We start from the raw sequence: 48,764 nt of genomic DNA on the forward strand, positions 1-48,764 counted from the left end.
AGATTTCCCATAGCGTAAGCTAGTAAGATCCCTGAAAGATGATCAGGTTGATAGGTTCGAGGTGGAAGCATGGTGACATGTGGAGCTGACGAATACTAATAGATCGAGGACTTAACCATATAATATGTAGCAATGTTATCTAGTTTTGAAGGAATATGCCTTCATAGTTTGGTGATGATGGCAGAGAGGTCACACCCGTTCCCATACCGAACACGGAAGTTAAGCTCTCTAGCGCCGATGGTAGTTGGGACCTTGTCCCTGTGAGAGTAGGACGTCGCCAAGCAACTAAAAACACAAGTCTTTTGACTTGTGTTTTTTTGTGTTTTCAAACAGTATGCAAAAAGAAGTAATGGTAATACAAACACGTTGCCCAAGGATGAATCATATTATATAAGAGATTGATGTATATTTTTCTGTAAATTGTTAAGGAATAGAAGTATAAAATATGTCCATTTAAATAGGGAGGGAAAGATATGAAATCACAAAACGAAGTTTGTATTGTTTGTGAGACAGAAAGAAAAGAAGGGATATATGTTTATAATAATTTAATATGTTATGAATGTGAAAAGGACATGGTGAATACGGAAACAAATGATCCGAAGTATATATATTATTTAAAACAGCTTCGGAAATTAGAAGTATCATATTTTTAAATAGGCATATGCCTATTATTTTTTTTGTTCTGTATAATAGATAAAGAATGAAATAATAAGGAAGAGATATAGATGAATCAAAATCGCATACCTTTATATGAAGCATTAATAGAGTTTAAAGAAAGAAGGCCGTTATCCTTTCATGTCCCAGGTCATAAAAATGGTTTAAACTTCCCTCAGGAGGCGGTAGGAGAGTTTAAAGATATACTATCTATCGATGTAACTGAGTTGTCAGGATTAGATGATTTACATAGTCCGTTTGAATGTATAGATGAGGCACAACAATTATTAGCTGATGTATATGGAGTGAACAAAAGTTATTTTTTAATTAATGGCTCAACAGTCGGGAATCTAGCAATGATTTTGTCTTGTTGTGGGGAACATGATATTGTTCTTGTACAAAGAAATTGTCATAAATCCATTATTAATGGTTTAAAGTTAGCGGGAGCAAATCCTATTTTTTTAGATCCATGGATTGATGAGGCTTATAACGTACCAGTGGGAATTCATGATGAGATTATTAAGGAAGCAATTGAAAAATATCCGAATGCGAAAGCACTCATTTTAACGCATCCTAATTATTATGGTATGGGTATGGATTTAGAGGCAAGCATCGCTTATGCACATGCACATAAAATTCCTGTGTTAGTAGATGAAGCACATGGAGCTCATTTTTGTTTAGGCGGGGCATTTCCAAAGTCAGCGTTAGCATATGGTGCAGACATTGTAGTTCATTCTGCGCATAAAACATTACCCGCAATGACGATGGGATCCTATTTACATATAAATAGTCGCTTAGTGAAAGAAGAAAAAGTTTCTACTTATTTAAGTATGCTACAATCTAGTAGTCCATCGTATCCAATTATGACTTCTCTTGATATTGCACGCTTTACGATAGCGCGTATAAAAGAAAAGGGACATGATGAAATTGTCGAGTTTTTACGGGAATTTAAAGAAGAATTGAGTGCTATTCCACAAATAGCTATTTTACAATATCCATTACAAGACGAGCTAAAAGTTACCGTACAGACGCGTTGTCAATTATCAGGATACGAATTACAGTCTTTATTTGAAAAGGTTGGTATATATACAGAAATGGCAGATCCATATAATGTCTTATTTATTTTGCCTTTGCAAGTAAATAAGACATATATGAAGGCTATAGAGATGATCCGAGTGGCATTGCAATATTATGAGGTGAAAGACAAGACGGAATCTATTCGTTATACTTATAAAGGGGAAATTTCTCCTTTACCGTATACATATAAACAATTGGAAGAATACGAAACAAAAGTAGTATCTGTAGAAGAAGCAGTTGGGATGGTAGCAGCAGAAATGGTAATTCCGTATCCACCTGGTATTCCATTGATTATGTATGGGGAAAGAATTACTTCAGAACATAAAGAGCAAATTATGCATTTAGAGAAAGCTGGCGCTCGTTTTCAAGGCAGCACGAAATATATGAAAGTGTATGATATAGAAAGTAGGTTTTAGAATGAAGGGATTATTTGTAACAATTGAAGGTCCAGAAGGTTCGGGTAAAACAACGCTAATTCAAGGTTTATTGCCATACTTTGAACAAAAGGAACAAAAGGTAATGGCGACGAGAGAACCAGGTGGTATTGCAATTTCTGAGGAGATTAGAACGATTTTGCATAAACAAGAATATACGATGATGGAAGCACGTACAGAGGCGTTGTTATATGCTGCTGCACGTAGACAGCATTTAGTAGAAAAAGTTATGCCGGCACTTAATAAGGATTACCTTGTATTATGTGATCGTTTTATAGATAGCTCTTTAGCATATCAAGGATATGCAAGAGGATTAGGTATGGATAAAGTATTTGAAATAAATCGTTTCGCAACAGAGGACTGTATGCCTAGTTTAACAATTTACTTAGATATTGAGCCAGAGGTTGGCTTAGCTCGAATTGCAAAAGATGCAGGACGTGAAGTGAATCGGTTAGATATGGAAGATATCTCTTTCCATAAACGTGTGCGTGAAGGGTATTTACAAGTTGTAGAACGTTTCTCGGATCGTATTGTATTGGTAAATGCTGATCAACCAATGGAAAAACTTATAGAAGAAGTTATTCAGGTTATAGAAGATAAATTGTTATAATAGAAGGAAAGAATGAAATAAGTGAGGTATGCATTATGATGAAGACGTGGGAGCAGCTTTCTGCTATACAACCCATCGGTGTAAAAATGTTGATGAATAGCATCGCAAAAGAGCGTATATCCCACGCTTACTTGTTAGAGGGAGGGAAAGGGACGGGAAAGTTTGCGACAGCAATTCAAATGGCAAAGAGTTTCCTCTGTTCTCAGCGGAATGGGGTAGAACCTTGTCATGTATGTACAAATTGTAAGCGAATTGATTCAGGTAACCACCCAAACTTACATATTGTAAAACCAGACGGATTATCTATTAAGAAGCAGCAAATTCATGATTTACAAGAAGAGTTTTCCAAAACAGGATTAGAAGCAAATAAAAAAGTATATGTTATTGAGCACGCAGACCGTATGACGGCAAACGCAGCGAATACACTGTTGAAATTTTTAGAAGAACCAAGTAGTGATACAACAGCTATTCTACTTACTGAACAAAGTCATCAAATTTTAAATACGATTTTATCTCGCTGTCAAGTTGTTACATTTAGACCGTTACCTACGGAATCTTTAATTAGAAGATTACAGGATGAAGGTATTACGGCATCTTTATCAACACTTGCTGCACAACTTACGAATAGTTTTGATGAAGCTTTAGCTTTATGTAGTGATGAATGGTTTGCACAAGCACGAGCTTTAGTGATAAAATTATGTGAAGCGCTCGAAAAAGATAAAACCTCTATTTTTTTTGTACAAGAAAAATGGGGAAAACACTTTAGAGAGAAAGAGCAATTACAGCAAGGTTTAGATATGTTACTCCTTATTTATAAGGATTTATTATATGTTCAACTTGGAGAAGAAGATCGTCTTGTTTTTCATGAGCAGAAAGAGATGTTTGAATCTTTCTCCTACGCTCAGAAGCGCATTGTATCAGCTCTCTTTAATATATTAGAGGCAAAAAATAGAATCAACGCTAATGTAAATGCGCAGCTTGTGTTCGAACAGTTAGTGTTGCGGTTGCAGGAGGGATGACCGTTTTGTATGATGTAGTAGGTGTTCGCTTTAAGAAGGCCGGAAAGGTGTATTACTTTGATCCGAATCAGTTCGATATCTCTGAAAATGAGTTTGTAATTGTAGAAACGGTAAGAGGTATTGAATACGGAAAAGTAGTTATTACCAAAAAGCAAGTTGATGAAAACGACGTTGTATTACCACTAAAAAAGGTTATTCGCATTGCAAATGAAAACGATCGTACCATTGTTGAAGAGAACAAACATGCTGCAAAAGAAGCATATCAAGTTTGTCAGCAAAAGGTAGTAGAACATAATCTTGATATGAAACTTGTAGATGTAGAGTATACGTTCGATCGCAATAAAATTATTTTCTACTTTACTGCGGATGGTCGGATTGATTTTCGCGAACTAGTGAAGGACTTAGCAGCAATTTTTAGGACAAGAATTGAACTAAGACAAATCGGTGTTCGTGATGAAGCGAAAATGCTTGGTGGTATTGGTCCATGTGGTCGTATGCTTTGTTGTTCTACTTTTTTAGGGGATTTTGAACCTGTATCCATTAAGATGGCAAAGGATCAAAATTTATCATTAAATCCTGCAAAAATCTCTGGTTTATGTGGTCGCTTAATGTGTTGCTTAAAATATGAGAACGATGAATATGAGGCAGCAAAGGAACAACTTCCTGATTTAGATCAACGTATACAAACCCCGCATGGTACTGGCCGTGTTATCGGATTAAATATTTTAGAAAGATTAATTCAAGTGGAACTAGTAGACAAGGAACGGATAGTAGAATATACGTTAGATGAGTTAGTGAATAAAGGGGTCGTTTCGAGTCAAACCACAGATTAATGAGGTGGGTGCTTGTGGAGAAAAAAGATATTTTTGCATCGGTTTCTAGTATGGAAGAGCAAATTGGACATTTATACAAACAGTTGGGAGAATTAAAACAACATCTTGCAGAGTTACTGGAAGAAAACCAACATATAAAAATGGAAAATGAAAATTTGCGACACCGCTTTGAAGAAGTACAGATTAAAGAAAAACAAAAAGCTCAAAAACGTAAAGAAGTGAAGCCGAAGACAGATATTGGTGAAGGCTACGATAATTTAGCAAGACTATATCAAGAAGGTTTTCATATTTGTAATCTGCATTATGGAAGTGTACGTAAAGAGGGAGATTGTTTATTCTGCCTGTCATTTTTAAATAAAAAGTGAAATTACCTTTCCAATAATAATTGGAAAGGTAATTTTTTATACATGAGAGTAGAATCGAATATGTTTTTTATTAGTAGAAGATGAAATAGGGTAGGTTAAGTGTAAGAAAAGGAGCAACATATGAATTTATATGAAGATGAACGTTTAGATTACTTATTAGCACAAGATTTGAAGATTATACAAAGCCCATCAGTATTTAATTTCTCGTTAGATGCTGTTTTACTTGCAGACTTTGCTTGGGTGCCAATTCAAAAAGGTAATTTACTTGATTTGTGTACAGGTAATGCAGTTGTGCCCCTTCTATTAAGTACAAGGACGAAAGGGAATATTACTGGTGTAGAAATTCAAGAACGCTTATATGATATGGGAATAAGAAGTGTCCAATACAATAAGTTGGAAGAAAGAATTCACTTAATACACGGGGATTTGAAAGATATGCCGGAGAAACTTGGGCGTCATCAATATGATGTTGTCACATGTAATCCGCCTTATTTCCAAACACCTGCAACTTCTGAAAAAAATATGAATGAACATTTAGCGATAGCTCGTCATGAAATTATGTGTACACTAGAGGATGTTGTATCTGCAAGTAGTCAGCTAGTAAAGCAAGGCGGGAAAGTAGCATTTGTACATCGTCCAGGTCGTTTATTAGATATTGTTACATTAATGCGTAAATACAAAATTGAACCGAAGCGTGTACGATTTGTTTATCCTAAGGCAGGGAAAGAAGCGAATACATTGTTAATTGAAGGAATTAAGGACGGAAACGCAGATTTGAAAATATTGCCACCTCTTTTTGTATATGAAGAAAATAATGAATATACAAAGGAGATTCGCTCGATTTTATATGGAGAAGAATAAGCATTGTTTTTATGTAGTGGAGTGCTCTGATGGAAGTTACTATGCTGGATATACAAATCATATAGAGAAGCGGATTGAGACCCATAATAGCGGAAAAGGGGCTAAGTATACGCGTGCTAGACTTCCTGTTGCTTTAAAATACGTAGAATTTCATGAAGATAAGCGTACAGCTATGCAAGCAGAGTATTATTTTAAGCAATTAAATAGAAAACAAAAAGAAGAATATATGCAAAAAGGAGAACGCTATGTGGCAACAAAAAAGCTTTCAACAAAGTGAAAAGGGAGTTTTATATTTAGTACCAACTCCTATTGGAAATTTAGAAGATATGACATTTCGTGCAATCCGAATTTTAAAAGAAGCGGATTTAATTGCTGCTGAAGATACGAGACAAACGAAAAAACTTTGTAATTATTTTGAAATTGAAACGCCTGTTATGAGTTACCACGAGCATAATAAAGAAGTAAGTGGAAAGAAAATATTAGAGAAGTTAGATGAAGGAAAGACTATAGCACTTGTTAGTGACGCTGGTATGCCGTGTATTTCCGATCCAGGCTATGATATTGTTGTCGAGGCAGTAGCTGAGCAATATCATGTAATCCCGCTTCCTGGGGCAAATGCAGCCCTTACAGCATTAATTGCATCAGGACTTGAAACAAAACAGTTTTATTTCTATGGGTTTTTACAAAGAAATAAAAAAGAAAGAAAAATGGAGTTAGAGAAGCTTCGTTACATACAAACTACAATGATGTTTTATGAAGCGCCTCACCGCCTGGATGATACTTTAATCTCGATGCAAGAAGTATTGGGAAATAGAGAAATCGTATTATGCCGAGAGTTAACGAAAAAATTCGAGGAATTTATTCGAGGAACAGTTGAAGAAGCAATTGAGTGGACGAAACAAAATGAAGTTCGTGGTGAGTTTTGTATTTTAGTAGCTGGTTCAACGGAAGAACCTGCTCCAGAAGAACAATGGTGGGAATCTATTTCAGTATATAATCATATTGAACATTATATAAACGAAAAAGGTATGAATTCAAAAGCGGCGATAAAAACAGTCGCTAAAGATCGAGATTTGTCGAAACGCGATGTATATCAAATCTATCATGTCGATAAAAAATAAGCTTCTCATAATTGAGAAGCTTATTTTGCTGTTTCGATATAATCTTGAAGCTCGTTTAAGATTTGCTCAGCGCCTTCTTTGCTTAAGATAATTTTACCTTCAGCTAAAGATAGGTTACCATCAGATACTTCACCAGTTACTTGGCAAGTCATGTTTGGCTTATATTTTTTTAAGATGATTTTCTCGTCATCAACATAGATTTCAAGAGCATCCTTTTCTGCAATACCTAAAGTACGGCGTAATTCGATCGGAATTACTACACGACCTAATTCATCAACTTTACGAACGATACCAGTAGATTTCATAATTCTTTTCCTCCTAAAGAAATAGTTTATAAGTTTCGAGTCTATTTTTAGATTCGTCATTTTTCGACAAAATACCCTATGGACATATGATACCAATCATTTACATTTCCGTCAATTCTTTAATTCTATATTTTTTAAAAAGATTTATAGATTTCTTACTTCTTATATATAATAGAGTTTGAGTAATTTCTACTATTATTTCACTTTATTTTCGGAAAAATCAAGAAATTATAGGTAATGACTGTATATTTTCTTGAAATATGAGTAATAGATGATAAATATAAAAATATGAACTTGTTTTTATCCTGCATTAACGAGTAGTAAGATTCTAAATTTTAAATTCGGCTGGGCCAAAGAAGTTAAGTGGAAGTCGGATTGCTCGTAAAAGTCCGATTGGTGTGGGTTGATAATCCGTGGGAATGAACAAGACCCTCACAGATTAAAGTTTCACTTTATATATAAGTTTTTGATATACTATTTATAAATACATATGAGGTTATCCGGGAGGTCCAAAACAATGACAAAGGAAAACAAATCCTTTTATATTACTACCCCAATTTATTATCCAAGTGGAAAATTACACATTGGACATGCTTATACAACAGTAGCAGGAGATGCGATGGCACGATATAAGCGTATGCAAGGATATAATGTTCATTATTTAACAGGAACTGATGAGCATGGACAGAAGATCCAAAAGAAAGCAGAAGAATTAAATGTTACACCACAAGCATATGTGGATAACATCGTTGCAGGAATTAAAGAACTTTGGGAGAAGATGGATATCTCCTATGATGACTTTATCCGTACAACGGAAGATCGTCATAAAGATGTTGTCGAAAAAATCTTCAAGCAACTAGTAGATCAAGGTGATATTTATCTTGATGAATATGAAGGTTGGTATTCTGTACAAGATGAGACATTCTATACAGAGCATCAATTAGTAGATCCAATTATGGAAGGTGACAAAGTAGTTGGGGGAAAAAGTCCGGACAGTGGTCATGATGTAGAACTTGTTCGTGAAGAATCATATTTCTTTAGAATGGGTAAATATGTTGACAGACTATTAAAGTTCTATGAAGAGAATCCACATTTCATTCAGCCAGAGTCTCGTAAGAATGAAATGATTAATAACTTTATTAAACCAGGATTGGAAGATTTAGCAGTTTCCCGTACTTCATTTGACTGGGGAGTTCGTGTTCCAGGTAATCCGAAACACGTTATTTACGTATGGGTTGACGCATTATCTAACTACATTACAGCATTAGGTTATGGAACAGAAAATGAAGAGATGTATAAGAAGTTCTGGCCAGCAGATGTGCATTTAGTTGGAAAAGAAATCGTTCGTTTCCATACGATTTATTGGCCAATCATTTTAATGGCATTAGATTTACCTCTTCCGAAAAAAGTCTTTGCTCACGGTTGGATTTTAATGAAGGATGGAAAGATGAGTAAGTCAAAAGGAAATGTAGTAGATCCAGTTACATTAATTGATCGTTACGGATTAGATGCATTACGTTATTACTTACTTCGTGAAGTTCCATTTGGATCTGATGGCGTATTCACACCAGAAGGATTTGTGGAGCGTATTAATTTCGATTTAGCAAATGACTTAGGTAACTTATTAAATCGTACAGTAGCTATGATTGATAAGTACTTTAACGGAGAAATCCCTGCATTTAAAGAAAATGTAACGGAATTTGATGAAACTTTAGTAACATTTGCGAAAGATACATTGAAAAAAGTGGAAGAAGCAATGGAGAATATGGAATTCTCTGTAGCTCTAAGCTCAATTTGGCAATTGGTTAGCCGTACGAATAAATATATTGACGAAACACAACCGTGGGTATTAGCGAAAGATGAGAATGATCGCGAAAAGTTAGCCTCTGTAATGGCTCACTTAGCAGAAGTACTTCGTCAAACGGGTATTATGCTTATGCCATTCTTAACAGTAGCACCAAGCAAAATGTTTGCTCAGCTTGGCCTTACTGATGAAGCACATATATCTTGGGGAAGCCTATCTACAATCGGCTGTATTCCAGCTGGAACAAAAGTAGAAAAAGGACAACCAATTTTCCCTCGTTTAGAAATGGACGTGGAAGTGGCGTACATTAAAGAACAAATGAAAGCCTCTGCTCCTAAAGTAGAAGAGAAAAAAGAAGAAGAACCGAAGGCAGAAGAAATTACAATTGATGATTTCTTTAAAGTAGAATTGCGTGTAGCTGAAGTTCTATCTGCGGAACCTGTGAAAAAAGCAGACAAGTTGTTAAAAATTCAACTAGACTTAGGTACAGAAAAGCGTCAAGTTGTTTCTGGAATTGCAAAATTCTATTCGCCAGAAGACCTAAAAGGTAAAAAGGTTATTTGTGTAACAAATTTAAAACCTGTAAAATTACGCGGTGAATTATCGCAAGGTATGATTTTAGCGGGTGAAGAGAATGGCGTATTGTCATTAGCATCTATTGACCAAAATCTACCGAATGGTACAAAAATTAAGTAATTAAGACAAGAAAAGAGATGTTTCACGTGTAACATGTGTGAAGCGTCTTTTTTCTTTTTACACTCTCAATTTTTGCATTAAGATTGTAGTATTGTTATCGTTAAGTTATAAAAGAGCTTATTTGCGTAGAATAAATTTGATTTCAATATAAAAGGAGTTATGTATTATGTTGTTTGATACACATTCACATTTGAATGCAGAGCAATTTGAAGAAGACTTACAAGAAGTTATTGCCCGAATGAAAGAAGCGGGGGTTACTTATACAGTTGTTGTTGGTTTTGATGAAGTAACGATAAAAAAGGCGATTGAATTAGCTGAAGCCTATGATTTTATTTATGCCGCGGTTGGATGGCATCCAGTTGATGCAATCGACATGACAGAAGAGCATTTAGCTTGGTTAGAAGAACTTGCTTCTCATCCTAAAGTCGTTGCACTTGGAGAAATGGGCTTAGATTATCACTGGGATAAGTCTCCAAAAGAAATACAGAAAGAAGTATTCCGTAAACAAATTGCATTAGCGAAAAAAGTAAAATTACCGATTATTATACATAACCGCGATGCAACTCAAGATATTGTTGATATTCTAGAAGAAGAGAATGCAGCTGAAGTAGGAGGTATTATGCATTGCTTTAGCGGTAGCGTAGAGGTAGCAGAGCGATGTGTTGATATGAACTTTTTAATTTCGTTAGGTGGACCAGTTACATTTAAAAACGCTAAGAAACCGAAAGAAGTTGCTACGGAGATTCCATTAGAGAAATTATTAATAGAGACGGATTGTCCGTATTTAACACCGCATCCATTTCGCGGGAAACGAAATGAACCAAGTTATGTAAAACTCGTAGCAGAAGAAATTGCGAACTTAAAAGGAATTTCTTATGAAGAGGTAGCGGAAGTAACAACTAAGAATGCAAAAGCTTTATTTGGTGTCGAATAAAAAGAATGGGGGAGCCCATTCTTTTTATTTTTTGAGAAACAGAATAGTAGAAGTGGTAGAGAAAACGAGGGTGAATGAGTAAGTGTTACAATAAGGAGAGAGAACAAAGTTTTGGACATTCTATTTTTTAAAATGTAACAATGGGGAAAATAATAATGGAAAAGTCGTCATTTTTTTGTTTTACTAAGTAGAGACGAAACGAGTGTGGAGGCAAGCATGAAAATTAAAGAGATTATCGTTGTAGAAGGTAAAGATGATACAGTCGCGATTAAGCGTGCTGTTGATGCGGATACAATTGAAACGAACGGTTCAGCAATCGGTGATCATGTTATTGAACAAGTAAAATTAGCGCTGCAAAAACGAGGCGTTATTATTTTCACAGATCCGGATTATCCTGGAGAGCGTATTCGAAAAATTATTTCTGACAAGGTGCCTGGATGTAAACATGCTTTTTTACCGAAGGAAGAAGCACTTGCTAAGAGGAAAAAAGGTGTCGGGATTGAACATGCTTCTAATGAATCAATTCGCCGTGCTTTAGGGAATATACATGAAGAAATGGAAGCTTACACAAGTGAAATCAGTTGGAGCGATTTAGTCGATGCAGGTTTAGTGGGCGGAGAAATGGCAAAGAGTCGCAGAGAAAGAATGGGTAAGCTATTAAAGATTGGTTATACAAACGCAAAACAGTTACATAAACGTTTACAAATGTTTCAAGTTTCAAAAGAATCATTTGCAGAAGCTTATAAGCAAGTCATACAGGAGGAAAGAAAATGAAGGATATCGCAACGCCAAATCGTACGAAAGATATTGTTGAAAAGTATGGATTTTCATTCAAAAAAAGTTTAGGACAAAATTTTTTAATTGATACGAATGTATTAAATCGTATCGTTGATCACGCTGAAATTGGTTCAGAAAGTGGTGCAATTGAAATTGGACCAGGTATCGGTGCATTAACAGAACAATTAGCGAAGCGTGCTAAAAAAGTAGTGGCTTTTGAAATTGATCAAAGGTTATTACCGATTTTAGATGAGACGTTAGCTCCATATGGCAACGTTACTGTTATCAATAAAGATGTACTAAAGGCAGATGTACATGAGGTGTTTAGTGAGCAATTTGAAGAAGGGCAAGATGTAATGGTAGTAGCTAACTTACCATACTATATTACGACGCCAATTTTATTTAAATTGCTGGAAGAGAAATTACCGGTTCGTGGATTCGTTGTTATGATGCAAAAAGAAGTTGGGGATCGTTTAGCGGCTAAGCCTGGAACGAAAGAGTATGGCTCTTTATCCATTGCTATTCAGTATTATACAGAGGTAGAAACAGTTATGACTGTACCGCGTACAGTGTTTGTGCCACAACCGAATGTTGATTCTGCAATTATTCGCCTCCTAAAGCGTCCTAAACCAGTGGTAGAGGTAACAGATGAGACATTCTTCTTTGAAGTAGTACGAGCAAGTTTTGCACAGCGTCGTAAAACTTTAATGAATAATTTATCAAATAATTTAAATGGTTTCCCGAAAGATAAAGAGCTGTTGGATCGGATTTTAACAGAAGTAGGAATTGATCCAAAACGAAGAGGCGAAACGCTATCTATCGAAGAGTTTGCGACATTAAGTAATGCATTAGTTCTTCATAAGTTATCATAAGGGTACAAAAGGGACAGTTCAATTTGAACTGTCCCTTTTGTCACCTTTCTCCTCCTAAATTCATACTTTAAAAACAGGTAAGATGGCCTAACGAGTTTGGAGGTAGGAGAATGGCTTTACATGTTGGAGAATTAGTGGAACGATATTCTCATAATAGGGATATCCTTTTTCGTATTATAGAAATAAAAGGCGAGATAGCTATATTGTTTGGAGAGGAAATTAGATTAGTGGCAGATGCGCCACTTGAAGATTTAATTAGTATAGATCAACGAGAACATAAAAAGAGAGCAAAGCGTGAGAAAGAAACAATGGAGCGGACGTATCGTTTGTTTCAACAAGATTACGTATTAATGAAACAAAGGCATGAACACACTTCAACTGGTGGATATACAAGTGAAGTGAATTATTTTCAAATGCCAGGGCGTGTCTTGCATATAGATGGAGACCCGTTATATTTGCGCAAGTGCCTAGATTTATATAATAAAATTGGTGTTCCTGTACAAGGTATTCATTGTAAAGAAACGGAGATGCATGAAAAGGTAGTAGATTTAATAGATCATTTTCGTCCGGACATTTTAGTTATTACAGGGCACGATGCGTATACAAAATCAAAAGGCGTAAAGGGAGATTTAGCAGCCTATAGGCATTCAAGGCATTTTGTACAGGCTGTTCGAGAAGTGCGAAAAAAATATCCATCATTGGATCAACTCGTTATTTTTGCTGGGGCATGTCAATCACACTTTGAAGCATTAATCCGAGCAGGTGCTAATTTTGCTAGTTCCCCATCTAGAATTAATATTCACGCACTAGATCCTGTATATGTGGTTGGCAAAATTAGTTTTACGTCATTTATGGAAAGGGTTAATGTATGGGATGTTGTACGTAATACGATTACTGGTGAAAAGGGGCTTGGCGGGATTGAGACGAGGGGGATTTTACGAACTGGATTACCTTTTCAACATTATGAAGAATAAGCAAGGTACATATGTATCTTGCTTTTTTATTTGGAGAGGATTTAAATCAGTTTGGATAAAAAGAGACAAGAACGCACAGACTACATAATGATACTTTTACAATATAGTATTTCTTCTATCTATTCGAACGCATGATGCTTTTATAATGATATTGTCTGTGAGTTGCGGTTAATAATTGGGATAGATATATCGTGTTTTAAGTGTTCAATCTAAATTACAGCGAGGTGTAACGAAGTATATGTCAAAACGTTTAGATGAAATTAAAAGCGAATTAGATCACCATCTTGGACAGAGACTGATGTTAAAGGCGAACAGTGGGAGAAGAAAAACTGTAGAACAATCGGGTGTACTTGCAGAAACGTACCGTTCTGTTTTTGTTGTACAACTGGATCAACAAGAAGATGCGTTACAACGTGTATCGTATAGTTATGCGGATGTTTTAACAGAGACAGTAGAGTTAACATTTTATGGTGAACCTCATAATGAAGTGATTTTATAATTCATGTATCGTTACATATATTCCCACAAATGAAAAGCTATATTATTTTGCATACTAATGATACCGTAGCAAAATAAGGAGGGACTCTGCATTGAGTAGACGAAGAGGTGTCATGTCGAATCAATTTAAAGAAGAGCTTGCAAAAGAGTTGGGCTTTTATGATGTTGTTCAGAAAGAAGGATGGGGCGGAATTCGTGCGAAAGATGCTGGTAACATGGTGAAACGTGCTATAGAAATTGCAGAACAGCAATTAATGAAACAAAACCAGTAGTTGTAAGATACTTTCTATGCTACGGTAGCCGAGGAGTGATTCCTCGGCTTTTTGTACTATAAAAGGTGCCATCATTTTACATAAGTAGTTTCATTCTGAATGCTTTTCGTTATAATTAGGGAAGTGTCATCGTCTTACTATAAATTTATGGTAAAATAAACGATAAAAGATTGAGTACATAGAGTGGGTGAATAGATTGAAGCTACTAGTGAAAGCACCAGCAAAGATTAATCTGTCGTTAGATGTACTGGGAAAAAGACAAGACGGATATCATGAAGTGAAAATGATTATGACAACAATTGATTTAGCGGATCGTTTAGAACTAATGGAATTAGCAGAAGACCGTATTGAAATTTTATCCCATAATCGGTATGTCCCAGACGACCAAAGAAATCTGGCTTATCAAGCAGCGAAATTATTAAAAGAGAAGTTTAATGTGAAAAAAGGTGTATCTATTACTATTGAAAAAACGATTCCAGTAGCAGCTGGATTAGCGGGTGGAAGTAGTGATGCAGCAGCGACATTACGTGGTCTTAATAAATTATGGAATTTAGGGCTTACAATTGATCAGTTAGCAGAGCTTGGCGCAGAAATTGGGTCAGACGTATCGTTTTGCGTATATGGTGGGACAGCAATTGCCACTGGAAGAGGGGAGCAGATTGAGCACATAAAAACTCCACCTTCTTGTTGGGTTATTTTAGCAAAACCCCATATTGGTGTATCTACTGCTGATGTGTATGGAAATTTAAAGTTAAATCGAGTTACACATCCAAATGTAGATAAAATGGTGGATGTCATAAATGCTGGAGACTACAAAGGGATTTGTGATACTGTCGGTAACGTTTTAGAAGATGTAACGTTTGCGATGCATCCTGAAGTTGCACGTATTAAGGCACAGATGAAGCGATTTGGAGCAGATGCCGTATTAATGAGTGGTAGTGGTCCAACTGTATTCGGTCTTGTGCACCATGATTCGCGAATGCATCGTATATATAACGGATTAAAAGGATTTTGTGAACAAGTATACGCAGTACGTTTATTAGGAGAGCGAGAAACGCTTGAATAAAGACGTATAATACGTTATGATTTGTTTAGAATATTCGTGATTTGAGGTGAGAGTATGAAAATTAGACGAAGTACAAGATTGGTCGATATGACTTATTATTTGTTACAAAACCCTCGTCAGCTAGTTTCTCTCACTTTTTTTGCTGAAAGGTATCAATCAGCTAAGTCTTCTATTAGTGAAGATTTAGTTATTATTAAGCAAACGTTTGAACAACAAGGGGTCGGCACATTGCAAACGATACCAGGAGCAGCAGGAGGAGTGAAATATATACCATATATAAGTGAAGAAGAGGCAGATTTAATTATTGGTGAGCTGTGTAGCTTATTTGAAAATCCAGATCGTATTTTGCCTGGTGGTTACTTATATATGACAGATCTTTTAAGTAATCCTCGTCATATTAATGGCGCAGGTCGTTTGTTTGCTTCTGTTTTTGCTAGGCAACCAATTGATGCAGTTATGACGGTGGCAACGAAGGGGATCCCACTTGCATATGCAGTGGCGAACTACTTAGATGTACCGGTAGTGATTGCAAGAAAAGATAATAAGGTAACAGAAGGCCCCACTGTTAGTATTAACTATGTATCAGGTTCTTCTAAGCGAATTCAAACAATGACGTTAGCGAAGCGTAGCCTTCCAGAAGGATCCAATGTTTTAATTATTGATGACTTCATGAAAGCTGGCGGAACCATTCAAGGTATGATGAGTATGTTAGAAGAGTTTAAAGCTAATGTTGTTGGTATTGGTGTATTAGTAGAGTCTACGGATATTGAAGAAAGACTAATTAATAATTTTGTATCATTAATTCGTCTATCGGAAGTTGATGTGAAAGAAAAAGCAATTCAAGTGGAAAAGGGAAATTATTCACTGGCACCATTTGATGAAGGGCTTGTAGAGGCTGAGTAAAAAGGTAAAGCAAATAGCTTTATCTTTTTTTATTCTATTTATAAGTTATAAAATAGATGGACAAACTGCTTTTCGTGCACTATTTTTAAAGAGTAAAAATAAATAATAAAAGGGTGAAAAGTATGAAAGTTGTTCAAACAAACAATGCACCACAAGCGATTGGACCATATTCACAAGGGATTATTGTAAATAATATGTTTTACAGTTCAGGACAAATTCCGTTGACTGCAAGTGGAGAGCTTGTAGCAGGAGACGTAACAGTACAAACAGAGCAAGTATTTCAAAATTTACAAGCAGTATTAGAAGAAGCAGGTGCTTCATTTGATACGGTAGTAAAAACAACAGTATTCTTAAAAGACATGGATGATTTTAATGCTGTTAATGAAGTATATGGATCTTATTTCTCTGCTCATAAGCCAGCTCGTTCTTGCGTACAAGTAGCAAAATTACCGAAAGATGTTTCAGTTGAAATTGAAGTAATTGCCCTAGTTAAGTAATTCTTTGTAAGCGATAACCTCCACTAATCTCTATATTCAATTACACTAAAAATTTTTATCTTAAAAATTTTTAAAAAATTAAAGGGAAAATAGAAATTTTGTGGAATTTATACAAATATATCGCTTATTTAGAAAAGGGTGGTGAACACAAGATGGAAGTGACTGACGTAAGATTACGCCGCGTAAACACAGAAGGCCGCATGAGAGCAATTGCCTCTATTACTCTAGACCATGAATTTGTTGTTCATGATATTCGTGTAATTGATGGTAATAATGGATTATTTGTAGCAATGCCAAGTAAACGTACTCCAGATGGAGAATTCCGTGACATTGCACATCCAATTAATTCTGGTACACGCTCTAAAATTCAAGATGCGGTTTTAACAGAGTATCATCGTTTAGGCGAGTTAGAAGAGGTTGAGTTTGAAGAAGCGGGTGCTTCGTAAAATTCGAATGAAAAGGGCTTTTTAAAGGAAGCCCTATAATTTTGCAACAAACTCCTGTAAGCATTTACAGGGGTTTGTTTTTTTGTGTTTATATATATATATATCGTTTAGAAAATTCCGAATTAAATAAAATAAAGAGGGGAACTTCTAATTTTTTCAAAATCATTTTAAATAGTATAGCTTATTTCTTAAAAAAGATACTAAAGAGTAAAACATCTTATAAGAATTATGGTAAAATTTAATAGTTAAAATGTGTTTCTTGAAATATATGATGATTTAGGATAATATCGTTAATGGATAAATAGGTTGCGATGGAGGGTCTATATGTCAAACAGATTTGCAGTGATTCTAGCGGCAGGTAAAGGCACACGTATGAAGTCTAAGCTATACAAGGTGCTTCATCCTGTATGTGGAAAACCTATGGTACAACATGTTGTCGATCAAGTATCTCAATTAGGATTGCAGAAACTTGTAACAGTCGTAGGACATGGTGCTGAAATGGTACAAGAACAGCTAGGAAACGTAAGTGAGTTTGCATTACAAGCAGAACAACTTGGTACAGCGCATGCTGTAGATCAAGCTGCAAGTGTACTTGCAAACGAAGAAGGAACAACTTTAGTTATTTGTGGTGATACACCGCTAATAACTGCTGAAACGATGGAAGCATTACTTCAGCAACATAAAGAAGCAGGGGCAATGGCAACGGTATTAACAGCTTACATAGAAGAACCTGCTGGATATGGTCGTATCGTTCGTAATGAGAATGGTCATGTTGAAAAGATTGTTGAGCATAAGGATGCAAATGAGAAAGAATTAGCTATTAAAGAAATCAATACAGGTACGTATTGTTTTGATAATAAAGCTTTATTCGCTTCACTTTCTAAAGTTTCAAATGATAACGTACAAGGTGAATATTACCTGCCAGATGTTATTGAAATTTTAAAAAATGAAGGTCATATTGTATCAGCTTATCAAACAGAGCACTTCGATGAAACGTTAGGTGTTAACGACAGAGTCGCTCTATCGCAAGCGGAAATTATTATGAAAAACCGTATCAACCGAAAGAACATGGTAAATGGTGTTACTATTATTGATCCAAGTAACACGTATATTTCTGCTGATGCAATTATCGGTAGTGATACAGTTCTTCATCCAGGAACAATTATTGAGGGGAACACTGTAATTGGTTCTGATTGTGAGATTGGACCGCATACAGTAATTCGCGATAGTGAAATTGGAGATCGTACGACAATTCGTCAATCTACTGTACATGATAGTAAGCTTGGTACAGAAGTATCGGTTGGCCCATTTGCACATATTCGCCCAGATTCAGTTATTGGAGATGAAGTACGCGTTGGAAACTTCGTGGAAATCAAAAAAACTGTTTTTGGTAATAGAAGTAAAGCTTCACACTTAAGTTATATCGGGGATGCACAAGTTGGAGAAGACGTGAATCTTGGTTGTGGTTCAATTACGGTGAACTATGACGGTAAGAATAAATTCAAAACTGTGATTGGTAACGGGGTATTTATTGGATGTAATTCAAACCTTGTTGCTCCTGTAACAGTTGAAGACGGTGCTTATGTGGCAGCAGGCTCTACAATTACAGAGAATGTTCCATCAAAAGCATTGTCTGTAGCACGTGCACGTCAAGTTAACAAAGAAGACTATGTTGATCAATTGCTGAATAAGAAAAAATCATAATGTGGAGGGTTAATCTAGATGTCGACTCAATATCTAAATTCTAATTTGAAAGTATTCTCTTTAAACTCTAATAAGGAACTTGCTGAGCAAATTGCAAAGCATATTGGAGTAGGACTAGGAAAATGTTCTGTTGATCGTTTTAGTGATGGAGAAGTTCAAATTAACATTGAAGAAAGTATCCGTGGTTGCGATGTATTCATTATTCAATCTACAAGCTTCCCAGTAAACGAACATATCATGGAATTACTTATTATGATCGATGCATTAAAGCGTGCATCTGCAAAAACAATTAATATTGTTATTCCTTACTATGGTTATGCGCGTCAAGACCGTAAAGCGCGTTCTCGTGAACCAATTACATCGAAACTTGTAGCAAACTTGCTTGAAACAGCAGGTGCAACTCGTGTAATCACTCTAGATTTACATGCTCCACAAATTCAAGGGTTCTTTGATATCCCAATCGACCACCTAATGGGTGTACCGATTCTTTCAGATTACTTTGAAACAAAAGGTCTTAAAGATATCGTAATCGTGTCACCTGACCACGGTGGAGTAACTCGTGCTAGAAAAATGGCAGATCGCCTAAAAGCACCAATCGCTATTATTGATAAGCGTCGTCCTCGTCCGAACGTATCTGAGGTAATGAACATTATCGGTAATATTGAAGGTAAAACAGCAATTTTAATTGATGACATCATTGATACAGCTGGTACAATTACATTAGCAGCAAACGCTCTTGTTGAGAACGGTGCTTCTGAAGTATATGCTTGCTGTACACACCCAGTATTATCTGGTCCAGCAATTGAGCGTATCCAAAACTCAAATATTAAAGAGTTAGTTGTAACGAACTCTATCGTATTACCAGAAGAGAAGAAAATCGACAAAGTACATGAACTTTCAGTTGCTCCGCTAATCGGAGAAGCAATCATTCGTGTATACGAAGAAGAATCTGTAAGTGTATTATTCAATTAATTGGATAGAATGAGACGTAACCAAGATTGGTTACGTCTTTTCGTATCGAAAAAAGAAAGTAGTGGTACAAGAATGAAATTGATAGTAGGACTTGGGAACCCAGGTAGAGAATATGAATTAACAAGGCATAATATTGGATTTATGGCGATTGATGAACTTGCAAAGCGTTGGAATATTTCTTTGAACGAACAAAAGTTTAAAGGAGTATTTGGTGCAGGATTTGTTAATGGAGAAAAAGTAATCTTATTAAAGCCACTTACATATATGAATTTATCTGGGGAAAGTATTCGTCCGTTAATGGATTACTATAAAATTGATGTAGAGGACTTCGTTGTTCTGTACGATGATTTAGACATCCCTGTAGGTAAATTACGCCTTCGTATGAAAGGCAGTGCGGGTGGACATAATGGTGTGAAATCAACAATTTCACATTTAGGAACACAAGAGTTTCAACGTATCCGCATGGGAATCGATCGTCCGAAAAATGGAATGAAGGTAGTAGATTACGTATTAGGACGTTTTACATCAGAAGAGATTCCTGATGTAAATCATTCTATTGAAAAAGCAGCAGATGCATGTGAAGAGTGGTTAAATAAACCTTTTCTTCAAATTATGAATACTTTCAATAGTTAAGGGTACAATTGGGAATATTTTATTTTGTTTTTACCCATACTAGCAGTAATTGGATTTTTAGGAGGCTAGTATGGAAGGGTATTATTATTGCAGACATTGCGGGAGTAATGTAGGCTCCGTTACCGCAGAAAAAGTATATAGCGACGTTTTATTTCAACTAACAGAGCAAGAAGTAGTAGAGATGATTCATTTTCATGAGAATGGAAATATATATATAAAAACGATTTGTGAATTGTGTCAAGAAACGCTCGCATCTTATCCTGAGTATTATGAATATGAAAAATTTCTGCAATAAAATGTTGTCGCTTTGGCATGTCCAAAGCATTTTTCTGTTTTCTTTTTCCAAAATATTTGCATAAAATATAGTGGCTTGCTCTTTATGTTGAGAGGGGTTTTGAAAATGATAGGTTTATTAGAGCAATTTTATAAAAATGAAGAGATCCAATCGGTCATTAATGGATTAGAAGATGGTTTAAAAGAGCAACTTGTATCAGGTATGGCAACCTCTTCTCGTTCGTTATTAATGGCGGCCTTATATAAAAAAACAAAAAAATCACAACTTATTGTGACGCATAATTTATATCAAGCACAAAAAGTACATGAAGATTTAGTGGCGTTACTTGGTGAAAAGGATGTATGGCTATATCCAGTAAATGAATTGATAGCATCAGAACTTGGTGTTGCAAGTCCAGAATTGAAGGCGCAACGTATTGAAGTGTTAAATCGCTTAGCTGCAGGAGAACATGGGATTATTGTAGCACCAGTTGCAGGACTACGCAGATTTTTACCAATGAAAGAGTTGTGGAAGCAAAGGCAAATCGAAATCAATCTAGGGCAAGAGATTGATTTAGATACATTCTTGCATACTTTACATCATATCGGCTATGAGCGTAAGTCTATGGTAGAAGCTCCTGGAGAATTTAGTTTACGCGGGGGAATATTAGATATTTATCCACTAACTGAAGAGCTACCATTTCGTATTGAATTTTTCGATACAGAAGTTGATTCTATTCGATTATTTGATGTGGATGAACAGCGCTCTCAAGATAAAAAAGAAAGTGTTAGATTTGGTCCAGCAACAGAGTTTTTATTTTCGCAGGAAGAATTGAAATCGGGAATTAAGCATCTTGAAGAAGGCCTGACTAAGACGATGCAAAAACTTTCTGATGATAAGTTGAAGACTACAGTGCTTGAGACGGTAAGTCATGAAATTGAGATGTTAAAAAACGGGCAAAGTATAGAACAGATGTTTAAATATTTATCTATTTTCTATAACGAACCTGCTAGTCTGATAGATTATTTACCAGAAGATGGTGTTGTGATTTTAGATGAGATTTCACGTATTCAAGAAACAGCATCACATCTTGAAACAGAAGAGGCGGAATGGTATATATCCCTTCTTGGTGAGGGAACAATTATTCAAGATTTAACTTTCTCTCATTCGTTTGAAGAATTTCTTCATCATAAAAAAAGAAGCTTTGTATATTTAACGTTATTCTTACGTCATATAGCACATACACATCCACAAAACATTGTGAATGTGACATGTAAAACAATGCAAGATTTCCATGGGCAGATGCAGTTGTTGAAAACTGAAATTGATAGATGGAACGAAGGGCATTTTACGACTGTTGTGCTAGGTACAGATGATGAACGTGTGAAAAAACTACAACATATTTTAAGTGATTATGATATTGAGGCAGATATTGTAGAGGGCACAGATATATTGTTGCCTGGAAGGTTACAAATTGCTGTAGGTGATTTGCATGCAGGATTTGAAATGCCGATGCAAAAGCTTGTGGTCATTACTGAAAAAGAGCTTTTTCATAAGAAAGTTAAAAAATCACAACGTAAGCAAAAGTTATCGAATGCTGAACGTATTAAAAGTTATTCGGAATTAAAAGTTGGGGATTATGTAGTTCATGTAAATCATGGTATAGGTAAATTCTTAGGTATTGAGACATTAGAGATTAACGGTGTTCATAAAGATTATCTAAACATTAAATATCAAGGTAATGATAAGTTATACGTTCCAATTGAACAAATTGACCAAGTGCAAAAATATGTAGGATCTGAAGGTAAGGATCCGAAAGTTTATAAACTGGGTGGAAATGATTGGAAGAAGGTCAAAACGAAAGTTGAAAAATCTGTACAAGACATTGCGGATGACCTAATTAAACTATATGCTGAGCGCGAAGCTTCAAAGGGTTATGCATATACACCAGATACAGCAGAACAGCAAGAATTTGAGTCGTCTTTCCCGTATCAAGAGACAGAGGATCAATTGCGTTCTATTGAAGAGATTAAAAAGGATATGGAACGCGGACGTCCAATGGATAGGCTTCTTTGTGGTGATGTAGGATATGGAAAGACGGAAGTAGCTATTCGTGCAGCGTTTAAAGCAATTATGGATGAAAAACAAGTTGCAATTTTAGTGCCGACAACGATCCTTGCACAACAACACTATGAAACAATTCGAGAGCGTTTTCAAGATTATCCAATCAATATAGGGTTATTAAGTAGATTTCGTACGAGAAAGCAGCAAAATGAAACCATTAAAGGTTTAAAAGATGGCACGGTAGATATTGTAATCGGAACGCATCGTATTTTATCTAAAGATGTTACTTATAAAGATTTAGGTCTTCTCATTATTGATGAAGAACAAAGATTTGGCGTAACGCATAAAGAAAAAATTAAACAATTAAAAGCAAATGTTGACGTATTAACATTAACGGCAACTCCGATTCCACGTACGCTTCATATGTCTATGCTTGGTGTGCGTGATTTATCTGTTATTGAGACGCCGCCGGAAAATCGTTTCCCAGTTCAAACATATGTAGTAGAGTATAATCCAGCGTTAATGCGAGAAGCGATAGAACGCGAACTTGCAAGAGGTGGGCAAGTTTACTTCCTATATAATCGTGTGGAGGATATTGAACGAAAAGCAGATGAAATTTCGATGTTGGTTCCAGATGCGCGTGTAACTTATGCGCACGGTAAAATGAACGAGAGTGAATTAGAGTCTGTTATGCTATCGTTTTTAGAAGGACAGCATGATGTTCTTGTAAGTACAACGATTATTGAGACGGGTGTAGATATTCCAAATGTAAATACATTAATTGTATTTGATGCAGATCGTATGGGATTATCGCAGTTGTATCAGCTTCGTGGGCGTGTTGGACGTTCTAATCGTGTTGCATATGCTTACTTTGCATACAAACGGGATAAAGTGTTATCGGAAGTTGCGGAGAAGCGCCTGCAAGCCATTAAGGAGTTCACAGAGCTTGGATCTGGTTTCAAAATTGCGATGCGAGATTTATCAATTCGTGGTGCTGGTAACTTGTTAGGAGCCGAACAACATGGATTTATTGATTCTGTCGGATTTGATTTATATTCTCAAATGTTAAAAGATGCAATTGAACAGCGTAGAGGAACAGACGGAGTTGAAAATACAGTTAATGTTGAAATTGATTTAGAAGTAGATGCATATTTACCGGATGCTTATATTTCTGATAGTAAACAAAAAATTATGATGTATAAACAGTTTAGAGGTGTTTCTGCAATTGAGGATATTGAAGAGTTGCAGGAAGAGATGATAGATAGATTTGGTGATTACCCGCAAGAAGTTGGTTACTTATTGCAAATCGCAAATATTAAAGTATTAGCAATGAAAGAACAAATTGAATTAATTAAGCAAAATAAATTTGAAGTAACAATTCTGTTCTCAGAACAAGCGAGTCAAAACATTGATGGCGGAAAATTATTCATGCTTGGAAATAGTTTTGGACGAATGATCGGTCTAGGAATGGAAGGATCACAATTGAAAATCGTCATGAAAACAAATGGCTTAGAGACATCGAAGTGGTTAACAATTGCTGAAAATTTATTAAAAGGCTTGCCAGATGTAAAAAAAGAAGTCATAAATGCCTAATATTAGATAAAAAAATGCAATTCGACGTGCATAGAAGAACTAATGTGTAAAATACTATGTCTAACAGTTGGTGATTTTTACATGAACAGGTAAATTCACCACTTTCATCATCAGTAGAAAGTGAGGCAGCATTAGAATGAAAGCAACTGGAATCGTACGTCGAATTGATGATTTAGGTAGGGTAGTAATCCCGAAGGAAATTCGTAGAACTTTACGTATTCGAGAAGGGGACCCACTAGAAATATTTGTAGATCGCGATGGAGAAGTAATTTTAAAGAAATATTCTCCAATTAGCGAGCTAGGTGATTTTGCAAAAGAATATGCAGATGCTTTATATGATAGCTTAGGACATAATGTGCTTGTATGTGATCGAGATTCTATTATCGCAGTATCAGGTGTATCAAAAAAAGAATACTTAAATAAAAGCGTTGGCGATCTAATTGAAAAAACGATGGAAGAAAGAAAGTCTGTTATTATGACGGACGAAAGTGATATTTCCATTATTGATGGTGTAACAGAAAAGGTTCATTCTTATACAGTTGGGCCGATTGTTGCAAATGGAGACCCAATTGGGGCTGTCATTATTTTTTCAAAAGAAGCGATTATAAGCGAAATAGAGCACAAGGCGGTCAATACTGCTGCCAGTTTCTTAGCGAAACAAATGGAACAGTAAAGGTGTATGATTTTAGAAGTAGCAATCTTTCCTAATTATGATATTTCTTCTTGAGAAATCAATTATTTGGAGATATATGTATATTGAATGAAGGTAGCGCTTTGCTACCTTTTTTCATTGAATATTTCTAACGTTGCACGAACGTATTCTTACTTGTGTAGGTAAGGAAGCTTGTCCTTTTCTTTATGATATAATACGAGGGGTGAGAATAGAAAAAGGAGTTTTCTTGCATGGAATCGAAGAAGTATCAAGCCTTTTGGCGTGGGGCTATTATATTAACAATCGCAAGTTTTGTTACAAAGGTATTAAGCGCCTTTTACCGTATTCCATATCAAAATATAGCGGGTGACGTTGGTTTTTATATTTACCAACAAATTTATCCATTTTATGGATTTTGTTTAATTTTAGCTACTTATGGGTTCCCTATTATAATTTCAAAAATGGTTGCGGAACGATTAGAGCGAGGGAAAAAACAAGAAGCAGAGGAAATTATTTGTGTATCTTTTTGGTTTTTATTAGGGATTGGTTTCATAGGATTTTTTACATTGTTCTTTGGTGCCGAAGCAATTGCGATAGCTATGGGCGATATACACTTAGATAAGCTATTACGCGTTATTTCCTTTTCATTCATATTGATGCCGTTTTTATCTGTAGCAAGAGGATATTTCCAGGGATTCAATAATATGATGCCAACAGCTGTTTCGCAAGTGATAGAACAAACGATTCGTGTTTCTATTATTGTATTTTTATCTCTATTCCTAATTGCTCACGAATTTGATTTATATACAGTTGGTGCAGGTGCTATGCTCGGTTCAATCGCAGGTGGATTGATTGGGATTATCGTACTTATACTTTATATGCGTCATGACTTTCGTTCTATATTCTTCAAAAGTGTAAAGAGGATTAAAGGGAAAAAGAAGATTATAAAAATCCTGTTTTGGCAGGGGTTAGCGATTTGTGTTAGTAACTTAGTGCTTATTTTTATACAAATGGCTGATTCTATTTCTTTCTATTCTCTACTTATTGGAGCGGGAGAGCCAGTTGAAAGTGCAAAGGTGTTAAAAGGTGTTTATGACAGAAGTATCCCGCTTATGCAATTGGGTACTGTCGTGACAACTTCCTTCTCGTTGTCGCTTATTCCAATTATTACAGCAGCGAAGGAAAGAGGGGATCTTACCTTTATTCGAGAAAAGGTAAGGTTAGCGATGAAAATAACATTTGTTATCGGATTTGCAGCAGCCATTGGATTAACTTGTATTATCCAACCTACGAATATTATGTTGTTTGAAAATAGTGATGGGTCAGATGTTTTATCTATTTTATCTTTATCTATTTTATTTAGTTCATTGTCGATTACAACTGCTTCTATTTTGCAAGGGTTAGGACAAACATTAAAACCAGCAATATTCGTTATATTTGGCGGTTGTTTAAAGTTAGCTTTAAATTATATATTAATGCCATATTTTAGTGTGAAGGGAGCTGCAATTGCGACGCTAGTTGCGTTAATTGTAATTTCTATACTAAATAGTGTATTACTTATGCGAGCTGTATCCGAATCGCTTATCGACAAACGGAATATGTTAGGTATAGTTATTAGTGGTATCGGTATGGGATTTGTACTAATAATGTTTATGCGTGTATTGCAAATGTCTGGATTAGTAATGGATACAAGTCATAGAGGTGTTGCAACACTTGAGGCGTTGTTAGGTGTAGCCATCGGCGGATTGGCATATATGTTTTTCATTTTAAAATTACGTGTATTTACAAAAGCAGAAATAGGAACCGTTATGAAAAAAGAGAAAAAAGAAGGTTCATTGAAGAAGAGTGGATAGAGGTGACAGGTTGTGAGTGGAATCATTACTATTTTAGGATTAGGTGCTGGTGAATTAGATCAGTTAACGATGGGTGTATATCGAAAAATAAAAGAAGCAGATCACATGTTTGTTAGAACGAAGGAACATCCCGTTATAGAAGAGTTAGAGAAAGAAGGTATACGATATACTGCTTTTGACAATGTATATGAAGCACATGATACATTTGAAATTGTATATGAAACAATTGCGAATACATTGCTAAAACAAGCTGAAGGTGCAGAAATCATCTATGCTGTTCCAGGGCATCCACTTGTAGCGGAAAGAACGGTTCAGCTACTATTGGAAAAAAGTGAAGTAGCGAATATTGAAGTGCGAATTGAAGGTGGGCAAAGTTTCCTTGATCCTATGTTTGCAAGTCTTAAGATTGATCCGATTGAAGGATTCCAATTAATTGACGCTACATCATTTGAAAGAGGACAATTAGAATTACGTCAACACTTAATCTTTTGCCAGGTATATGACGCATTCGTTGCATCAGATGTGAAATTAACATTAATGGAGATGCTGCCAGATGATTATGAAGTGTATATCGTAACAGCTGCAGGGACTTCATTTGAGCAAGTGAAGAAGGTGCCGTTGTACATGTTAGATCATGAAACGGAGTTGAATAATTTAACGAGTGTGTACATACCACCAGTTCAGGAACGTGCATCCTTGTATCAACAGTTTGATGTGCTTAGAGAAATTATTGCAGATCTTCGTGGCCCGAATGGCTGTCCATGGGATAAAAAGCAAACACATCAATCTTTAAAGAAATATTTAATTGAGGAAGCTTATGAAGTATTAGAAGCAATTGATGAAGAGGATGATGATCACTTAGTAGAAGAACTGGGTGATGTATTATTACAAGTTATGCTTCATGCCCAAATCGGAGAGGACGAAGGTTGGTTCTCTATAGATGATATTATTCGAACTTTATCTGAGAAAATGGTTCGTCGTCATCCGCATGTATTTGGGAATACGGATGTAAATAATGCCGATGAAGTAATTGCCAATTGGGAAGAAATTAAAAAACAAGAAAAAGGGTTTGTAAAAGAATCTGTTTTAAATGGGGTTCCAAAAAGTTTGCCGCAGTTACTACGCGCTTATGAAATCCAGAAAAAAGCTGGTAAGGTTGGTTTCGATTGGGTTGATGTACAGCCGATGATAGAGAAAGCCTTAGAAGAATGGCAAGAGTTCCAACAAGAAGTTACAAACATGGATGAGGCGAAGATGTTAAGTGAATTTGGCGATTTACTATTTGCGTTTGTTAATATAGCTCGTCATTATAAAATAGATCCAGAAGAAGCGTTACGTTCAACAAATGAGAAATTCGTCAGTCGTTTTTTATACATGGAAGCAAAGGTAGCTGAAATGAAGAAAGAGATGCAAGATTTATCATTAGAGCAGTTAGATATTTTCTGGGAAGAGGCAAAACAAACAGAGCGTTAATAGGGGGATTTAATATGCGTCTAGATAAGTTTTTAAAAGTATCACGTTTAATTAAAAGAAGAACATTGGCGAAAGAAGTAGCTGATCAAGGAAGAATATCCATTAATGGTCAAGTGGCAAAAGCAAGTTCAGATGTAAAAGTAGCTGATGAATTAACAATTCGTTTTGGTCAAAAAATAGTAACTGTAAAAATAAATGAATTGAAAGAAACGACTAAAAAAGAAGATGCAGCAAATATGTATAGCTTAGTTCGTGAAGAAAAAGTAAAGGCCGAAGAAGGCTTGTTCTAAAATTGATTATCCCTTCATACATTACTATTAGCTAGTATAAATGTATGGGGGGATTTACGTGAATAATGGTTACTCACCTATGTCTTCTAATCAACAAAATGTTTCTGTAGAGCATGATATTATTATGCGTGGCAGACGTGTAATTGATATTACCGGTGTAAAGCAGGTAGAGAGTTTTGATAGCGAAGAGTTTTTACTTGAGACTGTAATGGGCTTTTTAACAATTCGCGGTCAAAATTTGCAAATGAAAAATTTAGATGTAGAAAAAGGTGTTGTATCGATTAAAGGGAAAGTTCATGAAATGCTGTATATTGATGAGAATCAAGGGGAGAAAACTAAAGGCTTCTTTAGTAAGTTGTTTAAATGAGTCTAACAATTCAGTTGTATACGATGCTCTCAATGATCGGAATGGGTGCTTGGATTGGAGCGTCTTTAGATACATACCAACGATTTTTAAAACGTCAAGAACGTAAGCGTTGGATTGTATTTATACATGATATACTATTTTGGATTGTCCAAGCATTATTCGTTTTTTACGTATTACTTCTTGTAAATGAAGCTGAACTACGTATATATGTATTTTTAGCATTATTATGTGGTTTTGCGGCATATCAAAGCATGTTGAAAGCAATATACATGAGACTGTTAAATTTTCTCATCTATATTTTTGTGCAAACAACACACTTTTTTGTTCAAATTATACAGCTACTCATGATAAAACCTGTTATTATTATAGCGCAGCTATTTATTGCATTTATATTATTCTTATTTCGTATACTGCTTTCAATTGGACATGTGTTATGGAAAATGGTGATTTGGATATTACTTTTCATATGGAAAGTTTTTTTCTGGCCTGTTCGATTTATTGCTTCGCTCATATGGAAACTTCTCCCTAATCGTGTTAAACTTTTTATAATGAAGCATGTAGGGTTCCTGCAATATATAGCAAAATTGAAGGGACATATCTTCCAATTATGGGAGCGTATAAAAAAGAAGTTAGGGGGACCTCGGAAATGAGGGAACTGAGACAAAGAACAATCGAAAAACAGAGTCCAAATCCTGTTAAAGAGCATATAATACAAACGGATGAGAACAGGAAGCGACTTTATCGCCGTTTAGCGGTTTTTCTTGTCTTTGCTTTTACAATTATTGCGAGTATTAGTGTAACGTTTTATCAACAAAACAGTTCCATTAAAGCAAAAGAAGCAAAAGTTAAGGACATGAAAAAAGAACTGGATTCATTAACGAACAAAGAAAAGAGTCTAAAAGACGAAGTTCAAAAGTTAAATGATGAAGAGTACGTATTAAAGATTGCTAGAAGGGATTATTTCTTCTCTGGAAAAGGGGAGATAATTTTTCCTGTTTCTAAGTAGAGTATGTCTTATTGACACTATATTTTAGGATTATATATAATAAAGTAAAATTTGACTTTTTAACCACTAAGGAGGAGCATTTTTTTTATGTCAATCGAGGTAGGCAGCAAGTTACAGGGTAAAGTAACAGGTATTACAAATTTTGGGGCTTTTGTGGAGCTGCCAGAAGGCTTAACGGGTCTTGTTCATATTAGTGAAGTTGCTGATAATTATGTGAAAGATATTAACGATCACTTAAAAGTGGGCGACCAAGTAGAAGTAAAAGTTATTAACGTTGAAAAAGATGGTAAGATTGGTCTATCTATTAAAAAAGCGAAAGAGCGTGAAAAAACAGAAGGAGATCGTCCACGTGGTGAATACCAACGCGGTGGTGATCAACAACGTTCTGGACGTCCACAACGTAATCGTTCTTTCAACAGAGATAACCGTGGTGGCGGTAACGACCGTGCTCCAAAAGAAACATTCGAGCAAAAGATGGCACGTTTCTTAAAGGATAGCGAAGATCGTTTAACTTCTTTAAAGCGTAACACTGAATCTAAACGTGGTGGCCGTGGCGCACGTCGCGGATAATAAGAACGTTTAATTCTTAGAATATAGAGAGGTGCCCAGGGCGATTGCTCAGGGTGCTTTTTTATATGTGAAAATATATTTTTAAAAAAGTTTTCAAGATGTGTTGACTTTAAATTATATCTGAGGTAAGATACTAATTGTCCGTTAAATAAGACGACATGGCGGTGTAGCTCAGCTGGCTAGAGCGTACGGTTCATACCCGTGAGGTCGGGGGTTCGATCCCCTCCGCCGCTATATTTAATTTAACGGCCCGTTGGTCAAGTGGTTAAGACACCGCCCTTTCACGGCGGTAACACGGGTTCGAATCCCGTACGGGTCATCTAAAAAGATCATGCAAATGCGCATGATCTTTTTTTGTTAAATAAATTAAGACATACAACACTTCTACAAAATCACCCTATATTTTCTGAATGTTCGATTAAAATATTAAAAATAAAATACATACTGTGTATATATGTAGAGTTATTTCGAATAAAAAGTCGAACGATTATAAAAGTGAAAACTGTTGTTTTGACAAAAATCCCAATAATCATCTTTTATAATGACAGTAATTAAACTATGCAGGTGGTGTTAAAAATATGCCTAAAGCAGGAAGGAATACTATGAATACAAGTGCATTGGCAATGAATGAAGGTCAGCTTGGAGGAGTAAAGTGGACGAGTAAGTTGCGAATGAAGTTTGAGCAAGTTTTCTTTAGATGGGGATTCATTATTGTTGTTATTGGTTTTCTTTTGGGACGAGCATATATATTAACAAACATTTTACCGTTTGCACTACCGTTTTTTGCTGCTGTTTATGTTATGAAGCGGGATAAAATGCCGCTCGCATTCTTGGCCCTAATGGGGGGCGCACTTTCAGTTTCGATAGATAATTTATTCTTTACCTTTGCATCTATTTTTACTTTCTTCATTTATAATATCTTCTTTAGTCGGTTTACACGTAAAACTGTTGGACTTGTACCATTCCAAGTATTTATCTCCGCATTAACTGCACATTTAGTTGTCGTATATTTTGCACAACAAACTGTTACCATGTACGATTTACTCGTTAGTACGATTGAGGCAGGGCTTAGCTTCGTATTAACTATGATATTTTTACAAAGTGTCCCGCTTTTAGTAGAAAGAAAAGGGAAACAACAAGCGTTAGAGACAGAAGAAATTGTTTGTTTAATTATATTACTAGCATCTGTTTTAACTGGTACAACAGATTGGTTCATATATGACGCTTCTATTCAACATATTTTTACTAGGTATTTAGTGCTTGTGTTTGCGTTTATCGCAGGAGCGGCTACAGGATCTACAGTAGGGGTCGTCACTGGGTTAATATTAAGCTTAGCAAATGTCTCTAGTTTGTCCCAACTTAGTCTGCTTGCCTTTTCTGGATTGCTTGGTGGTTTGTTAAAAGAAGGGAAACGCTTAGGTGTTAGTTTAGGTTTATTAATTGGGACAAGCTTGATTACGCTATATGTAGACAAGCAAACAAACATTGTGACAACTTTAATTGAATCTGGTGTGGCGATTGCTTTCTTTTTATTAACACCGAAACTTGTTATGGATCGTATTGCTAAATTTATGCCAGGCACACAGGAGCATTCGCAAGATCAACAACAGTATTTAAGAAGAATGCGTGATGTTACAGCGAATAAAATCAATCAATTTGCCAATGTATTTGCTGCTTTATCTAATAGCTTTTCTGTATATGGATATGTGGAGGAGGAAGATAAAGAGACGGAGGCAGATTTGTTCTTAAGTACAATTACTGCAAAAACATGTCAAACATGCTTTAAAAAGGACCAATGCTGGGTAGTTAATTTCGATAAAACGTATGATTATATGAAACAAATAATGAGTGAAACGGAAGAAGGAACTCTGCAGCATAATCGGAAGTTAGTTCGTGAATGGGACAAGCATTGCGTAAGAGGCAAGAAAGTGACGGATTTAGTAGCGGGTGAATTAGATCACTTCTATGAGGGACAAAAATTACGAAAACAAATGAAAGAAAATCGTAGAATAGTAGCGGAGCAATTGTTAGGTGTATCAAAAGTTATGGAGGATTTTGCTAAGGAGATACAAAGAGAAAGGGAAAATCATCAAGTACAGGAAGAACAGATTCTGCAAGCGTTTCGTGATTTTGGTGTAGAAATAGAGCATGTTGATATTTATTGTTTAGATAGAGGAAGTATTGATATTGAAATGTTGATTCCAGTTGCATCTAATGAACATGGAGAGTGTGAAAAATTAGTTGCACCAATGCTTTCTGATATCCTGAAGGAAAACATAGTTGTGAAACATGAAGAAAAATCTTCTTATCCGAATGGGCACAGTTTAATATCATTTGGTTCAGCAAAAACGTATTCCCTTGATACCGGCTTGGCCACAGCCGCGAAAGGCGGTGGGTTTGTTTCGGGTGATTCTTATGCGATGATGGATTTAAGTGTTGGGAAATATGCCCTTGCAATTAGTGATGGTATGGGAAATGGGCAAAGAGCTCATATGGAGAGTAAAGAAACAGTGAAATTATTACAAAAAATACTTCAGTCAGGCATTGATGAGGAGATAGCGATTAAATCTATTAACTCTATTCTCTCTTTAAGAACAACAGAAGAGATGTTTACAACATTAGACTTAGCTATGGTAGATTTACGGGATGCGAGTGCGAAGTTTTTAAAGATTGGATCGACGCCGAGTTTTGTTAAACGCGCAAATAATATTTTAAAAATTGAAGCAAGTAATTTACCAATGGGAATTATCGAGGATGTTGAAGTTGATGTAGTGGGTGAGCAATTAAAAACAGGTGATATTCTTATTATGATGAGTGATGGGATTTTTGAGGGCGCGCAGCATGTGGAGAATCATGAGTTATGGATGAAGCGGAAAATTAAAGAGTTACAAACTGAAGATCCGCAAGAAATTGCTGATATCATTATGGAAGAGGTGATTCGATCTGGCGATGGTTATATAAATGATGATATGACTATTGTAGTAGCGAAAGTGAAGAAAAATATGCCGAAGTGGGCTACCATTCCAATTGTAGGAATGCAAGCGCAATAAAGTGAAACTTGAAGTGTAATGTTTCTTTCTAAAAACCTAGGTGAATACCTAGGTTTTTTTGCTTTAAAAGATAATGTTATTATTTTTGTGAATATATACGGATGATGTAAGATAAAAATGTAATTTTTGTATATCTTTTTTTTGCACAATGTTTGTAAAAGTTGTACCATTATAAACAAGGTAACTAACGTTGCTGTTCTTGTTTAATGAAAGGTGATTACGAAGTTGAAAGATACATTTGTTGAAAAGGTAGATGACTTTGTAAAGCAGCATGATGTATTAAAGGAACGCTCAACAATTGTTGTAGGGGTTTCTGGTGGTCCTGACTCTTTGGCTCTTCTATATTATTTGTTAGAAAAAAGAGCAACAAAACAGTTTGAAATTGTAGTGGCGCATGTGGATCACATGTTTAGAGGTGATGAATCTCATGAGGACCTACAGTTTGTGCAGGACCTTTGTAAAGGACTGGGAGTTATTTGCGAAACGATAAGAATTAATGTGTCGCAATATCAACAGCAATACGGGATGAATGCACAGGTTGCTGCTAGAGAATGCAGATATGCATTTTTGGAAAGAATAATGAAGAAATATGATGCGAGATATGTAGCCCTTGGACATCATGGTGATGACCAAGTAGAGACGATTTTAATGCGTCTTGTACGAGGGAGTACTCCGAAAGGATATGCAGGAATTGCAGTGAAGCGTCCTTTTCATAATGGATATTTAATTAGGCCGTTACTTGGAGTAACAAAGGAAGAAATTGTTGATTACTGTAATAAGCTGAAAATAATTCCTCGTATAGATCCAAGTAATAAAAAGGAAGTATATACAAGGAATCGATTACGTAAATACGTTCTTCCTCATTTGAAAGAAGAAAACCCACAAGTGCATGAGAAATTCCAAAAATTTAGCATGCAGATGCAAGAGGATGAGGCGTATTTGCAGGAATTAGCTTTTGAGAAAATGAATAAAGTAATTACAAAAAAAAGTGATAAACAAATTAGCTTATCAATTCCTGCCTTTGAATCCATGTCTATGCCTTTACAAAGAAGAGGGATTCAACTAATATTAAACTATCTTTATGAATATAAGATTCCATCTTCTCTTTCCTCTATACATATTGACAAAGTGATTGAGTTTTTTAAGCGGACACAACCTTCGGGTTCACTTGATTTCCCAGGTGATTTGAAAATTGTTCGCGCATATGAGGAGTGTAGCTTTGGATTTAAACAAGAAATTGTTTCTCCTTTCTTACAAGATTTATCAGTTCCCGGAACAATTACGCTATCGAACGGGGATAAACTTGTAACAGAGGTGAGCGAAGATATACCAAGTGACATGAATGAAACAGTATTTGTTGCTAAGTATAATGATATATCATATCCACTTCGTATTCGGTCTAGAGAAAATGGAGATCGCATGTCAATACAAGGTATGAATGGCACTAAAAAGATAAAAGCTATTTTTATCGAAGCAAAAGTACCAAGAGAAAAAAGAGAAGAATGGCCGGTCGTTTGTGATGCAAGTGGGAATGTTATTTGGTTACCCTTGTTGAAGCGATCTGCATTTGCTATCTCGAAAGAGACAGCAAAGAAGGATAAATATATGATTATTCACTACAAAAGCAAGGAGTCTTCCGGGAGGATAATGAAATGATGAATCAAGATATCGAAAAAGTATTAATTTCTGAAGAGCAAATACAAGAAAAGGTGCTCGAATTAGGCGCAATTATTGCAGAGGACTATAAAAACACAGTACCTCTTGCGATTGGTGTACTAAAGGGTGCAATGCCATTTATGGCAGATTTATTAAAGAGAACAGATACATATCTTGAAATGGATTTTATGGCTGTATCTAGTTACGGTCACTCAACTGTTTCAACAGGCGAAGTGAAAATTTTAAAAGACCTTGATACTTCTGTAGAAGGTCGCGATATTTTAATCGTTGAAGATATTATTGATAGCGGTCTTACACTAAGTTACTTAGTAGACCTATTTAAATATCGTAAAGCGAAGTCTGTAAAAATCGTTACGTTATTAGATAAACCAACAGGCCGTAAGGTAGATTTGAAAGCGGATTATGTTGGATTTACTGTACCGCATGAATTTGTTGTAGGATATGGATTAGATTATAAAGAGCAGTACCGTAATCTTCCTTATGTAGGAGTATTAAAACCAAGCGTTTACTCAAATTAATTAAATACAGGCGTCACAATTGTATAGGAAAGTTTTTCTATGTTACGATTTACTATAGTGTTTATGCCGTGAGAGGAGGTTAGGAATGAATCGTATCTTCCGTAATACCATCTTTTATTTACTGATATTCCTAGTAGTAATTGGAATCGTGAGCTATTTTAATGGTTCGACACAAAAAACGACATCAGTTAGCTACGATAAATTCATTACTAAACTAGAAAAAGGTGAAGTGCGTAATGTGCAGCTTCAACCGAAAAATGGTGTGTTTGAAGTAAAAGGACAATTTAATAACTCTAGCCAGGGAGAACAATTTGTTACTTATGCACCAAATACTGAGGAATTACAAAAGAAAATTAATGATAAAGCGCAAGGTGCTGAAGTTAAGTATCAACCAGCAGAAGAAACAAGTGCTTGGGTAACCTTCTTTACTTCTATCATCCCGTTTGTCATTATCTTCATTTTATTCTTCTTCTTATTAAACCAAGCTCAGGGCGGCGGTAGCCGTGTTATGAACTTCGGGAAAAGTAAGGCGAAGTTATATAATGACGAAAAGAAAAAAGTTCGTTTCAGAGATGTTGCTGGAGCAGATGAAGAGAAACAAGAGCTTGTTGAGGTAGTTGAATTCTTGAAAGATCCTCGTAAGTTTGCTGAAGTTGGTGCCCGTATTCCGAAGGGTGTTCTATTAGTGGGACCTCCAGGTACAGGTAAAACTTTACTAGCACGTGCCGTTGCGGGTGAGGCAGGCGTTCCGTTCTTCTCTATCAGTGGTTCTGATTTCGTAGAGATGTTCGTCGGTGTCGGTGCATCACGTGTACGTGATTTATTCGAAAACGCAAAGAAAAATGCTCCTTGCATCATTTTCATTGATGAAATTGATGCGGTAGGACGTCAACGTGGCGCTGGTCTTGGTGGTGGCCATGATGAGCGTGAACAAACGTTAAACCAATTGCTTGTTGAAATGGATGGATTCGGTGCCAACGAAGGTATTATTATCATTGCTGCGACAAACCGTCCTGATATTCTTGACCCAGCATTATTACGTCCAGGTCGTTTTGACCGTCAAATTACAGTAGATCGTCCAGATGTAAATGGCCGTGAAGCTGTACTGAAAGTGCATGCTCGTAATAAACCGCTTGATGAGAATATCAACTTAAGAGCAATTGCAACTCGTACACCAGGATTCTCTGGTGCCGATCTTGAAAACTTATTAAACGAAGCTGCTTTAGTAGCTGCGCGTCAAGATAAGAAGAAAATTGATATGAGTGACATTGATGAAGCGACGGATCGTGTTATTGCAGGTCCGGCTAAGAAAAGTCGTGTTATCTCTGAAAAAGAACGTAATATCGTTGCTTTCCATGAAGCGGGCCACACTGTAATTGGTGTTGTCCTTGATGAAGCTGATGTCGTTCATAAAGTAACAATTGTCCCTCGTGGTCAAGCTGGTGGATATGCAGTAATGCTTCCAAAAGAAGATCGTTACTTCATGACAAAACCAGAGTTACTTGATAAAATCACTGGTTTACTTGGTGGTCGAGTAGCTGAAGAGATTGTATTTGGTGAAGTAAGTACAGGTGCTCATAATGACTTCCAACGTGCGACTGGTATTGCAAGACGTATGGTAACGGAATTTGGTATGAGTGATAAGCTTGGACCAATGCAATTTGGTAGCTCACAAGGTGGTCAAGTGTTCTTAGGAAGAGACTTCCATTCAGAACAAAACTATAGCGATGCGATTGCACACGAAATCGATATGGAAATGCAAACGATTATGAAAGAATGTTATGCTCGTGCAAAACAAATTCTTACTGACAATCGTGATAAACTAGATCTTATTGCGAAAACGTTACTTGAAGTAGAAACGTTAGATGCAGAGCAAATCAATCATTTATGTGACTATGGCAGATTGCCAGAACGTTCAACATCTTCAGCTGATGTGAAAGTAAACATCAACATGAAGAAGGACGATGAAGAATCAGAAGATAAGTAAGAAGAGATGAAGGAGTGACGATAGTCACTCCTTTTTTATTTGTAGAAGGGAACTAAGTAGAAAAAGAATTTAAATAAATCTGGTACTAAAAATTGAAATAGGGAGTAATCTTTTTGTAAAATGATGAGGATAGAAAAGCTGATTATATAAGTATGTGTGATATGATGTTTTTATAAGTTTTATACATACTGCACAAATATAGATTAAATAAGATAAGTGGTGAGAATATGATTTTTGTATTGGATGTAGGGAACACAAATGCTGTACTGGGCGTGTTTGAAGAGGGGGAACTTCGTCAACATTGGCGCATGGAAACGGATCGTCATAAGACAGAAGATGAATATGGAATGCTTGTAAAACAGTTGCTTGAGCATGAGGGTCTTTCGTTTGAAGATGTGAAAGGTATTATCGTGTCTTCAGTCGTACCACCAATTATGTTTGCTTTAGAGCGCATGTGTGAAAAGTATTTTAAAATTAAGCCGCTTGTAGTAGGTCCTGGAATAAAAACGGGGCTAAATATTAAATATGAAAATCCACGAGAAGTAGGTGCGGATCGAATCGTAAATGCAGTAGCAGGAATCCACTTATATGGAAGTCCGCTTATTATTGTCGATTTTGGTACGGCTACTACATATTGTTATATTAACGAAGAAAAGCATTATATGGGTGGAGTTATTACACCAGGAATTATGATTTCAGCAGAGGCTTTATATAGTAGAGCGGCAAAACTTCCTCGTATTGAAATTACAAAACCAAGCAGTGTAGTTGGGAAGAATACGGTAAGTGCGATGCAATCCGGTATTCTTTATGGTTATGTTGGACAAGTGGAAGGTATTGTTAAGCGCATGAAAGAGGAAGCTAAACAAGAACCAAAAGTTATTGCAACAGGTGGATTAGCGAAATTAATTTCAGAAGAATCGAATGTAATTGATGTTGTAGATCCATTCTTAACATTAAAAGGTTTGTATATGTTATACGAGCGTAATGCAAATTTACAGCATGAGAAAGGTGAATAAATAAGTATGAAAGATTATTTAGTAAAAGCGTTAGCATTTGATGGGGAAGTGCGTGCGTATAGTGTACGTACTACAAACACGGTAAGCGAGGCGCAAAGACGTCATGATACATGGAGAACAGCTTCAGCGGCACTTGGTCGTTCTTTAACTGCAGGTACAATGATGGGGGCAATGTTAAAAGGTGACCAAAAGCTAACAATTAAGGTAGAAGGAAATGGTCCGATTGGTCCTATCTTAGTAGATGCTCATGCAAATGGAGATGTACGTGGTTATGTAACGAATCCACATGTTGACTTTGAAGGAACAGAACAAGGGAAATTACGTGTATATCAAGCGGTAGGTACTGAAGGATTTGTAACGGTAATTAAAGATATTGGTATGCGTGAGCCGTTTATTGGTCAATCTCCAATTGTTTCAGGAGAATTAGGAGAAGACTTCACGTATTATTTTGCAGTTTCTGAGCAGACGCCTTCTTCTGTAGGTGTTGGTGTCCTTGTAAATGGAGACGATAGCATATTAGCGGCAGGTGGATTTATCCTTCAAATTATGCCGGGTGCACAGGAAGAGACAATTTCATTCATTGAAGAGCGTTTGCAGAAGATTCCTCCTGTATCAACATTGATCGAACAAGGGCTTTCTCCAGAAGAGTTACTGTATGCAGTCCTTGGAGAAGATAAGGTAAAAGTATTAGAAACGATGGATGTTCAATTTAATTGCACATGCTCACGCGAACGTATCGAGAGTGTGTTAATTAGTTTAGGTAAAACGGAGTTAGAGCAAGTTCGTGAAGAAGAAGAAGAAACAGAAGTTCATTGTCACTTCTGTAATGAGCGATACAAGTTCTCTAAAGAAGATATTACAAATTTAATTGAGAATTTGTAATAAGGGAATTTACCCTCTAAATACATTGACAAACAGGGAATTTTCTGACAAAATCTAAATATAGACAAAACCAATAAAAATACTCGGTGTTAGGAGTGACAGGAATGCGAGTGGCACAATCAGTTTCAGAATTAATCGGGAAAACGCCGATCGTTAAGTTGAACCGCATCGTAGAATCAGACAGCGCAGATATATACTTAAAATTAGAATTTATGAATCCGGGGAGCAGCGTTAAAGATCGTATCGCATTAGCTATGATTGAAGATGCTGAGAAAAAAGGATTATTAAAAGAAGGCGATACAATCATTGAGCCGACAAGTGGTAACACAGGAATTGGTTTAGCGATGGTAGCAGCTGCTAAAGGATATAAGGCAATTTTAGTAATGCCAGAAACAATGAGCGTTGAGCGTCGCAATTTATTACGTGCTTATGGCGCTGAATTAGTATTGACTCCAGGGCCTGAAGGAATGGGCGGAGCAATTCGTAAAGCGACTGAATTAGCAAAAGAACATGGCTACTTTATACCACAACAGTTCAAAAACCAATCGAATCCAGAAATTCACCGTTTAACAACAGGTCCAGAAATTGTTGAACAAATGGGCGACCAATTAGATGCGTTTATTGCAGGTATTGGTACGGGTGGAACGATTACTGGTGCTGGTGAAGTGCTGAAGGAAGCATATAAAGATATTAAAATTTATGCAGTAGAACCTGCGGATTCACCAGTGTTATCTGGTGGAAAACCGGGTCCACATAAAATCCAAGGAATTGGGGCTGGATTTGTTCCAGAAACATTGGATGTAGAAGTATATGATGAAATCATTCAAGTGAAAACAGAGCAAGCGTTCGAATACGCAAGAAGAGTGGCTAAAGAGGAAGGTATTTTAGTTGGTATCTCTTCAGGAGCAGTTATTTATGCAGCGACAGAAGTTGCGAAAAAGTTAGGTAAAGGGAAAAAGGTACTTGTTATTATCCCAAGTAACGGTGAACGTTATTTAAGTACACCACTTTATCAATTTGAGTCTTAATTATATGTGATTGAAAAAGCATCCTTGAAAAAGGATGCTTTTTCTTTTTGGATTGGAAATAGGAAAAGAGTGAATGACTAGAAAACTTCATGTAAAATAAGAGGTAGTATAATTAATTTATTTTCACTAGCCTTCGAGTATAACTCTTCTATATACATAACGAATGTAGTTTGAAGTGGTTAATATAAGAGGGTGGGATAAAAGAAGACGGGGTGTTGATATGCAACGAAGAAAATCTTTAGCGCTTTCTATTCCATATCAGTTAGATTTCTTTAAGCAATATAAATTTCTTTCTAAGGATAAACCGCAACATATTTTGTTAGAGAGTGGGCGTGGCGGTCGTTATAACATTGTGGGGTTAAACCCGGTAGCGGTAATCCGAGGGAAGGGTGAAACGTTACATATAAGTGAAAGTGGTAAGGAAACAATAAAGCAAGGAAACCCATTAGGTTTAATGCAGGAATATATGGAGCAATGGAAAACGGATTATAATCCGGAATACCCGCCTTTTCAAGGTGGTGCAATTGGCTACTTTAGTTATGATTGCATCCGTTATATTGAAAAACTTCCTTCTCTTGCCGAGGATGATATTAATATACCTGATATATTCTTTTTATTATTTGATGATGTGTTTGTGTATGATCAAGAGGAAAAAGTATTATGGATTATTACACATTATGCAGATAAGCATGAAGAGGCAAAAGAACGATTAAATGAATGGAAGGTTCTTTGGACGACAGAAGCGCCAGAAGTGACTATGCCGTTTGCGTGCCCTGAAAAGAAAAGTGAAGCAGTTGCTTTTACTGAAGAAAGCTTTATGAAGGCGGTTGAATGTATTCAAGAATATATTGGTGCTGGTGATGTGTTCCAAGTAAACTTGTCGACAAGACAAGAAAGAACGTTACAAACACACCCACTAGAAATATATACAAGTCTTCGTGAAATTAATCCATCTCCATATATGGGTTACTTGGAGCTCGGGGATTTTCAAATTGTAAGTGGATCGCCAGAGTTGCTAATTAAGAAACAGGGAACTGAAGTAAGTACAAGACCAATTGCTGGAACGAGATCTAGAGGGGCAAATGAGCAAGAGGATGAAGAATTGGCAAGGGAATTAATTGAGAATGAAAAAGAAAGAGCAGAGCACGTCATGCTTGTGGATTTAGAGCGAAATGATTTAGGACGTGTTTGTAAATATGGCACTGTAGAAGTAGACGAGTTTATGGTAATTGAGAAATACTCACATGTTATGCATATTGTTTCTAATGTGCGTGGTGAGGTGGAAGAAGATAAAGATGCTTTCGATTTAGTGAAGGCTGTATTCCCTGGAGGAACAATTACGGGTGCTCCGAAAATACGTACGATGGAAATTATTGAAGAATTAGAACCTGTTCGCCGAGGGATTTATACAGGTTCAATCGGTTGGATCAGTTATTCTGGAGATACAGAATTGAATATTGTAATTAGGACACTTCTTGCTAAAGACGGAAAAGCGCATGTACAAGCTGGGGCGGGAATTGTAATTGATTCAAATCCGGAAAATGAATATAAAGAGTCGTTAAAAAAGGCGATTGCTTTATGGCGTGCAAAAGAACGTAGTGAAGAAACGGTTAGGTGAGAGAAATGATATTAATGATTGATAATTATGATTCTTTTACATTTAATTTAGTGCAGTTTCTTGGAGAACTTGGACAAGATCTTGTTGTTAAACGTAACGATGAAGTGACTATTTCAGATATTGAGAATATGAAACCAGACTTTTTAATGATTTCGCCAGGTCCATGTAGTCCGAATGAGGCAGGAATTAGTATGGAGGTTATTCGATACTTTGCTGGAAAGATTCCGATTTTTGGGGTTTGTCTTGGGCATCAATCTATTGCGCAAGTGTTTGGTGGAGAGGTTGTTCGTGCAGAGCGATTAATGCATGGGAAAACATCGCTTATGCATCATGATGAGAAGACGATTTTTTCGGATATCCCTAATCCGTTTACCGCGACACGCTATCATTCCCTTATTGTTAAGAAAGAGACGTTACCTGATTGTTTAGAGGTAACGTCTTGGACAGAAGAAGGGGAAATTATGGCGCTCCGCCATACAACATTACCGATTGAAGGTGTGCAGTTCCACCCGGAATCTATTATGACTTCTCACGGGAAAGAGTTGTTGCAGAATTTCATTCGTAAATATAGTCCAAGTGTGACATCATGTTAATTTACGTAAATGGTCAGTATGTAGAATCGAGTGAAGCGAGAATTTCTCCTTATGATCATGGTTATTTATATGGTCTTGGAGTTTTTGAGACTTTTCGTATTTATAATGGTCATCCTTTCTTATTGGATGATCATTATGACCGTTTAATAGATGCGCTGGATACATTGCAAATAAAATGGACAAAGACGAAAGATGAAGTAATGCTTATTTTGAAGAATTTAATCGTTAAGAATAAATTAGAGCATGCGTATGTCCGTTTTAATGTATCGGCGGGTATAGATGAAATTGGATTGCAAACAGAAATGTATGAAGAGCCGTCTATTATTGTTTTTATAAAACCTTTAGCGGCCCCGGGAGATGTAGTGGAAAAAGAAGGGGTTATCTTAAATCAAGTAAGAAATACCCCAGAGGGTGCATCTCGCTTGAAGTCTCACCATTATTTAAATAACATTTTGGGGAAACGTGAAATTGGAAATGGTGTGAATAAGGAAGGGATTTTCCTGACTGAAGTAGGTTATGTTGCAGAGGGTATTGTTTCGAATCTCTTTTTTGTGAAAGGTGATATTTTATATACACCTTCGCTTGAAACAGGGATTTTAAATGGTATCACTCGTGCGTTTATTATAAAGGTTGCTGAAGAGATTGGTATAGAAGTAAAAGAAGGTTTCTTTACAAAAGATGAATTACTTTCAGCCGATGAAGTCTTCGTAACAAACTCGATTCAAGAAATTGTTCCGCTTAATCGTATAGAGGGACGAGATTTCCCGGGTAAAGTAGGTATGGTTACAAAAAGATTTATGAACCTTTATGAAATGCAGAGAGAGAAATTGTGGAGCAGAAATGAATTACGAAGAGGAGATGTGTAGTTTGAAGTGGGATTATGATTTGCGCTGCGGCGAATATACATTGAACTTAAATGAAAAAACGTTAATTATGGGGATTTTAAATGTAACACCAGATTCGTTTTCTGATGGTGGGAGTTACAACGAGGTAGATGCTGCAGTGCGCCATGCGAAAGAAATGCGAGATGAAGGTGCTCATATTATTGATATTGGTGGCGAATCTACTCGTCCGGGCTTTGCTAAAGTGTCAGTGGAAGAAGAAATAAAACGAGTTGTTCCAATGATTCAGGCTGTTTCAAAAGAGGTGAAATTGCCTATTTCTATCGACACATATAAAGCGGAAGTTGCAAAACAAGCAATCGAAGCTGGTGCTCATATTATTAATGATGTTTGGGGAGCGAAGGCGGAACCGAAAATCGCTGAAGTTGCGGCTCATTACGATGTACCTATTATCTTAATGCATAATCGCGATAACATGAATTATCGTAATTTAATGGCTGATATGGTTGCTGATTTATATGACAGTATTAAAATTGCTAAAGATGCTGGTGTACGAGATGAGAATATCATTTTAGACCCGGGCATCGGTTTTGCTAAAACACCTGAACAAAATTTAGAAGCGATGCGTAATTTAGAACAGTTAAACGTACTAGGTTATCCAGTTCTCTTAGGTACCTCAAGAAAGTCCTTTATTGGGCATGTGCTAGATTTACCGGTAGAAGAACGTCTTGAGGGGACGGGAGCTACCGTTTGTCTTGGTATTGAAAAGGGTTGTGAGTTTGTTCGTGTTCATGATGTGAAGGAAATGGCACGTATGGCTAAGATGATGGATGCGATGATTGGTAAGGGGGTAAAGTAATTGGATAAAATTTATATTCATGATATGGAGTTTTACGGTTATCATGGTGTATTCCCAGAGGAAAATAAATTGGGCCAGAGATTTAAAGTGGACTTAACGGTGGAATTGGATTTGAAACAAGCAGGAGAAAGTGATGACTTAGAGCATTCTGTTAATTATGGAGAGCTTTTCGAATTATGTAGGAAAGTTGTAGAAGATAGAACATATAAGCTTGTAGAGAGTATTGCTGAAAATATTGCTACAGATATATTGAAACAATATGAGAGTATTTCAAGATGTACGATAAAGGTAATTAAACCAGATCCGCCGATACCAGGACATTATCGTGCTGTAGCGGTAGAAATTACGAGAGAACGTCCATGAATAATATAGCTTACATTGCATTAGGTTCAAATATTGGAGAACGTTATACGTATTTAACTGAAGCGATTCAGTTTCTGAATAAAAATCCTTATATCAAAGTTGAGGATGTTTCGTCTGTATATGAGACGGAACCGGTTGGCTATACTGACCAAAGTTGCTTTTTAAATTTAGTTATAAAAATTTCTACCAATTTATCACCGCAAGAATTATTGAAAGTAACGCAAAAAGTAGAAAATGATCTAGGAAGAAAAAGGGAAATTAGGTGGGGACCTAGGACTATCGACCTTGACATTTTACTATATAATCAAGAAAATATTGAAGCAGAGAATCTTATTGTTCCGCATCCGCGGATGTTCGAAAGAGCTTTTGTTATCGTTCCGTTGTTAGAGATTAATCAAGATATAAAACAAAACATTTCACGTTCACAAGTAGAAGAAATGAAAAGGCGAGAGGGAGTAACGGTATGGAAGCAGAAAAATGGGGAAGACGCATTCGTGCTTTTCGAAAACTAAAAGGTTATACGCAAGAAGGTTTTGCAAAAGAATTAGGGGTATCTGTATCTGTTTTAGGTGAAGTTGAGCGAGGAAATCGATCGCCTTCCCAAGACTTTGTAGTGGAAGTTGCTAAAGCATTAAAGGTCTCGATAGATGAGCTAATGCCAAAGTGACCATGAAGGAAGGAGTAAATCGAGTGTTAAAAATCGCAAATATTGAGATGAAAAATCCGGTTGTATTAGCACCGATGGCGGGAGTGTGTAACTCTGCATTCCGTTTGACAGTAAAAGAATTCGGTGCAGGCCTAGTTTGTGCTGAAATGGTAAGTGATAAGGCGATACTACTGAACAATAAAAGAACATTAGATATGTTATATATTGATGAGAGAGAAAAGCCATTAAGTTTACAAATTTTTGGTGGCGAGAAAGAAACTCTTGTAGATGCTGCGAAATACGTAGATCAATATACGACAGCAGACATCATTGATATTAATATGGGGTGCCCAGTACCAAAAATCGTTAAGTGTGATGCAGGAGCAAAGTGGCTTTTAGACCCAAATAAAATATATGAAATGGTAGCGGCAGTTGTAGATGCTGTAGAAAAACCAGTTACAGTAAAAATGCGTATTGGTTGGGATGAGGATCATATTTTCGCAATCGAGAATGCGAAAGCTGTTGAGCGTGCTGGTGGACAAGCGGTAGCAGTTCATGGGCGCACACGAGTACAAATGTATGAAGGAAAAGCGGATTGGGATATTATTAAACAAGTAAAGCAAGCTGTAAATATCCCGGTTATTGGAAATGGTGATGTCGCAACGCCGCAAGATGCAAAGCGTATGCTTGATGAAATTGGTGTAGATGGTGTTATGATTGGCCGCGCTGCCCTTGGAGATCCATGGATGATTTATCGTACGGTAAAGTATTTAGAGACTGGTGAATTAATGCCGGAACCGACAGTACGTGAGAAAATTGACGTATGTATGTTGCATCTAGATCGTCTGATCGATTTAAAGAATGAAAATGTCGCTGTAAGAGAGATGAGAAAGCACGCAGCTTGGTATTTAAAAGGCATTCGTGGTAATGCAACTGTACGTAATGGTATCAATGCTTGTAATACGCGTGAAGACCTTGCAAATGTATTAGGTACATTTGTAGAAGAAGTAGAAGCGAAACAAAAAACAATTCACGTTGGTTAATAATAGGAAGGGAAGATTGACATTCTTCTATACACTTCCTATAATTACGTGAAAGAAAGAAGAACTGCCAGTTAGTTGCTGGCAGTTTTTCTAGTTGAGTAGAAAATGCTATACTGTATATATTGTAAAAATTAATAGAGCTGGAGTGATATCAATACCATGGATAACATGAACCACGAAGAATTAAACGACCAATTGCTTGTTCGTCGTGAAAAGCTACATAACTTACGTGAGCAAGGGATCGATCCGTTCGGTAAACGTTTTGAACGTACAAATGCAACAAATGAATTATTAAGCCTATATGGAGAGTTCTCTAAAGAAGAATTAGAGGAGAAAGAAATCTCTGTTTCTATCGCTGGTCGTATTATGACAAAACGCGGTAAAGGAAAAGCTGGATTTGCACATATTCAAGATTTACATGGACAAGTTCAAATTTACGTTCGTAAAGATGCTGTTGGAGATGAAGAGTACGAATTATTTAAAACAGCAGATTTAGGTGACTTAGTAGGTATTGAAGGTAAAGTTTTCAAAACGAACGTTGGAGAACTTTCGGTGAAAGCAACGGGCTTTACGCTATTAACGAAATCTCTTCGTCCATTACCGGATAAATATCATGGATTAAAAGATGTTGAACAACGCTACCGTCAACGTTACTTAGACTTAATTACAAGTATGGAAAGCCGTGAAACATTTGTTACTCGCAGTAAAATCATTCGTGAAATGAGAAGATACTTAGATGACAATGGTTATCTTGAAGTGGAAACACCTATGATGCACGCAATTGCAGGTGGAGCTTCTGCGCGTCCTTTTATCACGCACCATAATGCGTTAGATATGGAGTTATATATGCGTATCGCAATTGAACTTCATTTAAAACGCCTTATTGTGGGTGGATTAGAAAAAGTTTATGAAATCGGCCGTGTATTCCGTAACGAGGGTGTATCAACTCGTCATAATCCCGAGTTTACGATGATTGAATTATATGAAGCGTATGCTGATTATAAAGATATTATGAAACTAACAGAAAATATGGTTGCTCATATCGCGAAGCAAGTACTAGGTACAACAACAATCCAGTATGGTGATTATGAAATTAATCTAGAACCAGAATGGACACGTCTTCATATGGTAGATGCAATTAAAGAACATTCTGGAGCAGATTTCTGGAATCCGATGAGTGTAGAAGAAGCGCGTGAACTTGCAAAAGAACATAATGTAGAAATTAAGGATACAATGGAAGTTGGTCATATTATTAATGAATTCTTCGAGCAAAAAGTAGAAGATAAATTAATCCAACCAACATTTATTTACGGTCATCCGGTAGAAATTTCGCCACTTGCGAAAAAGAATGACGAAGATCCACGATTCACAGATCGTTTCGAATTATTTATCGTTGCACGTGAACATGCAAATGCATTCACTGAATTAAATGATCCAATCGATCAGAAAGAACGTTTTGAAGCGCAATTAAAAGAACGCGAACAAGGTAATGATGAAGCTCACATGATGGATGATGATTATATCGAAGCTCTTGAGTATGGTATGCCTCCTACAGGTGGACTAGGAATTGGTATTGATCGTCTTGTTATGTTATTAACGAATGCACCATCTATTCGTGACGTACTATTATTCCCTGCTATGCGTCATAAACAAGACTAAGCTTTGGAGATTTCTCCAAAGCTTTTTTTATCGCGATTGGTGAGGCTTGATTAAAGTTTCACTTTATTTGAGTATGAGTGTGGAGATTAGATGTTGATGTTGGAAGAAATTATATTTATATAGAAGAAAAGTACTGTTTTTATACTTTTTTACTAAGTTAAAAATTTTATTAGAAAAACTATTGCATTTTAATAATCAAACTGGTATATTTATATTCGTTGCCACGAAAGGTAACAAGCAAAACAAACGAAAAACAACTTTTTGAAAAAAGTTGTTGACGAAAATATAACAAAATGTTATATTAATAAAGTCGCTTCTGAGCGACGAAGTAGTTCTTTGAAAACTGAACGAAACAAACAACGTGAAACGTCAATTTTTATTTTATGATGCTAGACAAACTAACTTTATTGGAGAGTTTGATCCTGGCTCAGGATGAACGCTGGCGGCGTGCCTAATACATGCAAGTCGAGCGAATGGATTAAGAGCTTGCTCTTATGAAGTTAGCGGCGGACGG

At 36.3% G+C, this 48,764-nt stretch carries 50 protein-coding genes, 2 tRNA genes and 3 rRNA genes; 54 read left to right on the plus strand and 1 reads right to left on the minus strand.

The features are described from left to right. The 11 genes from PQF83_RS27280 to rsmI all read left to right on the plus strand — a co-directional run. Window positions 1–119, plus strand: a 23S ribosomal RNA gene (locus PQF83_RS27280); the annotation flags it as partial. 48 nt (window positions 120–167) lie between these two features. Then, window positions 168–283: ribosomal RNA gene (gene rrf / locus PQF83_RS27285) — 5S ribosomal RNA — on the plus strand. Window positions 284–473: 190 nt separating this feature from the next. Continuing rightward, entirely contained in the window at window positions 474–653 is a 180-nt protein-coding gene (locus tag PQF83_RS27290; protein ID WP_000842028.1) for a sigma factor G inhibitor Gin, read from the plus strand. A 72-nt stretch (window positions 654–725) separates the two neighbouring features. Beyond that, window positions 726–2,147: an aminotransferase class I/II-fold pyridoxal phosphate-dependent enzyme gene (locus PQF83_RS27295; protein WP_001075268.1), complete on the plus strand. Its 1,422-nt coding sequence runs from the start codon at window positions 726–728 to the stop codon at window positions 2,145–2,147. A gap of 1 nt (window position 2,148) precedes the next feature. Beyond that, a complete protein-coding gene (gene tmk, locus PQF83_RS27300) occupies window positions 2,149–2,775 on the plus strand; it encodes a dTMP kinase (RefSeq protein WP_000677232.1) in 627 nt (208 codons plus the stop codon). Window positions 2,776–2,810: 35 nt separating this feature from the next. After that, window positions 2,811–3,794, plus strand: coding sequence for a DNA polymerase III subunit delta' (holB, locus tag PQF83_RS27305; protein WP_000978583.1), 984 nt, complete (start codon window positions 2,811–2,813; stop codon window positions 3,792–3,794). Between the two features lie 5 nt (window positions 3,795–3,799). Next, on the plus strand, window positions 3,800–4,627 hold the full coding sequence (locus PQF83_RS27310; protein ID WP_000272429.1) for a PSP1 domain-containing protein: 828 nt from the start codon (window positions 3,800–3,802) through the stop codon (window positions 4,625–4,627). A gap of 14 nt (window positions 4,628–4,641) precedes the next feature. Further along, entirely contained in the window at window positions 4,642–4,992 is a 351-nt protein-coding gene (yabA, locus tag PQF83_RS27315; RefSeq protein WP_000412054.1) for a DNA replication initiation control protein YabA, read from the plus strand. Window positions 4,993–5,112: 120 nt separating this feature from the next. Then, a complete protein-coding gene (locus PQF83_RS27320) occupies window positions 5,113–5,853 on the plus strand; it encodes a tRNA1(Val) (adenine(37)-N6)-methyltransferase (protein WP_001055351.1) in 741 nt (246 codons plus the stop codon). Then, window positions 5,840–6,130, plus strand: coding sequence for a GIY-YIG nuclease family protein (locus PQF83_RS27325; protein WP_000414340.1), 291 nt, complete (start codon window positions 5,840–5,842; stop codon window positions 6,128–6,130). The genes PQF83_RS27320 and PQF83_RS27325 overlap by 14 nt, the downstream gene beginning before the upstream one ends. Beyond that, the gene (rsmI, locus tag PQF83_RS27330) at window positions 6,099–6,974 is read left to right on the plus strand and encodes a 16S rRNA (cytidine(1402)-2'-O)-methyltransferase (protein WP_000267827.1); all 876 of its coding nucleotides are present in this window, start codon (window positions 6,099–6,101) and stop codon (window positions 6,972–6,974) included. The genes PQF83_RS27325 and rsmI overlap by 32 nt, the downstream gene beginning before the upstream one ends. A 20-nt stretch (window positions 6,975–6,994) precedes the next feature. Here rsmI and PQF83_RS27335 read toward each other — a convergent pair whose 3' ends face one another. Next, window positions 6,995–7,279: an AbrB/MazE/SpoVT family DNA-binding domain-containing protein gene (locus PQF83_RS27335; RefSeq protein WP_000843036.1), complete on the minus strand. Its 285-nt coding sequence runs from the start codon at window positions 7,277–7,279 to the stop codon at window positions 6,995–6,997. A gap of 517 nt (window positions 7,280–7,796) precedes the next feature. Between PQF83_RS27335 and metG the strand changes: the two genes are divergently transcribed. The 43 genes from metG to PQF83_RS27550 all read left to right on the plus strand — a co-directional run. Beyond that, window positions 7,797–9,779: a methionine--tRNA ligase gene (gene metG, locus PQF83_RS27340; RefSeq protein WP_000159679.1), complete on the plus strand. Its 1,983-nt coding sequence runs from the start codon at window positions 7,797–7,799 to the stop codon at window positions 9,777–9,779. Window positions 9,780–9,945: 166 nt separating this feature from the next. Next, a complete protein-coding gene (locus PQF83_RS27345) occupies window positions 9,946–10,713 on the plus strand; it encodes a TatD family hydrolase (RefSeq protein ID WP_000895831.1) in 768 nt (255 codons plus the stop codon). Between the two features lie 216 nt (window positions 10,714–10,929). Further along, entirely contained in the window at window positions 10,930–11,487 is a 558-nt protein-coding gene (gene rnmV, locus PQF83_RS27350) for a ribonuclease M5 (RefSeq protein WP_000692832.1), read from the plus strand. After that, on the plus strand, window positions 11,484–12,362 hold the full coding sequence (gene rsmA / locus PQF83_RS27355) for a 16S rRNA (adenine(1518)-N(6)/adenine(1519)-N(6))-dimethyltransferase RsmA (RefSeq protein WP_000651552.1): 879 nt from the start codon (window positions 11,484–11,486) through the stop codon (window positions 12,360–12,362). The genes rnmV and rsmA overlap by 4 nt, the downstream gene beginning before the upstream one ends. Before the next feature lie 110 nt (window positions 12,363–12,472). Further along, entirely contained in the window at window positions 12,473–13,336 is an 864-nt protein-coding gene (yabG, locus tag PQF83_RS27360) for a sporulation peptidase YabG (protein WP_001173738.1), read from the plus strand. 238 nt (window positions 13,337–13,574) lie between these two features. After that, window positions 13,575–13,835, plus strand: a complete 261-nt coding sequence (gene veg, locus PQF83_RS27365; RefSeq protein ID WP_000044349.1) for a biofilm formation stimulator Veg — start codon at window positions 13,575–13,577, stop codon at window positions 13,833–13,835. A gap of 91 nt (window positions 13,836–13,926) precedes the next feature. After that, the gene (sspF, locus tag PQF83_RS27370) at window positions 13,927–14,106 is read left to right on the plus strand and encodes an acid-soluble spore protein SspF (RefSeq protein ID WP_001985066.1); all 180 of its coding nucleotides are present in this window, start codon (window positions 13,927–13,929) and stop codon (window positions 14,104–14,106) included. A gap of 196 nt (window positions 14,107–14,302) precedes the next feature. Next, a complete protein-coding gene (ispE, locus tag PQF83_RS27375; protein ID WP_000772094.1) occupies window positions 14,303–15,172 on the plus strand; it encodes a 4-(cytidine 5'-diphospho)-2-C-methyl-D-erythritol kinase in 870 nt (289 codons plus the stop codon). A gap of 54 nt (window positions 15,173–15,226) precedes the next feature. Then, window positions 15,227–16,075, plus strand: a complete 849-nt coding sequence (gene purR, locus PQF83_RS27380; protein WP_000702473.1) for a pur operon repressor — start codon at window positions 15,227–15,229, stop codon at window positions 16,073–16,075. A gap of 122 nt (window positions 16,076–16,197) precedes the next feature. Continuing rightward, entirely contained in the window at window positions 16,198–16,572 is a 375-nt protein-coding gene (locus PQF83_RS27385; RefSeq protein WP_000869808.1) for a RidA family protein, read from the plus strand. Between the two features lie 152 nt (window positions 16,573–16,724). Continuing rightward, window positions 16,725–17,018 carry a septation regulator SpoVG gene (spoVG, locus tag PQF83_RS27390; RefSeq protein WP_000454041.1) on the plus strand — a complete coding sequence of 98 codons (294 nt, stop codon included), beginning with the start codon at window positions 16,725–16,727 and terminating at the stop codon, window positions 17,016–17,018. Window positions 17,019–17,342: 324 nt separating this feature from the next. Further along, window positions 17,343–18,722 (plus strand): bifunctional UDP-N-acetylglucosamine diphosphorylase/glucosamine-1-phosphate N-acetyltransferase GlmU, encoded by a 1,380-nt coding sequence (glmU, locus tag PQF83_RS27395; RefSeq protein ID WP_000071036.1) that lies wholly within the window; start codon window positions 17,343–17,345, stop codon window positions 18,720–18,722. Window positions 18,723–18,740: 18 nt separating this feature from the next. Further along, window positions 18,741–19,694: a ribose-phosphate diphosphokinase gene (locus PQF83_RS27400; RefSeq protein WP_000107420.1), complete on the plus strand. Its 954-nt coding sequence runs from the start codon at window positions 18,741–18,743 to the stop codon at window positions 19,692–19,694. A 72-nt stretch (window positions 19,695–19,766) separates the two neighbouring features. After that, window positions 19,767–20,327 (plus strand): aminoacyl-tRNA hydrolase, encoded by a 561-nt coding sequence (gene pth, locus PQF83_RS27405; RefSeq protein WP_001979768.1) that lies wholly within the window; start codon window positions 19,767–19,769, stop codon window positions 20,325–20,327. A 70-nt stretch (window positions 20,328–20,397) separates the two neighbouring features. Then, on the plus strand, window positions 20,398–20,622 hold the full coding sequence (locus PQF83_RS27410) for an anti-sigma-F factor Fin (protein WP_000399440.1): 225 nt from the start codon (window positions 20,398–20,400) through the stop codon (window positions 20,620–20,622). 105 nt (window positions 20,623–20,727) lie between these two features. Further along, complete coding sequence (mfd, locus tag PQF83_RS27415; protein WP_000579713.1) at window positions 20,728–24,258, plus strand: transcription-repair coupling factor; 3,531 nt, start codon at window positions 20,728–20,730, stop codon at window positions 24,256–24,258. A 136-nt stretch (window positions 24,259–24,394) separates the two neighbouring features. Continuing rightward, the gene (gene spoVT / locus PQF83_RS27420) at window positions 24,395–24,931 is read left to right on the plus strand and encodes a stage V sporulation protein T (RefSeq protein ID WP_000648302.1); all 537 of its coding nucleotides are present in this window, start codon (window positions 24,395–24,397) and stop codon (window positions 24,929–24,931) included. Between the two features lie 230 nt (window positions 24,932–25,161). After that, window positions 25,162–26,763, plus strand: a complete 1,602-nt coding sequence (locus PQF83_RS27425) for a putative polysaccharide biosynthesis protein (RefSeq protein WP_000444156.1) — start codon at window positions 25,162–25,164, stop codon at window positions 26,761–26,763. A 12-nt stretch (window positions 26,764–26,775) separates the two neighbouring features. Further along, on the plus strand, window positions 26,776–28,236 hold the full coding sequence (gene mazG / locus PQF83_RS27430) for a nucleoside triphosphate pyrophosphohydrolase (RefSeq protein WP_000014266.1): 1,461 nt from the start codon (window positions 26,776–26,778) through the stop codon (window positions 28,234–28,236). 14 nt (window positions 28,237–28,250) lie between these two features. After that, complete coding sequence (locus PQF83_RS27435; protein ID WP_001234876.1) at window positions 28,251–28,526, plus strand: RNA-binding S4 domain-containing protein; 276 nt, start codon at window positions 28,251–28,253, stop codon at window positions 28,524–28,526. Window positions 28,527–28,584: 58 nt separating this feature from the next. Further along, a complete protein-coding gene (gene yabP, locus PQF83_RS27440) occupies window positions 28,585–28,893 on the plus strand; it encodes a sporulation protein YabP (protein ID WP_001059101.1) in 309 nt (102 codons plus the stop codon). Beyond that, window positions 28,890–29,543 (plus strand): spore cortex biosynthesis protein YabQ, encoded by a 654-nt coding sequence (yabQ, locus tag PQF83_RS27445; RefSeq protein ID WP_000059762.1) that lies wholly within the window; start codon window positions 28,890–28,892, stop codon window positions 29,541–29,543. The genes yabP and yabQ overlap by 4 nt, the downstream gene beginning before the upstream one ends. Beyond that, on the plus strand, window positions 29,540–29,899 hold the full coding sequence (gene divIC / locus PQF83_RS27450; RefSeq protein ID WP_001208736.1) for a cell division protein DivIC: 360 nt from the start codon (window positions 29,540–29,542) through the stop codon (window positions 29,897–29,899). Before yabQ ends, divIC begins: the two co-directional genes overlap by 4 nt. An 87-nt stretch (window positions 29,900–29,986) precedes the next feature. Next, window positions 29,987–30,469, plus strand: coding sequence for a S1 domain-containing RNA-binding protein (locus PQF83_RS27455; protein ID WP_000021452.1), 483 nt, complete (start codon window positions 29,987–29,989; stop codon window positions 30,467–30,469). Window positions 30,470–30,629: 160 nt separating this feature from the next. After that, window positions 30,630–30,703 (plus strand) — tRNA-Met (locus tag PQF83_RS27460). A 13-nt stretch (window positions 30,704–30,716) separates the two neighbouring features. Further along, a tRNA-Glu gene (locus PQF83_RS27465) sits at window positions 30,717–30,788 on the plus strand. 259 nt (window positions 30,789–31,047) lie between these two features. Then, window positions 31,048–33,519: a stage II sporulation protein E gene (gene spoIIE / locus PQF83_RS27470; protein WP_001123528.1), complete on the plus strand. Its 2,472-nt coding sequence runs from the start codon at window positions 31,048–31,050 to the stop codon at window positions 33,517–33,519. A gap of 225 nt (window positions 33,520–33,744) precedes the next feature. After that, window positions 33,745–35,175: a tRNA lysidine(34) synthetase TilS gene (gene tilS / locus PQF83_RS27475; RefSeq protein ID WP_000655453.1), complete on the plus strand. Its 1,431-nt coding sequence runs from the start codon at window positions 33,745–33,747 to the stop codon at window positions 35,173–35,175. Then, window positions 35,172–35,714, plus strand: coding sequence for a hypoxanthine phosphoribosyltransferase (gene hpt / locus PQF83_RS27480; protein WP_000981838.1), 543 nt, complete (start codon window positions 35,172–35,174; stop codon window positions 35,712–35,714). The genes tilS and hpt overlap by 4 nt, the downstream gene beginning before the upstream one ends. An 85-nt stretch (window positions 35,715–35,799) precedes the next feature. Next, entirely contained in the window at window positions 35,800–37,701 is a 1,902-nt protein-coding gene (gene ftsH / locus PQF83_RS27485; RefSeq protein WP_001079660.1) for an ATP-dependent zinc metalloprotease FtsH, read from the plus strand. A 227-nt stretch (window positions 37,702–37,928) separates the two neighbouring features. Next, complete coding sequence (locus PQF83_RS27490; protein WP_000578367.1) at window positions 37,929–38,717, plus strand: type III pantothenate kinase; 789 nt, start codon at window positions 37,929–37,931, stop codon at window positions 38,715–38,717. Between the two features lie 6 nt (window positions 38,718–38,723). Further along, on the plus strand, window positions 38,724–39,599 hold the full coding sequence (hslO, locus tag PQF83_RS27495) for a redox-regulated molecular chaperone HslO (protein WP_000656366.1): 876 nt from the start codon (window positions 38,724–38,726) through the stop codon (window positions 39,597–39,599). 104 nt (window positions 39,600–39,703) lie between these two features. Then, window positions 39,704–40,627: a cysteine synthase A gene (cysK, locus tag PQF83_RS27500; protein WP_001261703.1), complete on the plus strand. Its 924-nt coding sequence runs from the start codon at window positions 39,704–39,706 to the stop codon at window positions 40,625–40,627. Window positions 40,628–40,847: 220 nt separating this feature from the next. After that, window positions 40,848–42,245, plus strand: coding sequence for an aminodeoxychorismate synthase component I (pabB, locus tag PQF83_RS27505; protein WP_001189695.1), 1,398 nt, complete (start codon window positions 40,848–40,850; stop codon window positions 42,243–42,245). A 5-nt stretch (window positions 42,246–42,250) separates the two neighbouring features. After that, complete coding sequence (gene pabA / locus PQF83_RS27510; protein ID WP_000602276.1) at window positions 42,251–42,838, plus strand: aminodeoxychorismate/anthranilate synthase component II; 588 nt, start codon at window positions 42,251–42,253, stop codon at window positions 42,836–42,838. Then, window positions 42,832–43,704 carry an aminodeoxychorismate lyase gene (gene pabC, locus PQF83_RS27515; protein WP_000909887.1) on the plus strand — a complete coding sequence of 291 codons (873 nt, stop codon included), beginning with the start codon at window positions 42,832–42,834 and terminating at the stop codon, window positions 43,702–43,704. The genes pabA and pabC overlap by 7 nt, the downstream gene beginning before the upstream one ends. Next, complete coding sequence (gene folP, locus PQF83_RS27520) at window positions 43,679–44,539, plus strand: dihydropteroate synthase (protein ID WP_002081846.1); 861 nt, start codon at window positions 43,679–43,681, stop codon at window positions 44,537–44,539. The genes pabC and folP overlap by 26 nt, the downstream gene beginning before the upstream one ends. Further along, window positions 44,540–44,902, plus strand: coding sequence for a dihydroneopterin aldolase (folB, locus tag PQF83_RS27525; protein ID WP_000358059.1), 363 nt, complete (start codon window positions 44,540–44,542; stop codon window positions 44,900–44,902). It begins immediately after the preceding gene. Continuing rightward, window positions 44,899–45,414: a 2-amino-4-hydroxy-6-hydroxymethyldihydropteridine diphosphokinase gene (gene folK / locus PQF83_RS27530; RefSeq protein WP_001059445.1), complete on the plus strand. Its 516-nt coding sequence runs from the start codon at window positions 44,899–44,901 to the stop codon at window positions 45,412–45,414. The genes folB and folK overlap by 4 nt, the downstream gene beginning before the upstream one ends. Next, entirely contained in the window at window positions 45,366–45,569 is a 204-nt protein-coding gene (locus tag PQF83_RS27535; protein ID WP_000387027.1) for a helix-turn-helix domain-containing protein, read from the plus strand. Before folK ends, PQF83_RS27535 begins: the two co-directional genes overlap by 49 nt. A 23-nt stretch (window positions 45,570–45,592) precedes the next feature. Beyond that, window positions 45,593–46,591, plus strand: a complete 999-nt coding sequence (gene dusB / locus PQF83_RS27540; RefSeq protein WP_000912257.1) for a tRNA dihydrouridine synthase DusB — start codon at window positions 45,593–45,595, stop codon at window positions 46,589–46,591. Between the two features lie 159 nt (window positions 46,592–46,750). Beyond that, window positions 46,751–48,250, plus strand: coding sequence for a lysine--tRNA ligase (lysS, locus tag PQF83_RS27545; RefSeq protein WP_000369678.1), 1,500 nt, complete (start codon window positions 46,751–46,753; stop codon window positions 48,248–48,250). 404 nt (window positions 48,251–48,654) lie between these two features. Then, window positions 48,655–48,764, plus strand: a 16S ribosomal RNA gene (locus PQF83_RS27550); the annotation flags it as partial.

The organism is Bacillus sp. FF-1, from assembly GCF_028548245.1.
In the GTDB taxonomy this organism is placed as follows: Bacteria; Bacillota; Bacilli; order Bacillales; family Bacillaceae_G; genus Bacillus_A; species Bacillus_A paranthracis.

What these genes read in the sequence shown, in the direction of transcription:
- rnmV (WP_000692832.1), top strand. Translation starts at nt 10,930, where the DNA reads ATGAAAATTAAAGAGATTATCGTTGTAGAAGGTAAAGATGATACAGTC.
- rsmI (WP_000267827.1), top strand. Translation starts at nt 6,099, where the DNA reads ATGTGGCAACAAAAAAGCTTTCAACAAAGTGAAAAGGGAGTTTTATAT.
- mfd (WP_000579713.1), top strand. Translation starts at nt 20,728, where the DNA reads ATGATAGGTTTATTAGAGCAATTTTATAAAAATGAAGAGATCCAATCG.
- PQF83_RS27335 (WP_000843036.1), bottom strand. Translation starts at nt 7,279, where the DNA reads ATGAAATCTACTGGTATCGTTCGTAAAGTTGATGAATTAGGTCGTGTA.
- PQF83_RS27385 (WP_000869808.1), top strand. Translation starts at nt 16,198, where the DNA reads ATGAAAGTTGTTCAAACAAACAATGCACCACAAGCGATTGGACCATAT.
- PQF83_RS27345 (WP_000895831.1), top strand. Translation starts at nt 9,946, where the DNA reads ATGTTGTTTGATACACATTCACATTTGAATGCAGAGCAATTTGAAGAA.
- hslO (WP_000656366.1), top strand. Translation starts at nt 38,724, where the DNA reads ATGAAAGATTATTTAGTAAAAGCGTTAGCATTTGATGGGGAAGTGCGT.
- PQF83_RS27400 (WP_000107420.1), top strand. Translation starts at nt 18,741, where the DNA reads ATGTCGACTCAATATCTAAATTCTAATTTGAAAGTATTCTCTTTAAAC.
- PQF83_RS27320 (WP_001055351.1), top strand. Translation starts at nt 5,113, where the DNA reads ATGAATTTATATGAAGATGAACGTTTAGATTACTTATTAGCACAAGAT.
- spoVG (WP_000454041.1), top strand. Translation starts at nt 16,725, where the DNA reads ATGGAAGTGACTGACGTAAGATTACGCCGCGTAAACACAGAAGGCCGC.
- PQF83_RS27455 (WP_000021452.1), top strand. Translation starts at nt 29,987, where the DNA reads ATGTCAATCGAGGTAGGCAGCAAGTTACAGGGTAAAGTAACAGGTATT.
- lysS (WP_000369678.1), top strand. Translation starts at nt 46,751, where the DNA reads ATGGATAACATGAACCACGAAGAATTAAACGACCAATTGCTTGTTCGT.
- pth (WP_001979768.1), top strand. Translation starts at nt 19,767, where the DNA reads ATGAAATTGATAGTAGGACTTGGGAACCCAGGTAGAGAATATGAATTA.
- folK (WP_001059445.1), top strand. Translation starts at nt 44,899, where the DNA reads ATGAATAATATAGCTTACATTGCATTAGGTTCAAATATTGGAGAACGT.
- spoIIE (WP_001123528.1), top strand. Translation starts at nt 31,048, where the DNA reads ATGCCTAAAGCAGGAAGGAATACTATGAATACAAGTGCATTGGCAATG.
- PQF83_RS27435 (WP_001234876.1), top strand. Translation starts at nt 28,251, where the DNA reads ATGCGTCTAGATAAGTTTTTAAAAGTATCACGTTTAATTAAAAGAAGA.
- spoVT (WP_000648302.1), top strand. Translation starts at nt 24,395, where the DNA reads ATGAAAGCAACTGGAATCGTACGTCGAATTGATGATTTAGGTAGGGTA.
- glmU (WP_000071036.1), top strand. Translation starts at nt 17,343, where the DNA reads ATGTCAAACAGATTTGCAGTGATTCTAGCGGCAGGTAAAGGCACACGT.
- purR (WP_000702473.1), top strand. Translation starts at nt 15,227, where the DNA reads ATGAAAATTAGACGAAGTACAAGATTGGTCGATATGACTTATTATTTG.
- cysK (WP_001261703.1), top strand. Translation starts at nt 39,704, where the DNA reads ATGCGAGTGGCACAATCAGTTTCAGAATTAATCGGGAAAACGCCGATC.
- pabC (WP_000909887.1), top strand. Translation starts at nt 42,832, where the DNA reads ATGTTAATTTACGTAAATGGTCAGTATGTAGAATCGAGTGAAGCGAGA.
- PQF83_RS27535 (WP_000387027.1), top strand. Translation starts at nt 45,366, where the DNA reads ATGGAAGCAGAAAAATGGGGAAGACGCATTCGTGCTTTTCGAAAACTA.
- PQF83_RS27490 (WP_000578367.1), top strand. Translation starts at nt 37,929, where the DNA reads ATGATTTTTGTATTGGATGTAGGGAACACAAATGCTGTACTGGGCGTG.
- tmk (WP_000677232.1), top strand. Translation starts at nt 2,149, where the DNA reads ATGAAGGGATTATTTGTAACAATTGAAGGTCCAGAAGGTTCGGGTAAA.
- divIC (WP_001208736.1), top strand. Translation starts at nt 29,540, where the DNA reads ATGAGGGAACTGAGACAAAGAACAATCGAAAAACAGAGTCCAAATCCT.
- PQF83_RS27325 (WP_000414340.1), top strand. Translation starts at nt 5,840, where the DNA reads ATGGAGAAGAATAAGCATTGTTTTTATGTAGTGGAGTGCTCTGATGGA.
- PQF83_RS27290 (WP_000842028.1), top strand. Translation starts at nt 474, where the DNA reads ATGAAATCACAAAACGAAGTTTGTATTGTTTGTGAGACAGAAAGAAAA.
- rsmA (WP_000651552.1), top strand. Translation starts at nt 11,484, where the DNA reads ATGAAGGATATCGCAACGCCAAATCGTACGAAAGATATTGTTGAAAAG.
- ftsH (WP_001079660.1), top strand. Translation starts at nt 35,800, where the DNA reads ATGAATCGTATCTTCCGTAATACCATCTTTTATTTACTGATATTCCTA.
- PQF83_RS27410 (WP_000399440.1), top strand. Translation starts at nt 20,398, where the DNA reads ATGGAAGGGTATTATTATTGCAGACATTGCGGGAGTAATGTAGGCTCC.
- PQF83_RS27425 (WP_000444156.1), top strand. Translation starts at nt 25,162, where the DNA reads ATGGAATCGAAGAAGTATCAAGCCTTTTGGCGTGGGGCTATTATATTA.
- PQF83_RS27295 (WP_001075268.1), top strand. Translation starts at nt 726, where the DNA reads ATGAATCAAAATCGCATACCTTTATATGAAGCATTAATAGAGTTTAAA.
- holB (WP_000978583.1), top strand. Translation starts at nt 2,811, where the DNA reads ATGATGAAGACGTGGGAGCAGCTTTCTGCTATACAACCCATCGGTGTA.
- veg (WP_000044349.1), top strand. Translation starts at nt 13,575, where the DNA reads ATGTCAAAACGTTTAGATGAAATTAAAAGCGAATTAGATCACCATCTT.
- folP (WP_002081846.1), top strand. Translation starts at nt 43,679, where the DNA reads ATGAATTACGAAGAGGAGATGTGTAGTTTGAAGTGGGATTATGATTTG.
- metG (WP_000159679.1), top strand. Translation starts at nt 7,797, where the DNA reads ATGACAAAGGAAAACAAATCCTTTTATATTACTACCCCAATTTATTAT.
- yabQ (WP_000059762.1), top strand. Translation starts at nt 28,890, where the DNA reads ATGAGTCTAACAATTCAGTTGTATACGATGCTCTCAATGATCGGAATG.
- pabB (WP_001189695.1), top strand. Translation starts at nt 40,848, where the DNA reads ATGCAACGAAGAAAATCTTTAGCGCTTTCTATTCCATATCAGTTAGAT.
- hpt (WP_000981838.1), top strand. Translation starts at nt 35,172, where the DNA reads ATGATGAATCAAGATATCGAAAAAGTATTAATTTCTGAAGAGCAAATA.
- pabA (WP_000602276.1), top strand. Translation starts at nt 42,251, where the DNA reads ATGATATTAATGATTGATAATTATGATTCTTTTACATTTAATTTAGTG.
- yabG (WP_001173738.1), top strand. Translation starts at nt 12,473, where the DNA reads ATGGCTTTACATGTTGGAGAATTAGTGGAACGATATTCTCATAATAGG.